Origin of the sequence: Marinobacter sp. THAF197a (assembly GCF_009363275.1) — a bacterium.
Lineage (GTDB): Bacteria > Pseudomonadota > Gammaproteobacteria > Pseudomonadales > Oleiphilaceae > Marinobacter.
The window spans coordinates 4,135,561-4,191,448 of record NZ_CP045324.1; the positions used below are offsets into that span (position 1 = coordinate 4,135,561).

Annotated in this window: 64 protein-coding genes (1 of these 64 cut by a window edge); 6 read left to right on the top strand and 58 right to left on the bottom strand. The window is 54.7% G+C overall.

Annotation, left to right across the window (positions count from 1 at the left end; all coding sequences use genetic code 11):
- Positions 1–98 precede the first annotated feature (98 nt).
- Positions 99–1,430 (bottom strand): DEAD/DEAH box helicase, encoded by a 1,332-nt coding sequence (locus FIV08_RS19025; RefSeq protein ID WP_152439462.1) that lies wholly within the window; start codon positions 1,428–1,430, stop codon positions 99–101.
- Between the two features lie 346 nt (positions 1,431–1,776).
- Between FIV08_RS19025 and FIV08_RS19030 the strand changes: the two genes are divergently transcribed.
- A complete protein-coding gene (locus FIV08_RS19030; protein ID WP_152439463.1) occupies positions 1,777–2,628 on the top strand; it encodes a TlpA disulfide reductase family protein in 852 nt (283 codons plus the stop codon).
- Positions 2,629–2,650: 22 nt separating this feature from the next.
- Here FIV08_RS19030 and FIV08_RS19035 read toward each other — a convergent pair whose 3' ends face one another.
- Complete coding sequence (locus tag FIV08_RS19035) at positions 2,651–3,955, bottom strand: hypothetical protein (RefSeq protein WP_152439464.1); 1,305 nt, start codon at positions 3,953–3,955, stop codon at positions 2,651–2,653.
- Positions 3,956–4,050: 95 nt separating this feature from the next.
- Positions 4,051–4,419, bottom strand: a complete 369-nt coding sequence (locus FIV08_RS19040; RefSeq protein ID WP_072675930.1) for a MerR family transcriptional regulator — start codon at positions 4,417–4,419, stop codon at positions 4,051–4,053.
- A 79-nt stretch (positions 4,420–4,498) separates the two neighbouring features.
- Here FIV08_RS19040 and FIV08_RS19045 point away from each other — a divergent pair, with 79 nt between their 5' ends.
- Positions 4,499–5,569 (top strand): SDR family oxidoreductase, encoded by a 1,071-nt coding sequence (locus FIV08_RS19045; protein WP_228715456.1) that lies wholly within the window; start codon positions 4,499–4,501, stop codon positions 5,567–5,569.
- A gap of 1 nt (position 5,570) precedes the next feature.
- On the opposite strand, the gene FIV08_RS19050 is transcribed toward FIV08_RS19045, so the two are convergent.
- Positions 5,571–7,097 carry a flavin-containing monooxygenase gene (locus FIV08_RS19050; RefSeq protein ID WP_152439466.1) on the bottom strand — a complete coding sequence of 509 codons (1,527 nt, stop codon included), beginning with the start codon at positions 7,095–7,097 and terminating at the stop codon, positions 5,571–5,573.
- 235 nt (positions 7,098–7,332) lie between these two features.
- Here FIV08_RS19050 and FIV08_RS19055 point away from each other — a divergent pair, with 235 nt between their 5' ends.
- Positions 7,333–8,202 (top strand): carbohydrate kinase family protein, encoded by an 870-nt coding sequence (locus FIV08_RS19055; RefSeq protein ID WP_152439467.1) that lies wholly within the window; start codon positions 7,333–7,335, stop codon positions 8,200–8,202.
- Positions 8,203–8,214: 12 nt separating this feature from the next.
- Here FIV08_RS19055 and FIV08_RS19060 read toward each other — a convergent pair whose 3' ends face one another.
- On the bottom strand, positions 8,215–8,763 hold the full coding sequence (locus FIV08_RS19060) for a YgjV family protein (protein ID WP_152439468.1): 549 nt from the start codon (positions 8,761–8,763) through the stop codon (positions 8,215–8,217).
- Between the two features lie 37 nt (positions 8,764–8,800).
- Positions 8,801–9,955 (bottom strand): ABC transporter substrate-binding protein, encoded by a 1,155-nt coding sequence (locus FIV08_RS19065; RefSeq protein ID WP_152439469.1) that lies wholly within the window; start codon positions 9,953–9,955, stop codon positions 8,801–8,803.
- A gap of 189 nt (positions 9,956–10,144) precedes the next feature.
- Here FIV08_RS19065 and FIV08_RS19070 point away from each other — a divergent pair, with 189 nt between their 5' ends.
- Positions 10,145–10,816 carry a transglutaminase-like domain-containing protein gene (locus FIV08_RS19070; RefSeq protein WP_152439470.1) on the top strand — a complete coding sequence of 224 codons (672 nt, stop codon included), beginning with the start codon at positions 10,145–10,147 and terminating at the stop codon, positions 10,814–10,816.
- Between the two features lie 74 nt (positions 10,817–10,890).
- On the opposite strand, the gene ahpF is transcribed toward FIV08_RS19070, so the two are convergent.
- From ahpF to FIV08_RS19115, 9 genes are all read right to left on the bottom strand, one after another.
- Positions 10,891–12,456 (bottom strand): alkyl hydroperoxide reductase subunit F, encoded by a 1,566-nt coding sequence (ahpF, locus tag FIV08_RS19075; RefSeq protein WP_152439471.1) that lies wholly within the window; start codon positions 12,454–12,456, stop codon positions 10,891–10,893.
- A gap of 222 nt (positions 12,457–12,678) precedes the next feature.
- The gene (ahpC, locus tag FIV08_RS19080; protein ID WP_106693248.1) at positions 12,679–13,242 is read right to left on the bottom strand and encodes an alkyl hydroperoxide reductase subunit C; all 564 of its coding nucleotides are present in this window, start codon (positions 13,240–13,242) and stop codon (positions 12,679–12,681) included.
- A gap of 128 nt (positions 13,243–13,370) precedes the next feature.
- Positions 13,371–14,588 carry a BCCT family transporter gene (locus FIV08_RS19085; protein ID WP_152439472.1) on the bottom strand — a complete coding sequence of 406 codons (1,218 nt, stop codon included), beginning with the start codon at positions 14,586–14,588 and terminating at the stop codon, positions 13,371–13,373.
- Positions 14,589–14,829: 241 nt separating this feature from the next.
- Positions 14,830–16,515, bottom strand: coding sequence for a choline dehydrogenase (gene betA, locus FIV08_RS19090; protein WP_152439473.1), 1,686 nt, complete (start codon positions 16,513–16,515; stop codon positions 14,830–14,832).
- Between the two features lie 27 nt (positions 16,516–16,542).
- Positions 16,543–18,012 (bottom strand): betaine-aldehyde dehydrogenase, encoded by a 1,470-nt coding sequence (gene betB / locus FIV08_RS19095; RefSeq protein ID WP_152439474.1) that lies wholly within the window; start codon positions 18,010–18,012, stop codon positions 16,543–16,545.
- A gap of 62 nt (positions 18,013–18,074) precedes the next feature.
- Positions 18,075–18,668 carry a transcriptional regulator BetI gene (gene betI, locus FIV08_RS19100; RefSeq protein WP_061332048.1) on the bottom strand — a complete coding sequence of 198 codons (594 nt, stop codon included), beginning with the start codon at positions 18,666–18,668 and terminating at the stop codon, positions 18,075–18,077.
- A gap of 99 nt (positions 18,669–18,767) precedes the next feature.
- Positions 18,768–18,980 (bottom strand): acetyltransferase, encoded by a 213-nt coding sequence (locus tag FIV08_RS19105; protein WP_152439475.1) that lies wholly within the window; start codon positions 18,978–18,980, stop codon positions 18,768–18,770.
- A 44-nt stretch (positions 18,981–19,024) separates the two neighbouring features.
- Entirely contained in the window at positions 19,025–19,741 is a 717-nt protein-coding gene (locus FIV08_RS19110) for a hypothetical protein (RefSeq protein ID WP_152439476.1), read from the bottom strand.
- Positions 19,738–20,232: an RNA polymerase sigma factor gene (locus FIV08_RS19115; RefSeq protein WP_152439477.1), complete on the bottom strand. Its 495-nt coding sequence runs from the start codon at positions 20,230–20,232 to the stop codon at positions 19,738–19,740. Before FIV08_RS19115 ends, FIV08_RS19110 begins: the two co-directional genes overlap by 4 nt.
- A 136-nt stretch (positions 20,233–20,368) precedes the next feature.
- On the opposite strand from FIV08_RS19115, the gene FIV08_RS19120 reads away from it, so the two are divergent.
- Positions 20,369–21,709 carry a S8 family serine peptidase gene (locus FIV08_RS19120; RefSeq protein WP_152439478.1) on the top strand — a complete coding sequence of 447 codons (1,341 nt, stop codon included), beginning with the start codon at positions 20,369–20,371 and terminating at the stop codon, positions 21,707–21,709.
- On the opposite strand, the gene FIV08_RS19125 is transcribed toward FIV08_RS19120, so the two are convergent.
- On the bottom strand, positions 21,706–22,662 hold the full coding sequence (locus FIV08_RS19125) for a surface lipoprotein assembly modifier (RefSeq protein WP_152439479.1): 957 nt from the start codon (positions 22,660–22,662) through the stop codon (positions 21,706–21,708). The genes FIV08_RS19120 and FIV08_RS19125 overlap by 4 nt on opposite strands.
- 66 nt (positions 22,663–22,728) lie before the next feature.
- Complete coding sequence (locus FIV08_RS19130; protein ID WP_152439480.1) at positions 22,729–23,235, bottom strand: hypothetical protein; 507 nt, start codon at positions 23,233–23,235, stop codon at positions 22,729–22,731.
- A 184-nt stretch (positions 23,236–23,419) separates the two neighbouring features.
- On the opposite strand from FIV08_RS19130, the gene corA reads away from it, so the two are divergent.
- Positions 23,420–24,490 carry a magnesium/cobalt transporter CorA gene (gene corA, locus FIV08_RS19135; RefSeq protein ID WP_152439481.1) on the top strand — a complete coding sequence of 357 codons (1,071 nt, stop codon included), beginning with the start codon at positions 23,420–23,422 and terminating at the stop codon, positions 24,488–24,490.
- On the opposite strand, the gene FIV08_RS19140 is transcribed toward corA, so the two are convergent.
- The 41 genes from FIV08_RS19140 to FIV08_RS19335 form a co-directional block, all read right to left on the bottom strand.
- A complete protein-coding gene (locus tag FIV08_RS19140; RefSeq protein WP_228715565.1) occupies positions 24,468–27,044 on the bottom strand; it encodes an EAL domain-containing protein in 2,577 nt (858 codons plus the stop codon). The genes corA and FIV08_RS19140 overlap by 23 nt on opposite strands.
- A gap of 69 nt (positions 27,045–27,113) precedes the next feature.
- Positions 27,114–28,337 (bottom strand): GGDEF domain-containing protein, encoded by a 1,224-nt coding sequence (locus tag FIV08_RS19145; protein ID WP_152439482.1) that lies wholly within the window; start codon positions 28,335–28,337, stop codon positions 27,114–27,116.
- Positions 28,338–28,519: 182 nt separating this feature from the next.
- Positions 28,520–30,289, bottom strand: a complete 1,770-nt coding sequence (locus tag FIV08_RS19150; RefSeq protein ID WP_152439483.1) for a DUF4394 domain-containing protein — start codon at positions 30,287–30,289, stop codon at positions 28,520–28,522.
- A 187-nt stretch (positions 30,290–30,476) separates the two neighbouring features.
- Complete coding sequence (locus FIV08_RS19155; RefSeq protein ID WP_152439484.1) at positions 30,477–31,217, bottom strand: substrate-binding periplasmic protein; 741 nt, start codon at positions 31,215–31,217, stop codon at positions 30,477–30,479.
- A 111-nt stretch (positions 31,218–31,328) separates the two neighbouring features.
- The gene (locus FIV08_RS19160; protein ID WP_323847458.1) at positions 31,329–31,763 is read right to left on the bottom strand and encodes a GFA family protein; all 435 of its coding nucleotides are present in this window, start codon (positions 31,761–31,763) and stop codon (positions 31,329–31,331) included.
- Positions 31,763–32,026 carry a Txe/YoeB family addiction module toxin gene (locus tag FIV08_RS19165; protein WP_152439486.1) on the bottom strand — a complete coding sequence of 88 codons (264 nt, stop codon included), beginning with the start codon at positions 32,024–32,026 and terminating at the stop codon, positions 31,763–31,765. The genes FIV08_RS19160 and FIV08_RS19165 overlap by 1 nt, the downstream gene beginning before the upstream one ends.
- Positions 32,023–32,265, bottom strand: coding sequence for a type II toxin-antitoxin system Phd/YefM family antitoxin (locus FIV08_RS19170; protein ID WP_152439487.1), 243 nt, complete (start codon positions 32,263–32,265; stop codon positions 32,023–32,025). Before FIV08_RS19170 ends, FIV08_RS19165 begins: the two co-directional genes overlap by 4 nt.
- A gap of 146 nt (positions 32,266–32,411) precedes the next feature.
- Positions 32,412–32,714 carry a type II toxin-antitoxin system RelE/ParE family toxin gene (locus FIV08_RS19175; protein WP_072675918.1) on the bottom strand — a complete coding sequence of 101 codons (303 nt, stop codon included), beginning with the start codon at positions 32,712–32,714 and terminating at the stop codon, positions 32,412–32,414.
- A complete protein-coding gene (locus FIV08_RS19180; RefSeq protein WP_022990189.1) occupies positions 32,702–32,959 on the bottom strand; it encodes a type II toxin-antitoxin system Phd/YefM family antitoxin in 258 nt (85 codons plus the stop codon). The genes FIV08_RS19175 and FIV08_RS19180 overlap by 13 nt, the downstream gene beginning before the upstream one ends.
- A 174-nt stretch (positions 32,960–33,133) precedes the next feature.
- Positions 33,134–33,781 carry a hypothetical protein gene (locus FIV08_RS19185; RefSeq protein ID WP_152439488.1) on the bottom strand — a complete coding sequence of 216 codons (648 nt, stop codon included), beginning with the start codon at positions 33,779–33,781 and terminating at the stop codon, positions 33,134–33,136.
- Positions 33,782–33,880: 99 nt separating this feature from the next.
- Positions 33,881–34,201, bottom strand: coding sequence for a hypothetical protein (locus FIV08_RS19190; RefSeq protein ID WP_216646144.1), 321 nt, complete (start codon positions 34,199–34,201; stop codon positions 33,881–33,883).
- A 52-nt stretch (positions 34,202–34,253) separates the two neighbouring features.
- The gene (locus tag FIV08_RS19195) at positions 34,254–34,868 is read right to left on the bottom strand and encodes a hypothetical protein (protein ID WP_152439489.1); all 615 of its coding nucleotides are present in this window, start codon (positions 34,866–34,868) and stop codon (positions 34,254–34,256) included.
- A 106-nt stretch (positions 34,869–34,974) separates the two neighbouring features.
- Positions 34,975–35,280 carry a hypothetical protein gene (locus FIV08_RS19200; protein WP_216646159.1) on the bottom strand — a complete coding sequence of 102 codons (306 nt, stop codon included), beginning with the start codon at positions 35,278–35,280 and terminating at the stop codon, positions 34,975–34,977.
- Positions 35,281–35,529: 249 nt separating this feature from the next.
- A complete protein-coding gene (locus FIV08_RS19205) occupies positions 35,530–36,039 on the bottom strand; it encodes a hypothetical protein (RefSeq protein WP_152439491.1) in 510 nt (169 codons plus the stop codon).
- A gap of 138 nt (positions 36,040–36,177) precedes the next feature.
- The gene (locus tag FIV08_RS19210; RefSeq protein WP_152439492.1) at positions 36,178–36,447 is read right to left on the bottom strand and encodes a hypothetical protein; all 270 of its coding nucleotides are present in this window, start codon (positions 36,445–36,447) and stop codon (positions 36,178–36,180) included.
- 138 nt (positions 36,448–36,585) lie between these two features.
- Positions 36,586–37,074, bottom strand: coding sequence for a hypothetical protein (locus FIV08_RS19215; protein WP_152439493.1), 489 nt, complete (start codon positions 37,072–37,074; stop codon positions 36,586–36,588).
- Positions 37,075–37,192: 118 nt separating this feature from the next.
- A complete protein-coding gene (locus FIV08_RS19220; RefSeq protein WP_152439494.1) occupies positions 37,193–39,484 on the bottom strand; it encodes an AAA family ATPase in 2,292 nt (763 codons plus the stop codon).
- Positions 39,485–39,604: 120 nt separating this feature from the next.
- Positions 39,605–39,913 carry a hypothetical protein gene (locus FIV08_RS19225; RefSeq protein ID WP_152439495.1) on the bottom strand — a complete coding sequence of 103 codons (309 nt, stop codon included), beginning with the start codon at positions 39,911–39,913 and terminating at the stop codon, positions 39,605–39,607.
- An 86-nt stretch (positions 39,914–39,999) separates the two neighbouring features.
- Positions 40,000–40,263 (bottom strand): Txe/YoeB family addiction module toxin, encoded by a 264-nt coding sequence (locus FIV08_RS19230; RefSeq protein WP_095616195.1) that lies wholly within the window; start codon positions 40,261–40,263, stop codon positions 40,000–40,002.
- Positions 40,260–40,502: a type II toxin-antitoxin system Phd/YefM family antitoxin gene (locus FIV08_RS19235; RefSeq protein ID WP_058092928.1), complete on the bottom strand. Its 243-nt coding sequence runs from the start codon at positions 40,500–40,502 to the stop codon at positions 40,260–40,262. Before FIV08_RS19235 ends, FIV08_RS19230 begins: the two co-directional genes overlap by 4 nt.
- Before the next feature lie 168 nt (positions 40,503–40,670).
- Entirely contained in the window at positions 40,671–41,582 is a 912-nt protein-coding gene (locus FIV08_RS19240; protein WP_152439496.1) for a DUF7014 domain-containing protein, read from the bottom strand.
- Between the two features lie 163 nt (positions 41,583–41,745).
- On the bottom strand, positions 41,746–42,048 hold the full coding sequence (locus tag FIV08_RS19245) for a DUF2004 domain-containing protein (protein WP_152439497.1): 303 nt from the start codon (positions 42,046–42,048) through the stop codon (positions 41,746–41,748).
- Positions 42,049–42,146: 98 nt separating this feature from the next.
- Positions 42,147–42,731: a hypothetical protein gene (locus tag FIV08_RS19250; protein ID WP_152439498.1), complete on the bottom strand. Its 585-nt coding sequence runs from the start codon at positions 42,729–42,731 to the stop codon at positions 42,147–42,149.
- Positions 42,732–42,841: 110 nt separating this feature from the next.
- Positions 42,842–43,687, bottom strand: coding sequence for a hypothetical protein (locus tag FIV08_RS19255; RefSeq protein WP_152439499.1), 846 nt, complete (start codon positions 43,685–43,687; stop codon positions 42,842–42,844).
- A gap of 118 nt (positions 43,688–43,805) precedes the next feature.
- On the bottom strand, positions 43,806–43,928 hold the full coding sequence (locus tag FIV08_RS19920; RefSeq protein ID WP_267313112.1) for a hypothetical protein: 123 nt from the start codon (positions 43,926–43,928) through the stop codon (positions 43,806–43,808).
- A 23-nt stretch (positions 43,929–43,951) separates the two neighbouring features.
- Positions 43,952–44,755: an IS21-like element helper ATPase IstB gene (gene istB / locus FIV08_RS19260; protein WP_152438357.1), complete on the bottom strand. Its 804-nt coding sequence runs from the start codon at positions 44,753–44,755 to the stop codon at positions 43,952–43,954.
- Positions 44,752–45,936 carry an IS21 family transposase gene (gene istA, locus FIV08_RS19265; protein WP_152438358.1) on the bottom strand — a complete coding sequence of 395 codons (1,185 nt, stop codon included), beginning with the start codon at positions 45,934–45,936 and terminating at the stop codon, positions 44,752–44,754. The genes istB and istA overlap by 4 nt, the downstream gene beginning before the upstream one ends.
- 62 nt (positions 45,937–45,998) lie before the next feature.
- The gene (locus tag FIV08_RS19270; RefSeq protein WP_152439500.1) at positions 45,999–46,586 is read right to left on the bottom strand and encodes an HNH endonuclease; all 588 of its coding nucleotides are present in this window, start codon (positions 46,584–46,586) and stop codon (positions 45,999–46,001) included.
- A 116-nt stretch (positions 46,587–46,702) separates the two neighbouring features.
- A complete protein-coding gene (locus FIV08_RS19275; RefSeq protein WP_152439501.1) occupies positions 46,703–47,257 on the bottom strand; it encodes a hypothetical protein in 555 nt (184 codons plus the stop codon).
- 84 nt (positions 47,258–47,341) lie between these two features.
- Positions 47,342–47,836 carry a type II toxin-antitoxin system VapC family toxin gene (locus tag FIV08_RS19280; protein ID WP_152439502.1) on the bottom strand — a complete coding sequence of 165 codons (495 nt, stop codon included), beginning with the start codon at positions 47,834–47,836 and terminating at the stop codon, positions 47,342–47,344.
- 881 nt (positions 47,837–48,717) lie between these two features.
- Positions 48,718–49,074 carry a Rap1a/Tai family immunity protein gene (locus tag FIV08_RS20010; RefSeq protein WP_152480533.1) on the bottom strand — a complete coding sequence of 119 codons (357 nt, stop codon included), beginning with the start codon at positions 49,072–49,074 and terminating at the stop codon, positions 48,718–48,720.
- A 126-nt stretch (positions 49,075–49,200) separates the two neighbouring features.
- Positions 49,201–49,533: a hypothetical protein gene (locus FIV08_RS19290; protein WP_152438364.1), complete on the bottom strand. Its 333-nt coding sequence runs from the start codon at positions 49,531–49,533 to the stop codon at positions 49,201–49,203.
- 86 nt (positions 49,534–49,619) lie between these two features.
- Positions 49,620–50,072, bottom strand: a complete 453-nt coding sequence (locus tag FIV08_RS19295) for a hypothetical protein (RefSeq protein ID WP_152438356.1) — start codon at positions 50,070–50,072, stop codon at positions 49,620–49,622.
- Positions 50,073–50,973: 901 nt separating this feature from the next.
- Positions 50,974–51,432 carry a hypothetical protein gene (locus FIV08_RS19300; RefSeq protein ID WP_152439504.1) on the bottom strand — a complete coding sequence of 153 codons (459 nt, stop codon included), beginning with the start codon at positions 51,430–51,432 and terminating at the stop codon, positions 50,974–50,976.
- The gene (locus FIV08_RS19305) at positions 51,425–51,967 is read right to left on the bottom strand and encodes a DinB family protein (protein ID WP_152439505.1); all 543 of its coding nucleotides are present in this window, start codon (positions 51,965–51,967) and stop codon (positions 51,425–51,427) included. Before FIV08_RS19305 ends, FIV08_RS19300 begins: the two co-directional genes overlap by 8 nt.
- 125 nt (positions 51,968–52,092) lie before the next feature.
- The gene (locus tag FIV08_RS19780) at positions 52,093–52,653 is read right to left on the bottom strand and encodes a hypothetical protein (RefSeq protein WP_216646160.1); all 561 of its coding nucleotides are present in this window, start codon (positions 52,651–52,653) and stop codon (positions 52,093–52,095) included.
- 515 nt (positions 52,654–53,168) lie between these two features.
- Entirely contained in the window at positions 53,169–53,564 is a 396-nt protein-coding gene (locus FIV08_RS19315; RefSeq protein ID WP_152439506.1) for a hypothetical protein, read from the bottom strand.
- Between the two features lie 116 nt (positions 53,565–53,680).
- Positions 53,681–54,430 carry an endonuclease NucS domain-containing protein gene (locus FIV08_RS19320; protein WP_152439507.1) on the bottom strand — a complete coding sequence of 250 codons (750 nt, stop codon included), beginning with the start codon at positions 54,428–54,430 and terminating at the stop codon, positions 53,681–53,683.
- Positions 54,431–54,522: 92 nt separating this feature from the next.
- Positions 54,523–54,936: a GNAT family N-acetyltransferase gene (locus FIV08_RS19325; protein ID WP_152439508.1), complete on the bottom strand. Its 414-nt coding sequence runs from the start codon at positions 54,934–54,936 to the stop codon at positions 54,523–54,525.
- An 84-nt stretch (positions 54,937–55,020) separates the two neighbouring features.
- Positions 55,021–55,329 (bottom strand): DUF6980 family protein, encoded by a 309-nt coding sequence (locus FIV08_RS20015; RefSeq protein WP_152439509.1) that lies wholly within the window; start codon positions 55,327–55,329, stop codon positions 55,021–55,023.
- A gap of 489 nt (positions 55,330–55,818) precedes the next feature.
- Positions 55,819–55,888: the 3' portion of a hypothetical protein gene (locus FIV08_RS19335; protein ID WP_152439510.1), read on the bottom strand. Its footprint extends 236 nt past the window's final position; only the last 70 of its 306 coding nucleotides appear in the window; its start codon lies off the right edge, out of view; its stop codon occupies positions 55,819–55,821.

The window sequence follows — 55,888 nt, forward strand, 5'->3', positions numbered from 1 at the left end:
CCTGGCAGCCTTCTGGTCTGTGGGCTGCCAGCTGGTGCGTTCTCCTGTGCGGGGCTGTTTTGCAGCCCCGCTTTTTTATGTCTGGAGAACCGGGGTGATCAGGCGCTCTGGCGCTGAGCCGGCCGGCCACTTCTGCCCTGCCCCTGGCCACGGCCCTGGCCTTCGCCCTGACCACCACGGCCACGACCGCCGCTGCGACCAGCCGGTTTCGGGCCAAAGCTCTTGCCAGCGCCACCCTGGGGGCGACGATTGCGGGCCTTGCTCGGATCCGCCTTGGCTTTGGGCTTCAGCGGCAGGTTGTTCTTCGGCTCAAAGCCTTCGATTTCCTTGCGCGGCAGTTGCTTTTTGATCAGCCGCTCAATGCCCGCCAGCATCTTGCCTTCATCGGCGCTCACCAGAGACAAGGCATGGCCACTTTCGCCGGCGCGGCCAGTACGACCGATGCGGTGTACATAGTCTTCCGGCACGTTGGGCAGTTCAAAGTTCACCACCTGGGGCAGCTGCTTGATGTCCAGGCCGCGGGCCGCGATATCGGTAGCAACCAGCACACGCACTTCGCCGGCCTTGAAGTCCGCCAAAGCACGGGTACGAGCACCCTGGGACTTGTTGCCGTGGATAGCGGCAGCGGTAATGCCGTCTTTTTCCAGCTTCTGGGTCAGGCGGTTGGCGCCGTGCTTGGTACGGGTGAATACCAGTACCTGCTCCCAGCCATTGTCACGCACCAGCTTGCTCAGCAGCGCGGTCTTCTGGCTCTGATCGACCGGGTAAACCGACTGAACAATGCTTTCAGCCGAGGTGTTACGGGCAGCCACTTCTACCTGCACCGGGTTATCCAGCAAGCCCTCAGCCAGACCACGAATCTCGTTGGAGAAGGTGGCGGAGAACAACAGGTTCTGACGCTTGGCCGGCAACAAGGCGAGGATCTTGCGGATATCGCGAATAAAGCCCATGTCCAGCATGCGGTCGGCTTCGTCCAGCACCAGGATTTCCACTTCGTTGAAGCGCACGGCGTTCTGCTGATAAAGATCCATAAGGCGGCCCGGTGTTGCCACCAGTACATCAACGCCTTTGCGCAGCTTCATCATCTGCGGATTGATTTTCACACCACCAAACACCACAGCGGCCTTGGTTGGAACGTATCTGCTGTACAGGTTCACACTGTCGTGCACCTGTGCTGCCAGCTCCCGGGTGGGCGTCAGAATCAACGCACGGGGGCCTTTGCCATTGCGCGGGTTATCCGCCAGGCGCTGCAAAAGAGGCAGGGTAAAGCCGGCGGTTTTGCCGGTTCCCGTCTGGGCCGCAGCCATCACGTCTCTACCAGACAACACAGCAGGAATCGCCTGAAGCTGAATGGGAGAAGGGGTGTCATAACCCTGATCAGAAGTGGCACGGACCAGCTGCTCGGACAAACCGAGGGAAGAAAAACTCATATAAAATATACTCTTGATTGATTCTGCCTCCACGAACACCGGATGCGGCGAATGCGGGCAGATGCCATGAACATTCATGGAATAAAAGACGACTACGGTCACACGCCGATATCGGGGTGACGTCCTCTGACAGGTCGTATGGAGGTTCGCAAAGCGGCAAAGAGCCAGAAACTGCGGAATCCCTAGAGGCAGGACGCAGGCACGGTAACAGAGGGCTGGTGAAATAGCTATAGGTGGTTTTGATTAGCAGGCTTGTATTTTCTGGCGGAGAAACGGAACTCTCCCAAAGGCCACCGGTCACTAGCTGCCGTGCGCATTTAAAAACCTTTCGGAATCCGGAGATACCATGCTCAGTGTTGGCGTTGGCCCTGTCAGTTTTTCCATCGGGCACCTGTTGCTGGTCCTGGCTTTTATTGTTGCCCTGATTGTCGGGGGCATCACCGGCCGCAAACATGGAACACCCATCGCCGGCACTCTGGCGGATATCTTCGTGGTCGCCATGCTCAGTGCCCGCATCGGGTTCGTGATTCGCTATTACGAGCACTACCAGGGCGACTGGCTGGGCATGATTGATATCCGCGACGGTGGCTTTGATATGGTCACAGGCCTGGTCGCAGCCCTCGTGTTTGCCGGCTTCCTGATGTGGCGCCGGGCCAGCAGCCGCCGGGCGTTGGGCACGGCCATGGCGGCCGGCCTGCTGACCTGGGGCCTGACTGGCGGCGCCATTCAGCTGATCAACCAGCAACTCAAAGGCCTGCCCGAGGTGGCCCTGACCGACCTCAACGAGCAACCGGTCGATTTGAGCGCGATCGCCAATGGCCAGCCTACCGTTGTAAACCTCTGGGCCACCTGGTGCCCGCCCTGTATCCGGGAAATGCCGGTGCTGGAAGAGGCCCAGAAGCGCTACCCCGGTATCAATTTCGTTTTCGCCAACCAGGGCGAGCACCCGGAAACCATCCAGCGATTCCTGTCTGAACAGAAGCTGAATTTACACCATGTGCTGAGCGACCGGCAGGGCCAGTTCGGCCGGGTGACCGGCAGCCACGGCCTGCCCACCACCCTGTTCTACAACGCTGAAGGCAACCTGGTGGACAGCCACATGGGCGAACTGTCCCGTGCCAGCCTGGCCCGATCGCTGGAGCGTTTCGATCCGCAATTCCTGGTGGCATATGACGAAGCGGTCGGATACGCAGAATAAAGCCACGGATTGAGAAAACGGATCAGGCCAGCCAGACCGTCAGGCCAGCGGCAATAGCACTGGCGGCGGACAACGCAATTAACGACAACGCCAGGCTCCACTGCAAAGACGCATCCCGGGCGCGATAACCTGTCAGCCGTTCCATGATCAGGGCATTGGCCGCAAACGGGGTGCCGAACGCCGTGATCCCCCATCCGGTGACCATGGCAAAGCCCAACCCCAGCGCGGCGCCAAGTGGCCACGCAGGCCCCAGGATACCGCCAATCAAGGTACCGGTGAGGATTGGGTTGGCACCGGCCAGCCCGGCCAGAAAGAAACTCCAGGGCACCAGTGCCGCCAGTACCGGCCACGCCCAGCCCGGCAGGCCCATATCGCCGTCCACCTGCCCCAGCACCACCGCACTGATCACCGAACCAATAAAAGCAGAACCACCCACAATAGCCAGTTCATTACTGACGTTGGCCATAGTCGGTGGTCGGGGCCTGTGGCCGCCAGCCAAGGACAGCGCCCAGCTGATGATGACCGCCGTCAGGCAGCTCAGGGTAACCGAACGGGCGTAACTGAATTCATAGACATGGCTGAACAGGAATACTCCGATACAGATACCCAGGATAATCCCGCCAAACCGTAACCAGGCTGCAGCCCCGGCGGTGTCTGCGGCTACGCCCGTTTCAGGCTGCGGTTCCGGCTCGCGCCAGAGAAAACCCGCCAGAAGCACCAGCATGGCGAACGGCAGTGAAAGGCCAATGAGCTGAGCACCGCCAAGGGTGGGCAGAAGCGTCAATGTCAGTGCTACGGAGATGGATAACGGAGACCAGATTGGTGATACGCCAAAGCCTCGGAGCACCGCCCGGGTGCTGTTGCGGGTGGCCGCCGAATCGCCGGAACGGCGGATTCGCTCGGAGATCAGGCTACCAACTACCGCCACGGAGCCGAAGTTGAGTGGTACCGACACCAGCGCCGTGCCGAACGCCAGGCTCGCATACCGGGTACCCGGCTTGCCGCTGAACAGACTGCTGGAGATTCGCTGCAGATCCCGGGAACCGGCCAATACCGACGACAACAACATCACCGACAGAATCAGCCCGGCCAAACGGGTCATGTTCCCGGCCGCCCCTTCCACCAATCCGGGGTCACGGCCAAAAGCAAAGGCCATCGCCAGCACCGCCACCGCAAAGACCGCACGAGGCACCCGGCGCATGTCCTGCCAGCCAAGACTGACCGCCAGGCTCACCGCCACCGCACCCAGAAATGCCATACCCGGCAGAGTCGCCAGAACAGCAGAGAGTAAAGCAACATAGGCTAACGCGGAGCGAAGTGGCAGCACGACCGTCTTCCCGAACAGATCAAAGGAACCTGAAAAGACGATCTATGTTAAGGAAGCTACCTTCACCGCGCTATCAGCAATTATGAGGATGGCCATCAAGCCAGCCCATGCTCCCGGGCACTGGCCTCCAGGCGAGCCTGCTCCTGTTTCAAAAGTTCTCTGACCGCCGTTAACTCGGCAATCCGGGCATCCACCAGGGCCCCCTTGCGCGCCATTACCGCCGCGCCCTGCAGACAGTCGATCCGGTCTGAACGAACGGCATCCAGCAACTCGCGGATTTCACTCAACGAAAAGCCCAGTCTCTTGAGCTGCCGTACCATCGATACGCGTGCTACTGCCTGCTCCGGATAATCCCGATAATTGTTGCCGCTGCGGCCGACCTCGCGAATCAAACCCTGCTTTTCATAGTAGCGCAACGTATCGCGGCTCACGCCAGTGCGCCGTTCCAGTTCCGATATTCTCATGCCAAGCACTCTCCCTGTTGACCCTGGAGCATACTCCATACTTTAGGCTGCGTTCGGCTCAATGAACAAGGAACGCACCATGACCATCCTGATCACCGGCGCCAACGGTTTTATTGGCAAATACCTGTGCCTCACCCTGTTGCAGCAGGGGCATGAAGTCCAGGCACTGATCCGCTCCAAATCCAGCCTGAACCAGCTCACCGGCTTTCTTCAACAACAGGGCGCCACCATGGAGCGGTTTTCCGCACTGGAAGGCGACCTCGAAAAGCCTGATCTGGGGCTGGTCGCCTTGCCGGACCGGATCGAATGCCTTGTGCACCTGGCCGCCCGGTTCGCCTGGAACCTGCCCGAGCAGGAGGCCCGGCACACCAACGTTACCGGCAGCCTCCGGGTGGCGGAGCTGGCCCGTCAACTGCGCTGCCGATTGGTGTTTATCAGTGGCTTCATGCTGGCAAACACCGGGCATCTGTCACGGCTTGGAATCAATCGGAGCCATCCGGAGCAGACTGACTGGAGCCGGGTGTACCGGCGGGCCGGTGGTTATGAGGCCAGCAAACTGGAATCCGCCTTCCGGTTGCGGGAATTCGTCGCAAGACAGGGCATGGATGCGGTCGAGGTACAGCCGGCGACCGTTGCCGGCCACTGTTCAACCGGGGAACTCGACCCGGCCCAACCGCTATATGGTTTACTGGAAAACCTCTACCACGGACGACTGGCCATGATCCCGGGGTCGCCCGAGCACTGGTTGCCTTTGATTCCGGTGGACAGCCTGGCCCAAGTGATTGCGGCAGCCTGCGTGGCCAATCATGTGCCCGACACGCTGTTGGCGCTGGACCAGAACACGCCAAACCTGGCAGCGCTTTTACAGGCAGCGGCGCACTCTCTGGGCAAGCCGGGGCCCCGCAGGCATCTTCCGATCGGCGTGATGAAAGCGTTGCTGACCATTCCGGGCCTGCCCGGCCTGCTGAAGGTTGCCCCGGAATCGCTGGCCTTTATTCAGACCTGCCGATTCGATACAACCGTGACAGAGCGATTTCTGGCACAACAGCAGGTGACTCTGCCCCCGTTCCGGCAATATCTCGAATCAAGCTGCCGTCACTACCTGAAGAGTGAGGTTGGCTCCGGGAAGCTGACAACCCACGGAGCCTGACTCAGGCCCCGAACAACGCCGAGCGCAGCGGTTTCAGGAAGCCCGCCTTCTCCGGGCTGGCCTGCTGGCTGCGCCGGCCATCAAACTCCAGGTAGCCGTCTTCGATGGGTTCGAAGCGCAGGATTTTCACATCCTGCAGGTAATTCTGGGACGCCTTCCAGGGCCCGTGAGTGCCCTGGCGCGGCAACCGGTCTTCGGCACGCTTGATGTAACCGGCATCCAGCGAGCCCAGAATGGTGTCGTTGCCCAGGCTGTTTTCCGTGTCTCGCGGCACCACCACCTGATAACCCTTGCGGTCCATATGGTTGATCAAACGGCACAGGTATTCACTGGCAATATCGGCCTTGAGGGTCCAGGAGATGTTGGTGTACCCGAAGATCATGGCGGAATTGGGCATGCCTTCCACCATCACGTTCTTGTAGATCACCTTTTCCTTCAATACCACGCCCTGGCCATCCACCGTGGGCTGGATGCCGCCCAGCATCTGAATATCCAGGCCGGTGGCCGGAATGATGATATCCGCTTCCAGCTCCTCGCCGGATTTCAGGCGAATGCCCGTGTCGGTGAAGCGTTCAATATGGTCGGTTTTGATCGAGGCAGTACCCGCCTTGATGGCATCAAACAGGTCGCCGTCTTTCACCACGCACAGGCGCTGATCCCAGGGGTTGTAGTCAGGGGTAAAGTGGCGCATATCCGCCTTGCCCTTCAACTGGCGCTTGATCACCGACAGGAACAACCGGCGCATGGCCTTCGGGCTCTTGCGGGAACGCTCGTAGAGCAGGCGCGAAATCGAGATATTTCGGGCCCGGGTCAGCCGATAGGCGGCTTTCTCCGGCAGTACCTTCTGCAGCGCCAGGGTGACCTTATCAGTCGACGGCAACGGCATCAGATAGGTGGGCGAACGCTGCAGCATGGTGACATGGGCGGCTTTTTCCGCCATGGTAGGCACCAGGGTAATCGCAGTCGCACCACTGCCAATCACCACCACTTTCTTTCCGGTGTAATCCAGGTTCTCCGGCCAGTGCTGCGGGTGCACCACCTGGCCTTTGAAGTCTTTCTCGCCGGGGAAATCAGGCTTGTAGCCCTGATCGTAGTTGTAGTAACCAGTGCAGCCCACCAGGAAGCTGGCCGTGTAGGTCTCCGCTTCGCCGGTTTTTTCGTTCTCCGCCGTCAGCTTCCAGCATTTTTCCTCACTGGACCAGTCCGCTGTCTTTACCGCCACACCGTAGCGGATGTTCCTTTCCACATCGTTTTCCCGGGCGGTGTCGGCCACGTACTGCTTGATAGAAGCACCATCGGCCAGCACCTTGCCACCGGTCCAGGGCCGGAAGTTGTAGCCAAAGGTGAACATGTCGGAATCGGAGCGAATGCCGGGGTAACGGAACAGATCCCAGGTACCGCCCAGAGACTGTCTGCGCTCCAGAATGGCGAAGCGCTTGCCGGGACATTCCCGTTTCAGATGGCAGGCCATGCCAATGCCGGAAACCCCGGCGCCAATGATCAGGACGTCATAGTGTTGCTTACCCATAACCTGCTCCCTCGGATTCGGATCCGTTTATTGTTGGTCACGTCAGTCCGATCACGATAGCCCAGCGTAGTGCACCCGGAAATTGGCCATCAAGGTCCGAAATCATGGTTGTTTGAGTCAGTCGCTGTTCGGGCATCCTCCCCCAGCTTGAACTTCAGGGTTGAGGGGCCGGAATGAGGCATGCCAGGAATCAGCCGCTTAAACTGGGTCGAATTCATCCACCGGGGCCCCCCACATGCCATCATCCATAATGATCCTTGGCGGAACGTCGCTCGATACCATCATCCACCTGAACCAACTTCCCGCACCGGTACCCCAGACCATCTGGCCTCAACGGGCATATCGAAGTGTGGGCAGCACCGGCGCCGGCAAAAGCCTGAATCTGGCCGCCCTGGGGCATCGGATAATCCTGCACACGTTGCTGGGCCGGGATGGAGAAGCAGAGACGATCCGCCAGCAATTGGCAAAGCCCGGAATACGCTTGCTTGTGGAGACCACCGACACCTCAACGGAACAACACGTCAACCTGATGACCGCCGCCGGCGAGCGCATCTCACTGTTCGTGCAGCCACCCGCCGAGCCAGAAACCGTAGACTGGCAGCCGGTGCAGAAGCGGCTGCCCGAAACCGACCTGGTAGTGGCCAACATCCTTGCTTACGTCAAACCCGCTCTGGGCTGGCTGCGCGAATCCGGCCGGCCGGTTTGGACAGACCTTCACGACTACGATGATTCGGACTCATACCATCAACCGTTCATTGACGCCGCGGACGTCATCTTCCTGGCCAGTGACAAGCTCCCGGATTACCGGCGCACCATGGAGCAGCTGATTCGAGGTGGTAAATCGTTTGTGGTTTGCACCCACGGTTCCGCCGGAGCCACCCTTCTTAGCAGCGACGGAAGATGGCTGGAGCAGGCGGCTATCAGGGTGCCTGACGTGATTGATACCAACGGTGCCGGCGATGCCTTTTTCAGCGGCTTTCTACACCGTTACCTGCAGGGCGGAAACCTGAAGACGTGCCTTCGTGCCGGGGCCATGGCCGGAGCCTTGTGCGTAACCAGCCAGGACCTTGTGAGCAACAGACTGACCCCGGAAGCACTGGCCTGAGCCACGCTGCGCTCAATCTCCAGGCCTGAAATCCGGATACTTCTTCTGCAACTGGTACAGCCGGATGATCGTAATGATGTTGGTGACCAGCACCATGCCCTCAGCCAAGGTGCCTCCAACAGAACCAATCACAATGTTATTCAGCATCCAGCAGAACGCCGCCAGCCCCAGCACAATGCGCAGTGGAATGCCCCTGAGCAGGAACATGCCGATGGTGCCCAGTACGGCCGCCGCCAGCGGGAATACATCGGTCGCAGTTCGCCAGGTCGCCCAGGCCACCAGGGCATTAACCGTCAACATCGCCGCCAAGATCGCCCAGTTGCCCTGATACTTCCTGGCCAGGGCGATGCGCACAATCACCAGCACCGTCAACGCGGCAGCGGTCCAGCTTTCAAAGAAGGCAAACATCAGGGCGAAGGCGACGTTGGCGGAGATCAGTAGCACCATCAGCCGGTCGTCGTTCTTGTTGGCGAAGCCGGCAATGCAGAAGGCCAGAGCGACCAGACCAAACAACTGGCCGAGGCTATCGGTAAGGCTGAGTGAGGTCATAAATTCCGGCATAGGAATTCCGTGTAGCCCAGAACAAGGAGGGCGGGCCCTATTGGCGAACCAGCTGGTTACCGCCACCCAGCTGGATAAGCCCGGACGAAAACTGATCCATTAATTGCTCAGCGCTGAAGTCCTGTTCTCTCAGCTGCGGATTGAGCGCCCGGCTGAATTGCCTGAAATCGAGGGCCTTCCAGTTTTCCGGCGCCAGCATTCGTTCGACCAAATGCACATTGTCGGCTGTCGCTGGCTCAAACTGGTAGCGCAAGGCCGCAGATCGCCGGCCCTCAGCAAAGTCGTAACCATGGTGGTAATCGTGAACTAGCAACAGCGCGAGGCCTCCGCCCATAAAATGGCGACCAAGGCTCACCATCAGATCACCCCGGTGAATGGCTGCCAACGCCCTGGGCTCCCAATCCACACCGCCAACAATCACATCCTCGCCGGGCGTCCGGCCAGCGTTTCTGGCGGCTTCAATGGCGCCAAGCGCCATTCCATCACTGGCATTCCAGATCGCGGTGGTTTGCGGATAGCGCCGGAACAACACCGACATTTTTTCGCTGGCCTGCTGCTCACTCCACTCAGCGAGCACCAACTGCAAGAGCTGGCCATTACCGATACTGGTGGCGTTTAGCAAACCCTCGTTTCGATCCCTGGCAGCGGAAGAATCCTGCGTTCCGGTCAACGCCACCATCGGCACCGGCTCCCCGGCCTCAACCAAACCACGCTCCACCGCCCGGCGCTCCAGCAGCCTGGCCAAGGTTCGGCCAGCCTCCACGTTGTCAGGCACCACATGGCCAATCCAGCTATCCAGCGTCTCCCTGGGCATTCCCACTGCGGCCCGTGTAGCCTCGGGCACATCCGTGTTGAAAGAGAACACTTTCACACCCTGCCCATGGGCCTGCTCCAGTATCTGAGTGGTCACCAGTTCTTTGCACATGATGATCAGATAATCGGGCTTTTCCTCAGCGGTGACGATTTGCTGAGCCATGCGTAAGTAACTGAAGCGGTTCCGGTCGGTATCGAACTGGACCTCAAGGTCAACGTCCAGATCAACCGCCACCTGCTCCATAAACCCCGCCACCATCTGCCAGAAACGGGAATCGTCTGGTGACAGGAACGCCACACTTGGTCGTGTGCCGGCATCGGCAACCCGCATAAAAGAGCAAACAATGAGACTGATCAGCAGGACTGCGCGTAATGCCATGTAATTCCCTAACCATTGGCGTTTCTGGTCGTTCAGTATAACGAACATTCCAACATACGAGCCCCGGAGAACACCAACTCGATCACAACCGGTACTGATGGTCAGCCGAATTGGCGGATAAAGTCATTGCCCATAGCTTGCTAACCGAGCGATCATCGGTCAATCATGCGCCAATGCCGGAAGATCACCATGGAAAACTACCTCAAGCCCACCGCATTCTTCGATTATGACAAGCCGGAAGTCAAAGCCTGGATTGACCAGCAACTTGAGGGTGTGCCCAATGAACCGGTAGAGCAGGTCAAGGCGTTGTACCTGGCGGTCCGTGACAGCGTCCAGTACAACCCCTATGTGTTCCAGACCGACCCAAACACCCTGTCTGCCAGCTACGCGCTGAAATCCCGCGAGAGCTACTGTATTCCCAAGGCGGTACTGCTTGGCGCCGCCGCACGCTATATAGGCATTCCCAGCCGGCTGGGCCTGGCCGACGTGCGCAATCACCTGTCCAGCCCCAAGCTGATCGAGTGGCTGCGCTCCGATATTTTCCGCATGCACGGTTTTATCGAGCTGTACCTGAACGGCCAATGGGTTAAAGCCACCCCCGCCTTTAACAAGCAGCTTTGCGCACTGATGAAGGTGGAGCCGCTGGAGTTTGATGGCGTGAACGATTCCGTGTTCCAGGAGTTCACCGAAGACGGCGAAGCCCATATGGAATACATCAACGACCACGGCGTGTTTGACGATGTGCCTTTCGACTTTATCGTTGACGGGGTGCGTTCCGCGTACGGCCATCTGTTTGAGGCCGACGGAAAACCCGCCCGCGTTGATGGCAGCCTGGAGCAGGACGTCACCAGCAACCCATAAAAAAACCGGCCACCCACTTCCCGTGGGCGCCGGTTACAGGGGTCAGCCTGAATGGTCAGGCTTGGGTGAACAACTTACTCGGCTGAATTACGGATCAGGAAGTCAAAGGCACTCAGGGCAGCCTTGGAACCCTCTCCCATGGAAATCACGATCTGCTTGTACGGCACCGTGGTGGCATCGCCGGCGGCGAACACACCGGGAATCGAGGTCTCGTTACGATCATTTACGATGATCTCACCGTGCTGGCTCAGCTCAATATCACCTTTCAGCCACTCGGTGTTCGGCACCAGGCCGATCTGCACGAACACGCCTTCCAGCTCAACGTGGTGCGCTTCACCGGTGGTGCGGTCGGTGTAGTTCAGGCCACTGACCTTACCGTCTTTACCAACCACCTCGGTGGTCTGGCCGGAGGTAATGATCTTCACGTTGTTCAGGCTGCGCAGTTTCTTCTGCAGCACGTCGTCGGCACGCATCTGCTCACCGAACTCGATCAGGGTTACGTGGCCAACAATACCGGCCAGGTCGATTGCCGCTTCCACGCCGGAGTTACCGCCACCGATCACCGCCACGCGCTTACCTTTGAACAGCGGGCCGTCGCAGTGCGGGCAGTAGGCCACACCCTTGTTGCGGTACTCTTCCTCACCCGGCACACCCATCTGGCGCCAGCGGGCACCAGTAGACAGAATCACCGTTCGGGCTTTCAGCGAACCGCCGTTTGCCAGCTTCACTTCATGCAGGCCACCGGTTTGTGCCGCCGGAATCAGCTTCTCCGCGCGCTGCATGTTCATGATGTCGACTTCGTATTCGTTAACGTGCTGTTCCATGGCCGCCACCAGCTTCGGGCCTTCGGTGTAAGGCACGGAGATCAGGTTTTCGATACCCATGGTGTCAGCTACCTGGCCACCAAATCGCTCGGCCGCAATCCCGGTGGAAATCCCCTTACGGGCGGCGTAGATGGCCGCTGCGGAACCCGCCGGGCCACCGCCAATCACCAGCACCTCAAAGGCGTCTTTCTGGTTGATCTTCTTGGCTTCTTTCTCGGCGGAGTTGGTGTCCAGCTTGGCCACAACCTCTTCCAGCGTCATCCGGCCCTGGCCCCAGGGCTGGCCGTTCAGGTACACGCTGGGAACCGCCATCACTTCACGCTGCTCGACTTCGTCCTGGAACAGGGCGCCGTCGATGGACGTGTGCTTGATGTTCGGGTTCAGCACACTCATCAGGTTAAACGCCTGGACGACATCCGGGCAGTTCTGGCAGGACAGGGAGAAATAGGTTTCGAACTCGAACTCACCGTCCAGTTCCTGGATTTGCTGAATCACTTCCTGGGAAGCTTTGGACGGGTGGCCGCCCACCTGCAACAGCGCAAGGACCAAAGAGGTAAACTCGTGGCCCATGGGAATACCGGCGAAACGCACGCCAATGTCAGTGCCCACACGGTTGATGGCAAACGACGGACGACGCACATCAGCCGAATCTTCAGTCCGCAGGCTGATTTTCTCGGACATCGGCTCGATTTCTTCCAGCAGCTGCTTCAGCTCCTGGGACTTTTTGCTGTCGTCGTAGGCTGCCACCAGCTCAATCGGCTGCTGCAGCTTTTCCATGTAGGCCTTCAACTGTCCTTTGATATTGGCGTCCAACATGTTCGGTATTCCCCTTTATGTCGTGAAACTAACTGTCTGAATTCAAAAATGAATCGTTATCTGAAGTTGCAGGTACGATAAGGGCAAGCCGGGACCTTCTCAAATTGATTGACCCAACCCATCTGATAGCTCAGACCTATACGATTCCATAAAGTCGATTGATAGATACAAAAAAGGCCCGCTGTGCGGGCCTTCTTGCAAGTTTCACCCGAAAAGGGAAACTTAGATCTTGCCAACCAGGTCCAGAGACGGAGCCAGAGTTTCTTCGCCTTCTTTCCACTTGGCCGGGCACACTTCGCCAGGATGGTTACGAACATACTGGGCAGCCTTCACCTTGCGCAGCAGGTCGTCTGCGTCACGGCCGATGCCTTCAGCAGTGATTTCCATCGCCTGGATAACGCCATCCGGATCGATCAGGAAAGTAGCGCGGTCTGCCAGGCCCTGGCCTTCACGCATCACACCGAAGTTGTTGGTGATGGTGCCGGTCTGGTCGCCTACCATGTAGTAGTTGATCTTGCCGATGGTGTCGGAAGTGTCGTGCCATGCTTTGTGGGTGAAGTGGGTGTCGGTAGACACAGAGAACACTTCCACGCCCAGCTTCTGCAGCTCTTCGTACTTGTCAGCGACATCGCCCAGTTCGGTCGGGCAAACGAAGGTGAAGTCGGCCGGGTAGAAGAAGAAAATGGCCCACTTGCCTTTCACGTCTGCTTCAGAGATTTCAACAAACTCGCCCTGCTTGAATGCGGTGGCGTTGAACGGTTTGATTTCGCTGTTAATGATACCCATCTCAGAATAACTCCTGTTGGTTCATTTGGGTTTAGTCTTGAAAACGGTGCGTAAGATACGGCTTTGGCCCACTGGGTGAAAATTGATTATTTCCAAACCCGGAATAGGCTTAAGCTATCTATGGGGCCTTATCCCGCAAGTTCAATCTTTCGGAAATCCAGAATATTTTCTTTTGGTGACGATTTGATGGCCGCCACCTCGGCCCGTTTGTTCGCCAGAATGTAGGCAAAACAGGCGAAGTAAAGGCCGATCACCAAGGCCCCAACCCACTGAATACGCAGAAAATCCAGCTGGAATAGCATGGTCAGCATCACCATAACGCCAAAATTCACGATCACGTAGTTCATTCGGCCCATACGCCGGGCGGTCAGGTTCAGGTTATCGGTGTACAGTCGAATCAGCGAGTCCAGTGAGTTCACCACCATCAGAACCCCCACCGAAATCATGGCCAGGTTGGTGAGCGCCGCAATTTTCAGCCCCTCGACATGGTAGTGGAACAGCACCGAGAACCACACACCGATGGCGATGGACGGCACCACCAGCATGGCGATCAGCAACTGCCAGGTTTTGATGCCACTGACAAAACGGGCGGTGAACTGGCCGATCATGATGCTCCAGGAGAACCACCAGAACAGGTAGAACTCATGGTAGTCGTTGATCGGCAGGGCAAATCGGTGAATGTTGGTAAAATATTCCCCCAGCATGCCCGCGGTACCGAAGAAATCCGCCGGTGAGCCCTTGCCCAGGGCAAAGGCCCGCAGCCACATGCCGGCAATCAGGGCAATAAACAACACGCTGGAACCGATACTCAGAATCCGCACATACTTGATCTTGGAGCTGGAGTACACGGCCAGGGCAATGGCCGCAAACACGATCACATAGAACGCCGGCATCACGGTTTCACCGTCGCCCAACTGCGGCAGATACCAGGGCAGGTTCACCAGCAACAGGTACGCCGTGAAGGCACAGGTACCGATGATCACCACGTTATTGATGATTTTCACCACCGGAATCTCGAAGAACTTCACCCTCGGCTCGATGATGGCGAAGTAAAAACAGGTCAGGAAATAGAAGCCCCAGATCAGGAACGCCCAGAAGCCAAACTCAATGGCCAGGGGATTGGCGAACCCGTATTCCGGGCTGGCAGACAGATCGGCATAACTGCCGAACTCCGTCAGCGGGAACATGATCAGCCCTACATCCAGGCCCGAGGTGAACAGAATGGCGATGAACGTCAGGGTGCGAACCGGCGTTACGCCAATGCACTGTACGTCCCACCATTTGTACAGAATCAGGACAATGGCGGCGAAGGTGAAGATCAGGCCTGTGGATAACCAGAGTGTCATGCGCTGAGCCTCCGGTTGGTTGTTTTCAGTTTAATGCACAGCATGGGTGTTCCTCCTCTACTTTTTAAGCGCTGCTTAATTCGAATCGGACACAAACCCCCGCGTTTTCTTCTCGTTACGGGCCAGGACTTGCCTATCTGACGCCCAGGAAACGACCAGCACAGCCGTCGCGTTGATAGGGAAATCCTGATGGTTTGCTAACCCCGGAGGCGTTGCGCCCCCGGGGCCGGGGCTTCGGGTGCTAGATCAGTACCCGTTTCGCTTGCCCCGGTCGTTGGTGTGCCTGCCACTGGTCATCCATATGGACCGGCACATCCTCAGGTTGCAGGGGCTCCTTGCCCCGGATCAGGTCGGCTGCCCGCTCGGCCACCATGATGGTGGGCGCATTCAGGTTGCCATTGGGTATGGTCGGGAAGATGGACGAATCCACTACCCGCAAATTATTGAGCCCGTGTACACGAGTGTCTGGCCCGACTACCGCCATTGCGTCGGTACCCATCTTGCACGAACAGGACGGATGGTAGGCGCTCTCCACCGCCTGGCGCACAAAGGCATCGATTTCGTCATCGCTCTGGACAGCCACGCCGGGCTGAATTTCCGCACCCCGGTAATCGTCCATGGCGGGCTGGTTGATGATCTCGCGGGTCAGGCGCACGCAGTCCCGGAAACCCTCCCGGTCGGCTTCGTGCTCCAGATAATTAAAGCGAATGGTCGGTGCCTGTCTTGGATCGGCGGATTGAACCCGAACATAGCCCCGGCTTTTCGGCTTGTTGTGGCCGATGTGCAGCTGGAAGCCGTCGCCATCAAAGGCTTCCTTACCGTCGTAGCGCATGGCCGCCGGCAGGAAGTGGTATTGCAGGTCCGGCCACTCGACACCCGCCTTGGAGCGGATAAAACCGCAGGACTCGAAGTGGTTGGTGGCGCCCAGCCCGTCTTTGCGCAAAATCCAGCGCACGCCGATCTTGAGCTTGTTCCACCAGTCCAGTTTGCCGTTGAGCGACACCGGCTGTTTGCAGCGGAACTGGAAGTAGAATTCCAGGTGATCCTGCAGGTTCTCACCCACGCCGGGCAGCTCGTGCTTGACCTCAATACCGGCCTGTTCCAGCACCTCTCGTTTGCCGATGCCGGACAACTGCAGCAGATGGGGTGAACCTATGGAACCGGCAGACAAAATCACTTCCTCAGCGGCATTGGCCTCGTGCATCTTGCCGCCCTGCTCGTAACGCACACCGGTGGCGGTTTTGCCCTCAAGAAGGACCTTATGGACCAGGGCGTGGGTCACCACCGTCAGGTTCGGTCGCGCCATGGCCGGGCGCAGGTAGGCGTTGGCGGTGGACCAGCGGCGACCGTTCTTCACGGTCATGTGCATGGCACCGAAGCCTTCCTGCTGGGCGCCGTTGTAATCCGCCGTTTCCAGGTAGCCGGCATCCACACCCGCCTTGATGAACGCCTTGTACAGCGGGTTACGCATGTTGTTGCCGTTGTTGACCCCCAGCGGGCCGGTGTCGCCCCGGTAGTCATCGCCGCCAAAGGCCCAGGTCTCCGCCTTTTTGAAATACGGCAGTACGTTCTGGTAATGCCAGCCTGTGGCACCCTCGGAATCCCATTCGTCAAAATCCCGGGCGTGGCCACGCACATACACCATGCCGTTGATGGACGAGGAGCCACCGAGCACCTTGCCCCGGGGGCAGTGCATGCGGCGGTTATCCAGATACGGCTCCGGCTCGGTCTCGAACTGCCAGGCGTACTTCCTGGTGTTCATGGGAATGGACAGGGCCGTGGGCATCTGGATGAAGATGCTTTTGTCGCTGCCGCCGGTTTCCAGCAGCAGCACCTTGTGGCGGGCGTCTTCGGTGAGGCGGTTGGCCAGCACACAGCCGGCCGAGCCCGCGCCCACAATGATGTAGTCGTATCGGTTTTCTGTCATACGCGCTCTCCTCTGTGGCCTGTGGGCTTAAAACGGGGCGTCGAGGTCGTTCATTCCCACATACACCGATTTGATCTGGGTATAGTGGGCAATGGTCTCGCGCCCGTTTTCCCGGCCAATGCCGGAGAGTTTGTAGCCGCCTACCGGCATTTCCGCCGGCGAGGCGCCGTAGCTGTTAATCCAGCAAATACCGGCCTGGATCTGGTGAATCACCCGGTGCGCCCGGCGGATGTCGTTGGTGAACACCCCGGCAGCCAGACCGGTATCGGTATTATTGGCCCGGGCAATCACCTCGTCTTCGTCGCGGAAGGTCAGCACGGACATGACCGGCCCGAAGATTTCTTCCCGCACGATGGTCATGTCATCGGTGCAGTCGGTGAAAATGGTGGGCTCTACGAAGTAGCCGCCTTTGGCATCCTCCGGCTCAAACGCCCGGCCCCCGTGGCTGAGCGTGGCACCTTCTGCGATGCCTTTACCGATGTAGCCCATAACCAGATCCTGATGCTTTTTGGAGATCAGGGCACCGAAGTTGGTGGCCGGGTTCATCGGGTCACCGGCTTTGATGTTCTTGCGGGTGCGTTCCAACAGCCGTTCAATAAAGCGCGGGTAGATGTCTTCGTGCACAAACACCCGGGTGCCGTTGGTGCAGATTTCGCCCTGGGTGTAGAAGTTGCCCACCATGGCTGCAGAGATGGCGTTCTCCAGATCCGCATCGTCAAAGATGATCAGCGGGGATTTGCCACCCAGCTCCATGGTCACGTCTTTCAGGGACGAAGCAGACGCCGCCATCACCTTCTTGCCGGTGGCCACTTCGCCGGTGAACGATACCTTGGCGATCTCCGGATGATGGGTCAGCCACTGGCCCACCTCGGCCGCGCCCTGCACCACGTTGAACACACCCGCTGGCACGCCGGCCTCGATGAAGGTTTCCGCCAGCTTCACTGCGCCCATGGGTGTTTCTTCCGACGGCTTGAAGATCATGGCGTTGCCACAGGCCAGGGCCGGCGCGGACTTCCAGCAGGCAATCTGGATCGGGTAGTTCCAGGCGCCAATACCGGCACAGATCCCCAGCGGCTCCCGACGGGTGTAGTAAAAATCACCGCCCAGGTCTTGCTGATTGCCCTCGATGGACGGCGCCAGGCCGGTAAAGAACTCGATGGCATCGGCACCGGTCACCACATCCACCGCTTCCGCTTCCTGCCAGGGTTTGCCGGTGTCGCGTACTTCCACCGCTGCCAGTTCGTCATTGCGCTCGCGCAGCAGCGCTACCGCTTTCAGCAGAATCCGGCTGCGCTCGATAGCCGGGGTGGCCGCCCACTGGGCAAAGCCGGCGCGGGCACTTTCAATGGCGGCCTGCTGCACCGCCTCATCCGCTACTTCCACCTGGTAGATCACCTGGCCGGTGGCCGGATTCACCACCGGGAAGGTCTCACCGGAACGGTTGGCCAGAAACCGGCCGTGGACAAAGTTCTGAACAACAGGAACAGATGCAGACATAAGCGGTTGGTAACCTCAATTCGGTGTCTTCAGGCCTTGTGGGCCATGGAATTCGCGTTGGCTCAGGCGCTTGCCCGGGCCAGTGTCTCGTGAACAAACTGCTTGCAAAGCCGCTCGCCGGCTTCAAAGCTTTCGGCCGGGTCCAGGCTCAGGGCGCTGCGCAGCCAGAAGCCGTCAATCATCGCTGCGGTTTGCCGGGCCGCTTCCGTGGCCTGCTCCGGCGGCAACACCTGGGCAAACGAGTAGCGCAGGTTGCTGTACAGCCGGGCGTTGTTGATCTGCTGCAGCCGCTTCAGCCCCGGCTCGTGCATTGAACGGGCCCAGAAGCTGAGCCAGGTTTTCGCCGCCAGCGCCGAACGCTGGAACTCGGAAAAGTTGGACTCAATGATGCAATCCAGCCGCTGGGCCGGGGAGCGATCGGTTTTCGCCATGCGCTCCCGCAGCTCCTTGCCGAGCTGGTCCAGCAGATAACGCAAGGCCGCCTCGATCAGCCCCTGCTTGCCCCCGAAGTAGTGGCTGATAATCCCGGAGGACATCCCCGCCCGCTTGCTGATGCTGACAATGGTGGTGTTCTGCATCCCCAGCTCGGCGATGGACTCCATGGTGGCGTCTATCAACTGTTGGCGACGGGTGTCTTTGATTCCGACTTTTGGCATGGCAGGCGTGCGCTTTTCCGTATCTTTTCGTTAATTGAACGTTCAATTAATAAAAAGGTTACAGAAATGAGAGGAAGGATTCAAATATTCCGTTTCCGGCTACGGTTTCAGGCGGTAATCCGGATCGGTCCAGCACTTGGGCAATGCCTCGCCCGAGGGGAATGCCAGATCACTTTTCTCATAGAATTCCGGATCCTGGGCTTCCTCCCCGTAGTGCATACTGCCCTTGATCCGGCTTTTATGAGGGTTGAACAACGCCTGGGTATCCAGCACTTCAATCAAGTGCCCGGTGGATCTCTCTGCCACAAACATAACGGCCTCCTTTGTCTACCAAAAGCTTAGACCATTGGCAGGGCTCAGGGGTTGTCCCAGCCATCTTGCAGCAGCTGTTGCTCGTCTTGCGGGCTCAGTGCAGGCCCAGCCATCAGTTGATCCAGGGTATCGTCCATGGCCTGACCACCACTGGCTGTCTGGTAGGTTTGGCCGGGCTGGTGCGGTTCAACCTTGGCGCGGGCCACGGCCTGCCAGGTGCCGCCAGCATCCCGGCAAGCAACGTTTTCAGAAGATGCCCCTGGTTGGTCAACGCGGAACTGACGGCACCAGTCGCCAGCCTGGTTCCGGAAGGTCAGTCTCGGCATAACGGTGGCATCGGAATTAACCTCATAGGCCTGACCGCTGGGCTGCTGCTCCAAAGCCTGGGCGATGGACGGCCATGCGGGATCGTCCACCGCCGGTGAGCCCAGCCACTGGGTCATGGCAAAGCCGGCCACAAACGCCGCAGCCACAGCTTTTCCGGAATGTTCCTTCAGCCGGCGCCACCAGGGAAAGGCCACCACGTTGTCCGGGCGGTTCTCGGGGGCGGCCTGCGCCAGCATGCGGGTTACGGCATCCGGCATGGGCTGTTGATCAATGGCCCCGTAATGCCGCTGCAACTCGGCATCCACCGAGGCCAGTTCCGCCAGCCGGTCCGCCAGTGCCGGGTCCAGGGCGATCTGATTGCGCACCGCGTTCATTTCCGGCTCGCTCAGTTCGTTATCGAGAAACGCGGACAGTACTTCGTCTGTGATGTTCATGATTCGGTCCTCATACCCGCCGCCGGCGCCAATGCCTCACTTAACGCGGCCCTTGCCCGTGCCAGGCGGCTCATGACGGTGCCCTTGGGGACTTCCAGAATATCGGCCACCGCCTTGTAGGGCAGGCCCTGAATGGCCACCAGTGAGATAATCTGGCGCTGGTCCTGGGGCAGCTCCGCCATGGCCGCATCTACCCTGCTCCATTCGATCTGCTGGGTGGTGTGGTGTTCGCCGTTGACCACCTGGCCATCCGACAGTTCCGGCTTTTCGGCCGCTTCCCGGCGAACCTTTCTGGCCCGGCATTCGTCTATCCACACATTACGGCACACCCGGAACGCCCATTTGGTGAGATCTGCGTCATCCGGCCGGTCCCGTGCCAGCAACCGTTCCACCGTGCTCTGTAGCAGGTCATCGGCATCCGGCATCGAGCCGGTCAGCGAATAGGCAAATCGCCGCAGCCCGGGTAACAGTTCAGTCAATTCCTGTTGCATGGCATTGTCTTTTAGTGAGTGTTATCAGTAGAACGGCTCAGGCCGAACGTTATTCCCGGCCCGAGGGAATTTTTTTCACCGCCGGCCGTTAAATAACCAGAAAGCCCTACACCCTTTGCTCAACCGGAAGGCGTTTATGAAATTCGATTCCACCCTTGGCCTGATCAGCGTGCTTACCCTGTGTTCCGTGTCTACCATGGCGCTGGCCATTGGCAGCCAGGCACTGGACCGGCAACTGGACTCTGTGTCCCGCCAGGTAGAGCAGAAAACCGAGCGGGCCATTGAACGCTCCATGGGCCGCCGGCTGGACGCCGTGGAACAGCGCATTGAATCCCGCGTTGAACAGGCCAGGGGCCAGCTGCCCCGGTTACCGCGCTCTCTCCCTATTCACACGCAGCAAGGCGGCAAAGCGTTCAATGATGTAATGCTGGATGACGGCTTCCGGGCCGTGGAGCGCCAGTGGCTGGCCACCGGCACCGCCGCTGAAGTCGCCGAACTGGACCGCCCCGGCATCACCATTCTGGAGCGCCGGGAACTGTCAGGCCTGGGCATGATTCTGGTGCGGTTTCGGGTAGCCCCGGCACTGGACTCCCTGGACGCCCTGCAATCGGAGCTACCGGGGCTGGCAGAGCAGCTGGACCGGAACCACATTTATGCGCCACAAAGTGACAATGCCCCCGAAAGCAGCGATGCGGCCCTGCCCCAGTGGCAAAGCCTGTGCTCCGCACCAGTGCGGGTAGGCATGGTGGATACCGCCATTGCGCTGGACCACCCGATGTTTGAAGGCGCACAGATTGTTCAGGAAAGCTTTCTGGAACTGGCAGAGGCAAAGGGCGAACTTGCCGCTCCCACTGCCCACGGTACGGCAGTCGCCAGCCTGATGATCGGCCGCCAGGCGCCGCATTGGCCGGCGCGATTACCGGGGGCCACGCTGTTCAATGCCTCGGTGTTCTACGGGCGTGATCAGGCGCTGTCCGGGGCTACGCTGGGGCACTTGCTGGATGGCCTGAGCTGGCTGGCCGCCCAGGAGGTTTCAGTGATCAATATCAGCCTGACCGGGCCGGACAACCGGCTGTTGAAAACAGCCATCGAACGGCTGAATGATCGGGGAATCGGTTTGATTGCCGCTGTCGGCAACGAGGGGCCAGCAGCAGCCCCACTTTACCCGGCAGCCTATGGGCCGGTGATCGGTGTCACGGCCGTGAATGGCTCTGGTGAACTATACCGCTGGGCCAACCAGGGCGAGCAGGTGCAATTCGCCGCCCCCGGTGTTGCGGTACCGGTAGCCATACCCGAGGGTAACATGGCGCTGGACAGCGGCACGTCTCTGGCTGCCCCGGTGGTGGCCTCGGCACTGGCCTGCGAGCTCAGCCGGGTTGATTTGCCCGGGGCCATAGAGGCATTGACGAGCAATGCACAGGACCTCGGCGAACCGGGCCGCGATACCCGGTTCGGCCATGGCCTGCTGGATTACTAGAAGCCTGCGCGCAGCGACACGCCCGCCACAAACCGGTCGTAATCCGCAGAATCGATGGTGGAGGTGTAGTGGCCGTAGGACAGCTTCGGCTCCAGGCTAAACACCTCATTCAGGCCCAGCCGCCAGCTGGCTTCCACCACCCGGGCCTTGTCCACCCGCTGGCTGGTTCGCTCTTCCAGATCCCGGGTCAGAAAATCGTTCAACCCCCGGCCGGTCTCTTCCGTGATCACCACCTCATCGTATTCCTGGTCTTCGTAACGCCAACTCAAGCGAAAACGGCTGTCCTGACCACCGACGGTAAACCGGTGTACCAACGCCAGCCGCAACCGGAGCAACTGGTTGTCGTAGGCATCCGAGCGGGCATCTTCGTCGTCCAGATCAACCCCGAACACCAGGTTGCTCCGGGCCTGATTGAAAAAGAAGAACGCATCGAAACTGCCACCCCGGATGTCCGAATCCCGAGCCGTACCGTCGTTAAAATCTTTCGATTTGTCCTGAACACTGGCCAGCAGGTACACGTTCTCGCCAATCAGGCTGCCGAGATACAGGCTGGTGCGCCGGAAATCCAGGAACCGCTCAGAATCCAGGGTAGCGTAGGAATAGTGATGGCTGGCACCCACAGTGACCGGATCAAAATCGTAGCTCAGGTCTGCCGAGAGCAGGTGAATGTCCTGATCAAACTGGTCCAGATTGTGATACCGGCGCCCGGACAGGTCGTATCCCAGGGTCAGGTTCAGCGCTTCTGTGGGTTTCAGAATGCCTTCCAGCCCGGCATCAAACACCCAGGCTTCGTCACTCTGATCGGACGAGGCGTTCAGTTCGTCTACCGTCACGTTGCTGTCGTGTTCCAGGCCGCCAGCCAGGTACCCGTTCACTTCGGAATCCGCTTGTACCGCCGGCACCGCAAGCCCCAGCGTTACCAACCAGATCGACATTCGTTGAATGTTACGCATGTCTGCTCCTTGGTTCGCTCACAAACAAAGGCCGGGCACAGGGCCCGGCCATGGTCGGATGAGTGATTATTGACCACCGTTGCGGGCAGAACCCTGCACAGCACCCCGCACAGTGCTCTGTACCTCGCCACGGACCGTGTCAGAAACAGACGTTCCAATCTGCTTGTTGGTTTCAGCACGAATCTCGGCATTTCGGGCCTCATTCACCCTTTCACGGGCCTGCTCACGGCGCTGGGCCGCGCTGTCCACGGCCGCTTCACCCTGGGCCCGGGCAGTGCCGCTGACCCGCTCACCAACTTCAGCGCCCAAGGTGGCCGCTTGGCTGGCACTTTCACGAGCCTCCGTGCTTACTGCCTCACCGTGGTCGGCGGCTTCGTCACGGGCCGCATCGCCATCAACCTGAGCCTGCGCATTGGCTGAGCCGCTGCCCTGAGCCGACGCACCATCACGGGCACTGGCCTGGGCGCTCATGTTGGCCTCAGCCTCCACGTTCGCATTGGCGGCACCTTGCTGGGCGAACACGCCGGTGGAAACCAAAGAACAGATTGCGAGTGTCAGTACATGCTTTTTCATGGAAACATCCTCCTGTGTTTTGCCCTTTCGGGTTGCTTTCATCAGGAAGACGGGTGGGCCGCGAATCTATTCCAAAAAATTGACCATTGATGCATTAACATTGAGTAACCAACGGTTTTTACGCTGTTTTTCCTGGCTTTGTGCTACGTTTTAAGCTGAACCGTTACCGCAGGATACGCTTTACATGGCCTACTTCAGCAAGCACTACCATGCGCCCGGCACCGCCCCTGGCACCCTGGTCTCCACTGACTCCGACCATAAGATGTCCATTCACCTGATGGACTACTCGGGTGATCATGTTGAAGAACAACGGCTGGCCACAGCGGAGGAGTGCCAGGACTACCTGGAGCGGGACTCCAAAACCTGGATTCAGGTCAACGGACCGGTTGATGCCAACACGCTGCGGGCCCTGGGCGATATGTTCGATCTGCACGACCTGGCTCTGGAAGATGTACTCAACAGTGGCCAACGGCCCAAAATGGAACTGTATGACGACCAGGTGTTCCTCATCGCCGCCATGCCGATGTTTGATGGCGACCGGCTGGAAGTGGTCCAGGTCAGCCTGTTCGCAGGTCCTGGTTACCTGATCTGCCTGTGCCCACTGGAAGAAGACCCCTTCGAGCCGGTTCGCAAACGCATTCGCCAGCCCAATAACCGCCGGTTTACCTCCCGGGGCATCGACTACCTGCTTTACGCCATGCTGGACCTGATTACCGACTCCGCGTTCCCGGTGCTGGAAACCTTTGGCGACAAGCTGGAGGAGATGGAAATCGACCTGCTGGAGCACCCCCGCAAACAGACCCTCACGGCCCTGCACCACCTCAAGCGGGAGCTGCTGATGCTCAGGCGGGTTCTCTGGCCCCAGAGGGAAGCACTCACCACCCTGATGCGCATGGAAAATTCATTGATACACCAGGACATCCTGATTTACTTCCGGGATTGCCAAGATCACAGCATCCAGATTATTGAACTGCTGGAAAGCTTCCGGGACATGGCCACCAGCATGCTGGATATCTATCTCTCCAGCATCAGCCAGAAAACCAACGACACCATGCGGGTACTGACCATCATCGCCACCATCTTCATCCCGCTGACGTTTATTGTGGGCGTGTACGGCATGAACTTTGAGCACCCGGAAAGCCCCTGGGCCATGCCGGAGCTGGGCTGGTACTACGGCTACCCGATGGTGTGGGGGCTGATCATTGCCGTTACCGCTGGCCTGATCTGGTTCTTCAAACGGCGGCATTGGATGTAAGCAGCCAGTCTTTTATCGACTCCAGCGGGGCTGGCCGGCATAGCCAGAAGCCCTGCAACATATCGGCCCCCAGGGTTGCCAACAGTTGGGCGGAGGCCTCGTCTTCCACGCCTTCCGCCACCACCAGAAAACCCAGGCTGCGGCCCATGGTGATGGCGGTTTCAGCGATCGTTCGTGAGCTGTCACTGGTACAGATATCCTGCAGCAGTGACCGGTCCAACTTGATTTCATTGGCCGGCAGGCGCTTGAGGTACGATAACGACGAATAGCCGGCCCCGAAATCATCGATGGACACCTTCAGGCCAGAACTGGCAAGCCGTTCCAGCGCCTGCAAACCTTTTTCGGGGTCGTCCATCGCTGCTGTTTCCGTAAGCTCCACGATGACATCGCCGGCCTGCAAGCCATAGGTCTCCAGGGCCGTAGCAAACAGTTCATCCAGGCCTGGAGACAGCAGGTCCCGGGCCGAAATATTGACCGACATGGTCAGCCCCGGACATACGCTTTGCAGCGACTTGAGGTCTGCCAGGGCCTGGTTAACAACCCACCGGGTAAGGTGTTTGATGACCCCGGTCTTCTCCGCCAGCGGTATAAACTCATCCGGCGGCACCCAGCCACGCTCAGGATGAAACCAGCGCATCAATGCCTCAACGCCGACCACCTCACCCGTGGAAAGGCGAGTCTTTGGTTGGTAATACAGCTCGGTTTGCCGGTTCTGAATGGCCTCTCGCAGGTGCGAAATCAACGTCAGCCGGCTTTCATCGTAGATGTCGTACTTGCCGGAATAGAACCCCGTCTCGAATGAGCCCCGGGGCGTCATCTCCATCGCCACGTGGGCATTGCGGATCAGCACACTGGCCTTTTTACCATGATCGGGGAAGCTGGCGGCGCCGTATTTCAGGTGCGGATCAATCGCCAGGTGATCCAGTGCTATCGGTTGCGCCAGTTGCTTGAGGGCGCTGTCCAATGCCCCAAAATCATCACCCGCCTTGCGGGCATCCACAAGCAGGCCAAAGCTGTCTCCGGAAATCTGATACACACGCTCAGTCCTGCCCAGGCTATCCTGGGTGGCATGCACCATCGGTAACTGCCCTGCCAGCATGGTCATCTGTTCTGCCAGCCGCTTAAGCAGCCGCTCACTTCGCTCAAGGCCCAGGGTCCGGTTAATCTCCTCCAGGCCGGTTACCCGAGCCACACCCACCATGTACGAACCACCCGGGTTCAGTTTCAGCTGTTCGTCTACCATCCATTCAAAGCGATTTCGGTTCGGCAGGCCGGTGGCCGGGTCATGGGTCATGGCGTAAGTCAGGCGGTCCTGGGCATCACGGCGCGCCTTTTCCTGGCGCAGAATATCGGCCTGGGCCTGAATCTTCTGCTCCCGTTCCCGGTACAAGCGGTCCGCCAGGGCCAGGGTAAGAATAAACGCCTCCAGCCCCGAACCAATCTGCATGGCGTAATTGGTAAAGAAGTTCTCAGGAAACACCCCCAAAGCCCGACCTGCCGTGGCCATGACACCCACGGTCAACGGAGACCATGCGACGGTAAAGAATATGCCGGCCCGAACCCCGGCGGCCCAGCTCACGGGCCCGGCAATCATCAACAGGGAAAAGAATACAAACGCCGAGACAGCCGCCAGCAGTATCCCCGTTTTGTAGTCCAGAAACGGTACCGCCAGAAAGTACAGAACCTCGAAGATCAGCATCCCGATCAAAGCGGCCCGGAGCCGGGGGCTGTGGGAACGCACCCGAAGGAATTCCATACAGAACAAGATTGAGAACATCGCCAGGAACGGGATGGACAGCATCAGCACCTGGGCATGGACCGCCGGAAACGAAGGGTAGATGTGCTGAAAGCTGAAGCCGCGGATCGACGCGAAAAACACCAGGTAACCGAAGATCGCCAGGCAGTAATACAGATAGAGCTTTTCCCGCAGAGTAAGAAACACCGCGAGGTTGATCAGAATGATCACGGTGAGGCTGCCAAAATAGAAAAACTGCAGCTTTTGCTCGGCCCCGGCGGATTCGTAGAACTGATTCTCACGCCAGAGACTGAACGGCAACACCATGGTGCCTTCAGTGGCAACCCGGATATAGAGGGTCTTTGCCTCTTGCGGGGCAAGCTGGAAACGCAGCAGGCTGTTGGGGTGGTCGACGTCACGGGGGTAAAACGGCCGGCGATCTCCGGTCTGGAATGTTCGAACCAACGCACCTTCGGCGATGACATGGAAGGTTACGTCGTCGAGTTGGGAGTATCCGAGTTCGGCAATGAGGCTGAGGCTGTCTGGGGTATGGTTAACAATCGGAACCCGCAACCAGTAGGCAGACTCGGTAATACCCAGGGTTGCCCGGCCGTTGGCCTGAACCTGCCATGCGGCATCGGGCAGCGCCCGGATTTCATCCAACGTGGCGCGGGCGCTGGTGTCCTCCCAGTATTGAAACTGATGGCCGATGGCGGCGCCGGGCATGATGGTTACCGGCTCCATAGCTGCAGTGCTGATCGGCCAAACGATCAGGAACAGCACCAAACCCAGTATCCGCCATGCCTTGCAAGGGATCACCAACAGCAAACTCCCCGAAAGTGGCTACACGCCTTTTTGTTGTTTTATGCACTTAATACTAGCAAGGCATCAGGGCAGATCGCTACTACCTATTCCCATTCGAGCGCAATTACGGCCAGCACCCTTGGCTTCATACACCGCCCTATCCGCCACCTGCTGCAATTGGTCCGCGTCCTCGCCATGCTCTGGGAACATAGCAATGCCAACACTGCACCCAATGGTGATATCGGCAGAATCGACTCGAAAAGGTTCGGCGAGAGTCTTGATGATTTCAGCGGCTTTGCTCATGGCATTGGAATCGTCTCGAAGGCCAGGAAGCACCACCACAAACTCATCCCCGCCCACACGGGCAACGGTGTCAGAGGCCCGCACAATGGCACTCATGCGACTGGCCGCCGCCTGCAGCACCTGATCACCTGCCGCGTGACCATAGGTATCATTTACTGGTTTGAACTGATCCAGATCCACATACAGCAACCCTACCCTTTTTTGCTCCCGGTGCGCTGAGGCCAGTGCCTGCGTCAACCTGTCAAACAACAGCGAGCGATTAGGCAAGCCGGTCAGCGGGTCAGTATGGGCCTGAGACCAGAGCAGGCGGTTGGCTTCCTTCAGCTCCAAATTCTTCACTTCATCGATAACGCCATACAGAAACAGACGGCGCTGATTGAAACTGTTGTACCAGCTGATCACCAAACCAAATACAAGAACAGACGCGTGCAAACTCGCATAGATGAACACCCGCATCCATTCGCCCTGGTTAAGCCACCACACGCCTCCCAGAACCAGCGCAGTAAGTGTGCAGGAGCTTATAACCGCCGTACTGAAGCGCGCACTCGAACCAATGTTGAGCCAAAGCACAAAAATGACACTGGCAAAGGCATAAACGCCCACCTCTGGGCCTGAGCTCCGAAACAGCACCGAATACCAGATAACGGCCGCCACATGCACGTACAAAGCACCAACGGCTTCCAGCAAATAGATATTCTGCGCCTTCACAACCATCCACTGGGTCAGACCCAGCACGGCTGCCAAAAACACAGCTCGCAACAGCAGCGAGCTCCAGAAAACATCCCGGGCGACCACGAGATCACCGAGCGCAAACAGGAAGTACCCGATAGCGCCAATAACAATGACCGCGTGAATATACGGGCGGGTTTTAGTATCAACATAGTCCGCAAAGCGAATGGACAAAGATGTGGGAATCGGCGCACCCGGGCGCGCCAGCGCTCTGGTGGCCAGAGCCCCCAATGTTGAATCAGGCGGATTCTTACGGTCGATTGTCAGGCTCCGCATAGGCTAATGCTCAAGTTGACCGAACGCTCTCGCTGCGTCAATTTCATGCCCTGAGCAGCGCTGTCGCATCAATACCTCTATCTACAGGGCATTCTCTGTGTCAGTGTCTTCGAAATGCAAGTATAGATCTCGTTATAAAAATAACCCCGGCACAAGGCCGGGGCGAGATTATACAGGTGTGATCAGCGCCCGGCTTCCATCACCACCGGCTCGGGAATCACAACCGACATGGCATTAACCGCCACCGGGTTGGCCGTACCACCAATCGGGCCGACCTGCTCGGCGGTGCCAGCCAGAAGGTTGAGGGTGTACAGCATAGAGCCCGCACCTGCTGAGGTTCTCAGGGCTGCATAGGCGGTGCCGCTCTGGGCAATGTCCATGGTTTGCTGAATAGCGCCATCCGTGGGCAATACCAAGCCTTCCAGCAAGCCATCACCCACTGCCACCAGGGCGCCGTCGTTAGGCACCGCTACCCGCGCCAGGCCGCTGTTTCGCGCATCGATCACATACTGGAAATCCAGGCTGGGTATCACGCCCTCAAGCTGCATCGGCGCTGCACGATAAGCCACCGCAACCGGTGCCGGCACCATGGTGTCGCCCAGGCGAACGGTGCCATCGGCAAAGGCAAAACCGGCTGCGCGCGCTTCATCCGCCAGCACACGGTCCTCATCCAGGTTCACCCGCAGGTTCTGGCCGGCATCGCCGATAATGCGCAGCAAATCGGCACGGGGGTTGAAGTCGATGTCGAAACGGGTGCCGGAGAGATCGGTGGCAAGAGTGGCGATTTCCGTTGCCTGTGCCTCTGGCGTCAGAATGATCGGATCGCTTTCTTCCAGCAGGTAGATTCGGCCACTTTGAGCAACCGCATACAGGCCATCATCCGCACCCTCAGGACTGGTGGTGCGAAGATCGAAACCAACAATCACGTCGCCCTCAACCAAGCCGGTGACTGGCAAGGTTTCATCATATCCCGCCAGCGCCATGCCCGGCATCGAGTCCGCCGGATTCAGCTCGACTATCCGTAGCACGAAATCATCGTCTGCAGACTGTTCGAACACAATGAACTCGCGCAAGGCAGGCTCATCGGTAACATCATTCACCACCAGATCCATGTAGTTACCACCAGCCTCAGGGGCCGGCAATGGCTTGATCAACGTGGTGGCTGCGGTCTCCGGATTGATACCGTACAGGCCCACACTGCCGTCCACCTCGAACACGGCGTAGTGCTCGTTCATACCGCCTTCGGTGGTAAACACGTTGTAGCCTTTGACATCCACCGATTCGGCGCTCGGGAAGAGCCCGCCAATGCGGGTCAGCAGGCCGACGTTCGGGTTCTGCTGGAAAAAGGTGCGGGAGTCTGCGCTGATCACAAACATCTGCGTGCCTTCCTGCCCGGGATTCACATTGGTGTAGGCCGTAGCCACCACGCCCTGAAGGTAACCGAAGGTGCCGTCTACCAGCGCTTGCTGCTGCGCGTTCTCAACCAGCGCCGGTGACCCCATGCGGAAGTTCTGCCGGGCATCACTGACCAGGCGCAAGGCATTGGCGGCGGGATTGAAATCGATGTCGTAGCGGGCACCTGTCAGTTCGCCGATGCTGGCCGTCACCAGGGTGGTTTCTGCCGTCATGGGGTCAACCAGCACCAACTGGCCCATATCGGTCAGCGCATAGAGTTCACCGGAGGCCGGCCGGAAATCCAGCCCCACAACCGAGCCCGCCACATCCAGGGAGCCCACGGCCAAAACCGTGGATGGATCAGACAGTGAGAAACGCACCAGGCAGGCGTTGTCTGCCGTCACCGCCAGCACATCGTTTGTTGTCAGCGCTGCTAAATCTCCTTCAGCGTTGCACTGAAAGGGCGTGATTGCAGCACCGCCACCGGAGCTGCTGTTACAACCCGCCAGCGCCACAGCGGCAGATAAAACCGATACGGTCATGACTTTGTTATTCATCGCTCTAATCCCTAAGTTGATCGTAGTTTCTTAACCGCAAGGGATCGAAGAGCCATCACACACAACGACGACCGCGCTCCCGACGCCTGCTCATCAAGCTACGGGGTCGGGATATGGAAAGTTTCAGTTCAGGTATCCGAGTAACGCGACGGGTTGGCTAATAAAAGCATGTCCGCACGAAAGTGCCCTATTTGTTCGTCTCAATCGAGAAATGCCGGTCCGGCGGCGGCAGGTTGGGTAGCATGGTCTCCACATCAACTGTGTGGGTGGAAAAGAACGCTTCTGCGGCCTCAATCAGAGCCGTCTCGGTTTTGAGGATACCGAGATAGACGGGCCATTCGGCGTCGATCAGTTCGGTGCGGTACCGGTGCGGGTCGATGTCCAGCAACTGCGCCATAAACCGGAACTCCAGCTCGTTCATGACGATGTAATCGCACCGTTTGTGCAGAAACATGTCCAGCATCTGCTGAGCATTGTATGCATCATGGCGGCTCAGGTTGGTACCGACCCGCCGCTCGAGTTGATCACTGTACACAAACCATCTGCGCAGGCAAATGCTGCCCTGAAGGTCATCGAAGGAGCCCGGCTGTCGGCCTGGTTGCGCGAACACACGATCACGCCAGGTTAATACCGGCCCAACGGCGTACATCCGGTCCGGCAGTGGCATCCACAGCGGGTTGGCGAAAACCGCATTGGCTTGCCCTTCTTCCAGGGCCCAGACCTGGCGGTTACGCGGCATCGGACGGAACGCGACGGCGATACCGGCCTCCAGGCTGAAATCATTGATCACCTCGACCAAAATGCCCTTGTCCAGGTTGTCACCGTAGTAGAACGGCAGAAAACCCTCGTCTGACCCCATAACCTGGAGTGTCTGGGACGAAGCTGGAAGCGTCCAGAATACGGCGATGATCAGAAGGCCTATTCTCATTGCATGCTCCTTCCAGTGATCGATTTAGGGGGCCATAGAGAGACCTTTTCGGCGTGCCGGAGCGCCAGCGAAGGTGCGCCCGCCGGCAGCCGCCGGTTATGTGATCTTAGCCTACTCTGGCAGGCCCCCGAACTCTGGCGCGTTACCAATCGCCCCCTCCCAGATCGCTCTGCTCGACGTGAAGATGTGCGCAGTTGGCGACACAGAAACTTCAGTATCCAAACACCCTGCAGGAACAACGAGCAGGCCTGTAAGTAGAGCATTTGGTAATGCTGATCCACACGATCTACAAAAGCTTTTGTTGTGGCGAGTACCTGGAAGCGTAAAGGAAGTCACTGCATCTACACCCGCCAGCCAGGTAAGTTTAGCTGACTGCGAGAATAAATTTGCCGCATGAGCCGATCCCGTATCTTTTTGACAATACTTACAATGACACAAGTAGAAACTGTCGAAGTCTCCATGGACCTCAAATTTCACTATGCCACACAGGCAAGAACCAACATGCTTAGTCATAGGATTCCCTTCTATGGCCTGTAGGTTATGCATTATTCGTAGTGGCTCCAGAGCCTGAGGACTTTCACCACTTGCTCGTCCTCTAGCACTTGGTAGACCAGACGATGCTGAATATTGATGCGGCGTGAATAGGCACCCGCAAGATCACCAATGAGCTTCTCAAACGGAGGCGGCTTGCGGTATGGATCTTCTGCTATCAGCGCTAACAGATCCTGGGCTTTGGGTTTAAGGCCGCTGGAGGCCAGTTTCTTTGCATCTTTCTGGGCTTGCGTGGTGTAAACCAACTTCCATGTCACCAGTCCAGCTCCTCATCGCATTCATCCACGGGGGTATCCATCCCCTCACGAATAGACTCCCGCATACCAGGTACGGAAAGCAGGTAAAGTGTTTCCTGAATGGCCGACCAGTCTTCTTCCGATACCAAGACGGCTGTGTTCCGCTTACCCATGATCACGATTGGTTGGTGAGACTCGGCAGTTTCATCAATCAACCGATAAAGGTTGCTTCGCGCCTCTGTTGCAGTGATTCCGGTCATGACACACCTCTTGCGTGTTCAACTTTTCATCAGTGTACGCCATCGAGTACGTACGTCAAGACGAACGCTTTTCGTAACACCGAAGCGCACCGGTGACTTTGGCATAGCGAAGCGCAGACAAAGGCATCCGAGTGAACTGCGCCGGGTTAGCTGCTTCCAAGCATGAACGCACGAAGCTGCCGCTCCTCTCGCATGACATAGAGGATGAGAACCCGCTTCTCATCCTCACGATAAAAAATACGACACGGTGGAACCACTACCTCTCTGTATACCGAATTGGGGAGTTCGGGAGGAATCCGCCCGGATTGGGGAAAATTTTCCAAACGCTCGGTCTTATCGAAAACTTCTTGGACCAGGTAACTTGCGGCAGCAGGGTTATCCAGAGCAATGTACTCAGCGATGGCATCCAGTTCTTGAAGGGCGGGCTCTGTCCAGATTACTTCAGCCATTTACTCATTTTCTCCCTGGCCTCACTTTGGCTGTACGTTCTTCCCTCAAGTACAGCACGCTCTCCTCGTGAGAGCCCCTCAAGCAGCTCAAGTCGGCGCTGCATAAACTCGTAATCTTGCACATCGACAAGGTATGCGGATGGCTGACCATGCTCGGTGATCAGTACCGGCTCTTTCGACAAGTGCAGATCTGCCAGAATCTTTGTGGCTTGGCGCTTGAGGTTCGTAACAAGCTCAACTTTCATGGACTCACCCTGAATCAGACTATTAGTGACACTATAGTATCACTCTCCGGGTGGCGCAATCACAGCTAACGCGGAGCTTTGCAGCAATTTTGGAACCGCGCAGCGGTGGAAGAATTGTCCGGCATTAGCGGCTGGTTATGCATTATTCGTAGTGGTTCCAGAGACTGAAAACTTTCAGCGCTCGACCTGTAATGTGGGTATGTTCTCACCATCCTCATCCACATAATGAATCGCTTCAGAAACCATTTGATTCCAGAAAACAGACCAGTACCCACTCAAAAACAGCGCCGGCGCGATAAAGACTGCAAGGAATGCGGCAATAAAGAACGAATCTGACCCCACACCAGACTCGAACCGAAGGAAGCTACTGAGCGGAATTGCCACAAATACAATGAGAGAGGCTCGCCGAACAAACGCCAGCTTCACGGATCGAGCCAAAGACAGTTTCTTCCCGAAAATCCCCCGCACCACGGCACCCAGAACATAAAGCACCACGGAGATTTTCGCCACGACCGAGAGCGCAGCTTGCACGCCACCTACGTCGTTGTCGCCCCGCGGGATTTGGTCGGTACCGAAAACCAACAGTCCACCTTCTTTCATCGGCGAAAAGACATCACCACCCCATTCCACAAAGACTTCCAGAATGACGATGACAGCGTTTTGCGAGAACAGAGCAACGACAAACATACCGAGAGCCATCCAGACAGCGGCGGCCATCGCAGTCATAAAATAGCCTGTGTAGCCAATAAACTGCTTCAACAATATCCGCATAGCTGCTGACTTGGGCACGCTAAACGTGAAGTCAAAACGGAAACTAGCCAAAAGTGCTTCTCCTCGGTGTGCCGGTAATTCACCGCATAACGCTAGTGGTAGTGGGCGACAACGGAGCGCAGCGTAGTTGGCGTCCCGTTGACCACCTGGTTATGCCAATTGCTGCAGCCAATCACAAAACCACTCCGTAGGCATTTTTTCTTCTTCAAAATTTTTTGCCCGAAGTTCCTCAAGTGAATAGGTGTTCGCCAAATATAGGTCCCACTGGGTTTCAACATCAGTGAGCACTGGCATCAAGGACTCAATCTCCGGCTCCGCGTCAACATCAAGGTATTGGCACCAAAATCTGTCGCACCACTCCGCAATTTGTTTGTGGGAGTATGGAGACTTTTCCGGCTCTGCACCCCACCTCAGCATTTTGATCGCGGCTTCCCGCGTAAATGGCATATCTACCGGAGCGCTCAATTCCATATCAGATATCCTCGCCTACGAGGGCATAACGCCAAGGGTAACAGGCGCGACGTCAGGAGCGTCCTGTTGACCCGTTTGTTAGTGGGGGCAAAGGCCCGCGCCACTGTTGATACTCTCGTCCCTTTGGGGTGACAGAAATCATTTCCGCTTCGTCTTGTTGAATCAGATGATGATTTCGCAACGCCCCAATGATGGCCTGTCTTTCCTCTGCCGAAGGAATAAATGGAAGCCAAGTTGAGTCGAAATGAGCGTAAGTTGTAGGCTGAGTTAGGTTAATCAGCCAATCCAAGACCATCTGAGTACCTCTTGCCAAGAAATAGTTGAGGTACCGATACTCCCATGTATATGCGGTTGCAATATGCGCGCGTATCAACTGTTCCACACGATCTCTTTGCTCGGCGGTGAGGCCTTCAGGAAGTCCTGGAATTGGCATCTCATCATTTGCCCGAGGCTCAGGAGCTGGCTTCTCCTCTTCAGCATCCAGCTGCTTGGATTGGGGCGTATTGAACTCCGTTCCACCTGGAAGCTTTATTTTTGCTATCCGGAGTATAAGTGCCTTTATATCCTCTCTAAAAACAGCAATCACCACGAGAGCTACCAGCGAGAACAGTACCGGGCCAGACAGCAAAACCTTGAGGTATTCTAGAACCATGCTCTCAGTACTCATCGTCTTTTCCCACTAACGCCAGCGCACAACGGCGCCCTTGGAATGGAGGCGCAGCCGCAATGTAAAGGGCGTCCGGCGGCCATCGGCCGCGTATTGATGCGCCTTGTTATATTTCGTCGTCCTCAATTGGACCACCAACCGTATCGAAAATCATTGTGTGGCATTCGACCGTAAACCACTCGTCGAACAACTTCAGAGTGAGCTTCCGGGGCCATAAATCAGGGTCGACGTACCACCCGCCAAGCTCGCTCTCAAATAGCGGGCGGAAGTTAGCTTTGACCCATTTTCTGAGTTGTTCAGGAGTGTCGGCCACTTCTTCATCAATGAGGTAAACGGTACGTTCCTCGTTAACATTCTCTAGCGTGATTGCTGGGCCATCGGGGTTCGGATCAGCTTCGTTGATCCAGCGCACTGCGGGCTCTTTGTAGCGGAGGATTAAAGCTGACCTGTTGAGCAATTTTGAACTCCCTCAGAAATATAACGTTTGCAGCACGCGCGCCCTTGGAATGGAGCCGAAGGCGCAATGGAAAGGGCGTCGCCATGCCTGCATTTGTTATAAAAATGCAACAAGGTAACCCCCAAGCTTATTCATCAGATCAACATACTGAGAATGATAGGTTATAAAAACAAATGCCAAGACTAATATTACGAAACCCTCTAATCACGTGGCCATTCTCCACCCACTGGTCTTCTCAGCCCACTTAGGGAACTTATGAAATAACTCAATGTAAATAAGCGATGTAATTACTGTTAGTTGAAAAATAAGAATTAGTGGAAATAATGACATGAGCAAAAGACCACAAAACAATTCTTTACTTTCAAAAATTAGCGCTGGCACGGATAGACCCCACATAAGCCCTAGCCAAGCGATACCCAATAACGAAGCGAAATTTTCAAGAATAAAAATTATTCCCTTCCGCTCTTTAGGCTCAAACTCCATTGCACCAAAAAAAATTCTATGTAGTGCGGACATCGTAAATATTATAACCACTAGAAAAACCAGCGTTGTCGGCGCCAGATTTTCGTCTAGAATTTTTTGTGCTGCATCGGCCAAATCAAAATCAATAGATGCGTAATCTAGGTAACTGACCAGCCAGTCCATCTTTCTAAGATATTCTGAAAGACCAATTGCCAAGCCTGCAAAGAGCCCGGTAAGTATAAATGGCGACACATTATCGTGGATTCTTTTAAATTGTAACCTGAACATCTAAAACCTTTTATAACGCGGAGGGAACCAAAAGCGGTACGCTTTTGGCGTCCGGTTGACCGCATTGTTAAAACCGCTGAGAGCACCCAGAATACCCTTGAATTATTGAATGGCTGTACCGATTCCTTGGAGGGTGAAACCACCAACCAAGAAAAAGAGGCCTATCGCCATAACAATGTGTTTACGCCTCTCCCATTTTCGATACTCAGACGTGAGCACCGGCCGGGAGAAATCCAAATCTTCCAGCTTCTGGCTTTGCTCAACTACCTGACCTTTGAAACGGTTGATCACTTCAAAGGCAACGAGCACGCACCCGATTACATCGCAAACCAAACCTGCGATGACCACATACTGTGAAACGGACAAATCCATTGGGGGACCACTTTCTCCCTAAAGTTTTAACGCCAGCGCACAACGGCGCCCTTGTAATGGAGGCGCAGCCGCAATGTAAAGGGCGTCCGGCGGCCACCGGCCGCGTATTGATGCGCCTGGTTATATTGTGTTTTGCACCTAGACCACAAACCTCAGAACTACCCAGCTACAGCCCAAGGTAGCTCCGATTATAAACATAAGCATCGGCGGGAAGATGACCCACATTGGGGTATTGCCGTCCAATCTTCCAGAAATCTTAGCCATACGAGTGTTTATGGAGTCTCCACTGACATCGGCCAGCCCATCGATAACCTCATGGTGAAACTGCTTCACTTTCTCTACTGATCTGCCTACGGCCAAGGAAAGGTGAAAGCGAAAGACAATAAACAGTGCTACACCCAACACAAATAGAAGGAATGAAAGCCCGAGAAAGCTGACATTATTGCCACTTGGACCCGCCGCGATAAGCGAGCTTGTGACAGCTACTCCACCAGTGTTGGCATAAAGAATAGACTTGCTGATGTTTTCGAAAAGCTCTCTACCATTCTCCGACTGCTGCGCCGCCTGTTTCACCAAGTAGCCATTTAGCTTTTCTTTTTCTTCCTTGGGAAGGTCGTTATATTTCAACTTTGAGTTCCTTCTTAGTCGAGGCTGGCCCCAGCAATATAACGCTGCGCTCTGCGGCATTTTCGTAGCGCAGCGAAGAAATTGTCCGGCAGCAGCGCTTTGTTATACGCATTCTTTTTCATGCCACGACTTCCATCATTTCTTGGTAGTGCTTTTTGTCCAATTCATTTATCCAGTCAAAAATATCTGATATGACCGTAACACCTTCACCAATTAGGTTTTCAACAAATTCTTCATTTGTTTCAATAAGGTCGTTATGTGAATACTGATTAATAAATTTTCGAATCTTTTCCTTCCCTTCGTCTTCTGGGTTCTTGCTTGCTAATACAGCCGCATTAAACAAGTTCGCGAAGTTTCCCCTATTCTTTGGGAACTTGAAGGATAAGAAGGATTCAAGTAACTTTCGGGATAAATTGGCGGCAAGGAAATGATCATCCGTTTCAAGGGTCTGTTGGTTTTTTAAAGAATACAGGCGTGAAAATATGTAGTGATACTCCGAATTATATAAAGTTAGTGCTGATCCAGCGTTTGTATAAGTTGAAGTTCGTGGCACTTCGTTATTTGCCTTAACAACATAGAAGTTTGCAATGTTCTGATTGTCGCGCTTATTCTTTCGAGAAATCCAATCACGAACCAACTTGAAAAACGTAAAGTTATGGGTAAGGACAAACATTTGCTTTGCTTTTTCACAATTAATTTTCATAAATGAATAAGCGTGAAAAAGGTGGTTAGAATCGAAACTTGAAATAGGGTCATCTACAACAACAATAGTGTCTTCAATTTTGTTGTCATTTTCTTTCAACTTGGTTATGAAGTAGACAAAAGCAATAGCCGTTTTCTCGCCTTCACTCAGATTCCCGTCAACCTGTTCCGAGTCGTTCCGAAGTATTTCATACCCTTTTTTAGTCGGATTAAATCGAAGGGATAACTCACTGCGACCAAGAAATTTATGAAGTGACTCATTAAACTGGTCAGCGCCGATGCCTTCATTTGATAGTGAATCTTCAAGTGTTCGGATTTCAGTGTCTCTCGCGTTAATAGATGTTTTTAGCGCTCTATTTTTAGCTTTTCGATCACCCACTTCCTTTTTTTTATCGTGATAGCCGAATGACTGCACTTCAGTAGTTGCATAGTGAAGTTCAAGTTGCTTTTTGGCTTTGTCAGTTTCTTCCTTGAAATTTCCTGACTTATGATTGTGCTTATCAACAGCCGCGCTAATAGCGTTGAGAGAATCGTTAAACGCTTCCACGGATGATTCACTGATAGCTTCAACTGTTAGACCAGTTTCAAGTGGATTAGCTATCTTTTCTTTCAGTACAGTGTGCCAGGCTGTTATTTCTTCGTTCAGGTCTGTGATTGCTTTTTCCAACGCTTTACATGCTTGACTGTATCCATTTTTGAATTCGTCATAGAAGTCGTTTGTTGCGGGTAGCGCTGGGGGTTGAATATACTGACCAGAGAGCCAACCATCTGCACTTTCAAGTCGGGTTTGAAAGGCTTTGTAATCGTCGTTAAAGTGGGCTTCAAGCTGTTTGATGCGTTCGTCGGTGATGGTGTTACCACAAAATTCACACTGATTTGTGTCATGACGCTTATGAAGGTCAAGACCAATTTCTACCCAAGACTTTATATCGCCATATTCAATAAGTCGCTGAATAGTTTGACTAACTACACTGGTTTTCAAAAGGTCGACAAGGCGTTCTTTGGCTTTAGTGAAGGTTTCTTTATTAATAACCTTTTGATTAAAGGTAATCGGGGACTTCTGATCAGGCTTAGCAGCGTTTGTCAACTCAATAATTTTTTGATCATCAAGAAGTGGTTCGTCTGACTTGCTTGCTTCAAGGTTGTCGTTGATAAAGGCTTCAAATTTTCGCTTATCATAATTAAGGTAGTAGCGATCTGTAGTGTCAATTGACTGAAGGCTTGTCTTCATGTGTCGTGCGCTATCAGTTCCGAACTTCGAAATAGCGCTTTCAAGTCTTCTTATTTCTTCATCTTCACTAGTGTACTTTTTATTATCCGATTCCTGTTCTTTTTTTAGCTTTTCTAGCTTTTCACGCTCTTCAATCTTTTCTTTATCAACAAGTAATATGCTTTTTACAACGCTATCCCATGATATATTTTCGTCAATGAACTCATGGTTAAAAGTGTAAATGTTTAGATCAGAACCCGCCACGTTCGCTTGTGTAATTGGCGCGCCATTGTCAATGCTTACCGTGAATTCTGACGATGGGAATTTACTTGAAGTGGTATTATTTTCGATACATCGAAACACACCCGATAGGGTAGATTTTCCGCTTCCATTCCAACCATAGAACAGATTGTACTTTCCGAAATCTTTAACGTTAGCGTTCGTGTGATTTTGGAAAATACCGAATTTCTTTAATTTTTGTATATTTTTTATTGACATAGAATCCCTGATCTAAACTTCACTCCGCCCTAGATTTGCGTATAACGCGAAGCTAAGCGGCGGCCCGTCAGGGACGTCCGGTGGACGGCCTTCAGGCCGGGAACGTACTTAAGCGATTGGTTAAGTGTTTTCACGATGCTGCGCCCCATCATCCGCCTTTTTTTCGTCAATGATGTCCTGGTACAGAGGCTTCACGCTGAGCCAACGGTGTGCATATTCACCCCGAGGCCCTTTATTCTGGAGGCAACGATCCTGGGGTGGCGTGTTGTTGGCTACGAAAAAATAGAAGACCGGTCCAACTATCGGCATGACAGTCACGCAGCTAACGGCAATCTTGAATGCAAGATGCTCGTTGCTTCGCCAAACCTTGGTCAAAAGGAAAAGCGAAACGATTCCGGAGCCGATCGCTATGACTAAAATTTCATCCATAATAGACACTTAACGCGGAGCTTTGCGGCAATTTTGGAGCCGCGCAGCGGCGGAGAAATTGTCCGGCAACAGCGGCTGGTTATGCATTATTCGTAGTGGCTCCAGAGCCTCAGAACTTTCACCACCCGCTCCTCTTCCAGTACTTGGTAGACCAGACGATGCTGAATATTGATTCGGCGCGAATAGGCCCCCGCGAGATCCCCTATGAGTTTCTCGAACGGAGGCGGTTTGCGGTAAGGGTCTTCTGAAATCAGCGCCAACAATTCCTGGGCTTTTGGTTTGAGGCCGCTGGAGGCCAGTTTCTTTGCATCTTTCTGGGCTTGTTTGGTGTAAACCAACTTCCATGTCACCAGTCCAGCTCCTCATCGCATTCATCCACGGGGGTATCCATCCCCTCACGAATAGACTCCCTCATACCCGGTACGGAGAGCAGGTAAAGTGTTTCCTGAATTGCAGACCAGTCTTCCTCGGAAACCAGGACGGCTTTGTTCCGCTTACCCATAATGACGATTGGTTGGTGGGACTCGGCGGTCTCGTCAATCAACCGATAAAGGTTGCTGCGCGCCTCAGTTGCTGTGATTCCGGTCATGACGCACCTCTTGTGTGTTCAAATTTCCACCAAGTGTACGCCTTTGGGTACGTACGTCAAGACGAACGTTCTGCATAACGCTTGGCACACGTGCCGATTTGGAGCCGCAGCGCGGCGTAAAAACGGTCACCGTGCTGCCATTGGTTAGGCTGACCCTTGACCTGAACTTCACAAGGTTTCCTCAACCAAAAGCAGAATAGCAGCCGCAGTACTATTAATTGTGTAGTGCGCAATATGCTGCGGGGCTTGCTTCTTGGCTGCCCCGGCACCATGGGACTTACTTAACCTGTTTCGTATAGTGCCTACAATTAGCAGGGGATCAGTGAAAAATGGCTCTAGATTTGACTCTGATATAATTGTCTTGAGCAGAGAGGCCGCTGCATCTTTTTGGTCATATTGCCATTTCCTCTTTTCACAAATGATCTTCATGACACTTTCGAATGCACTTCCGCACTTGGTAAGGCAATCGCCATAATCCCGCTTCCTGTAGTCCTCAAGAGCTTCTAAAAACTCATTATTCGCGGACAAGAAGGCAGGATCTGTTAATAATTTCAGAGCAGGTTTAACTGCTTCGGAATGCACCAACTGGCTTTCCTTTAAAATAACCTGAGGGTACGCACTTACCTTAATATATTTAACAGGAGACCCTCTGTACATTCCGGGCTCTTCCGTCTGCACGTAATCCGTTAAGTAATAGGGCAAGTCATCAATATCAAAGAATGAATTTATACTATCGACGAACTCCGACTTGGATGGCAAATGCTTAGAAGCATCTACTTGGAAAATATACTCAACAAAGTCCAAAAAATGGGTAGAGTCACAATTTTCAAGGTATTGAAGGATATCTTCAACTTCGTTGGCAGGCCTGTTGTCTGGGGCGAGGATCATCGTTCCATGCAAGTACTGCAACTTCTGATGGATCTCCTTCCAGAAATCAGACGCTCCACGGTCTCGTCCGATAACATCCCCTATTAATAACACCACTCGGCTACGGAAAGTGTCACTCACAGGACGAAGATGCTGTGCTTCGTATGATTGACGCCGACTGAATACGTCAAAAATGGCGTTTAGAAAATTCATTGGATACCACGGTTGATTTGTTTTTATACAGGACCTAGGTTGCCTACAGTAGCGCCTAACGCCGTTGTTCAGCGGCAGCCTTGGCAGAGCGAAGCGGCGACAAGGCTGTCCGGTGGAGGGCCTTCGGGCCCGGAACGAACTGGAACACTTGGTTAGGTGGAGACTAGCTCTCCATGACGATTTCTTCGACGTTCCCATCGTCGTCGAATGACACACTAACCACGTAATCCGTCACTTCATCAGGAAGAGTAAAATCGTATACCTCTTCGTCGTCCCATTTTTCTCTGAGGACCAGTAGCCCAATTACTTGCTCACTGGATGGAGCAGAAATTCCAAGATGTTTCTGCCAATAACTCTCGGGAAGCTCTTCCAGATGATGCGAAACGAACCCATCAATTCCGTACTCGCCCGTTTCGGTGCCGGCTGATCGTTTGATAGCTTCGAGGGCTTTCTCTTGATTGCTCATTAATACACCTAACGCTTTTGTTCAGCGGCAGCCTTGGCAGAGCGAAGCGGCGACAAGGCTGTCCGGTGGAGGGCCGTCAGGCCCGGAACAAACTGGAACTATTTGCTAGACATCCAAGACCTTATCACCATGTCGAGCTTTAGCATCTTCAGATATAGTCTTCGATTCACCCTCTCTAACAAATCTAAAACCACTGGTGAAGACCTTTTTCTAACGCGTGAAACGATCAGGAAAGGAGTAATTATTAACAGTGCTGGAATCAGCAAGATAAACCCCAAAATTCCACCAATGAGATCAGGGAGCGCCTGAATAACACCAGATACCGTTAATGGTTTTTCATAATGAAGTTTTTTAGTAAGCACATCTGAAATCAGGTTGGTCCCAATCGCGGCCGAAACGAATGGGAAAACAAACATGAAAACGTTGGATCGTCTTTCAAATTCATCAAGAAAGCTGTCCGATATCTTCCCATCTTCATTGAATGCTAAAACTGCTTCTTGCATCCAGTTTACGTACCACAGCGCAGCACCCCCAATTGCTACAAGACAGATTCCTACCAACACAACTAATTGAGGCGGGGAATCTTTATCTAGGATAAAACCAACGACAGCCAGCACGAGTAAAAACACACAAAATGATAGGACTAGCTGTACTTCATCACCAAAAAGGCTTTCGTATGACACTAACTTTCCTTATTTCTTTGACTGTCTAACGCCAGCAATAAACGGCGCCCTGACAAGGGCGTCCGGTGGAGGCCGAAGGCCGGAACGAATTTAATTGCCTTGTTAGATTTTCAGGCACGACGTCCAGACTTTAACCTTCCGACAAAGTGCCAAATGACGGTTGCAATTAAAGATGCCAGTATCCCGAAGCCGAAACTGATAGCCCTTTCTACCCATATGCCCTTTTCGAATTCCCGTCTTTGTTGCTCGAATATGGCATCTACTGTTTCTTGATGAGCGTTAACTATTGGTTCAAGCTGGGATTTCTTCTCTTCTAAGTCTTTGATTAGGCGGCGCGTTGTCTCTATCTCGCTATTTTTATTTTCAATAAACGAAGAGAGATCATTTAAATTTCTTTCCGTTGCTTGCAACAATTCGATCTGCTCATTGAAGCTTTGAGGCTGCTGCAAACGCTGTTTTCGATCAATCTCTGAGAAGTAGATTGCGGAACCTATGCCAAGAAATCCTATGATCAACCCTATTGCTGAAATAATTGCGGTTGGGCGGGGTGATTTTTTATAGGCTCTTACCCAAAAGTCGACGAAAAGCTCGGCAAAGGTATCGAATCTAAAGCTTATCAGTGACTTTACAAGCTTTACGGACTCGTCAACCTCATCTGGTGGAGGAGGCTCATGATAGATTTCAAAGCTGCTATCTAGAATCTCCGCGCCGGTGGCATCGTCATCAGTCATATTGATGATGCCTACAGGGTATTCCCAAACTTCAAATTTTAGATAAAAATCGTTACCGCACTTTGAACATTCATGATCTATTTCAGAAACATACTGAGTTTCTTGCCCCATTCCCCTTTCCGAACCAGATTCGGCCTCGAAATGGAAATCCTCATCACGCAGGAAATATTTAGCACCACATTTTGAGCATTGATACGTGGCGCTTCCTTTTATGCCGTCACTCATATGTTTCTGTTCACAACCTCGTAAAATCTAACGCATCGCTGAGCGGCGGGCTTGGAGCGGGGCGGAAAGCCCGTCCGGCGCAGGCCCGCCCAGGGCCGGAGCGAACTCCAGCGACTTGTTATAACGGGCGACCATAGATGCTGCGATTATGGTAATCGATGCTCTTCTGAGCCACTTCATGGCCCTCGGCCACCTGGAGGGTTCGAAGTGTCAACAGTACCGAAGTTTGACCGCTTTTCATCAACCTAGATTGTCCGGTTTTCATCAGTTTTCAGTGTCCGGTTTTTGAGCGTCAGTGTCGTCAGAGTCCTCCTGTTGTTGGCTAGTACCGGGAACGAGGCCGGCCTTGCGTTTGTCCTTCAGCCGGTAGCTCTCGCCTTTGATGTTCAGAGTGGTTGAGTGGTGCAGCAGCCGATCCAGTATCGCAGTGGCGATGACCTGATCGCCGAACACCTCGCCCCAGTCCATAAAGCTCTTGTTTGAGGTCAGGATGGTGCTGGCCCGCTCGTAGCGCCGGTTGATCAGGCGGAAGAACAAGCTGGCTTCCTCGCGGGTCATGGGCAGGTAACCGATCTCATCGAGTACCAGCACTTTCGGATACGTCAGTTGTTGGAGTTGCCTATCCAACCGGTTTTCCTGGCGGGCTTTGACCAGCGTGCTCACTAGACGGTCCAAGGTCATGAACAGAACCCGGTGGCCGGCCTCCGCAGCCTTTACGCCGAGGGCGACCGCCAGGTGGGTTTTGCCCACGCCAGGGGGTCCCAGCAGGATCACGTTCTCGTTGCGTTCCACGAACCCAAGGCCGGAGAGTTCTCGCACCAGCTTGCGGTCAATGCTCGGCTGGAAGCTGAAGTCGAACTGCTCCAGGGTTTTGATCCAGGGTAGCCGAGCCTGTTTGAGACGCGTGTCCAGGCCTTTCTGGTGCCGACCACCCCACTCCTGGGCCAGGGCCTGTTCCAGGAATTCCCGGTAGTTCAGGTCCTTCTTGCTGGCATGCTCGCACAGGGTATCCAGAGAGGCTTGCAGGTGGTCCATCTTGAGCCGGTCGAGGAGTTGGTCCAGATTCATTGGAGCACCTCCTCATACACAGCCAGGCTCCGGTGTTGCACCGGCATCACCTCTTGCCACAAGGGCTCGTGGTGTTCAGCCACCGTTTGCCAGCCTTGCTGACGATGGGCCATTCGGTGGCGGGCGACTTCCTGTCCCCGGAGGTCGTAGACGGTGAGTTCACCGTCCAGACTGATGCGGATGTTGACCCGTTGACCACAACACTCGGCCGGTACGCTGTAACGGTTGCCTCGCACATCGATGTAGGCATCCCAGCCCACATGGCGGATGTCGTAATAGCGGGTATCGAAGTCCGTTGCCGGACAAGGGCTGAGTTGATGGCGCTCTTCCTCGAAGCGCTGAGCCGGAGATTGCTGGAACTGGCGTAATGTCCGCTGACTGGCATAGCTGCTCAGCCACTGCTCCAATAACTGATTCAGGTGCGCGTAGCTGTCGAAGCTGCGATACCGCTGGAAGAAGTGGTGCTTCACATAGCCCACCATGCGCTCGGTCTTGCCTTTGGTTCTGGGGCGCTGGGGCCGACAGGCCCGGGCGGCGAAGCCATAGTGATTCGCCAGTTCCAGGAAACCTGCGTTGAACACCACACGACCACCGCTGTCATGCCTGATGACGGCCGCTTTCTGGTTATCTACCAGGACACGCTTGGGTACGCCATCAAAGTACCGGAAAGCCTGTACCAGGGACTCGTAGGTATGCTCCGCGTCCTGGCTGGGTCCAGCCCAGACATGGAAGTGGCGGGAGTACCCGAGGATGTTGACCGCGAAGTTGACAGTGCACAGGCGACCAGCGACCTCAGTCCGGATCTGGCCCCAGTCGTGCTGGAGTTGCTCTCCCGGGATCGTTTCATAGCGCACCGTTTGTTTACTTGCCCTCAGGCTGCGCTTGGGCTGAACGTAGCGACGAATCAGGGTCACACAGCCGTCGTAGCCCCGTTCCTGGAGCAGCTGACGGATGACCTCTGCGTTCCAGACTTCCTGGCCCAGAAGTTCATCAATGTATGGCTTGAAGGGATCCAGCTTGCTGCCACGTGGGGTCTTGGGTTTACCAGTCAATGGTGCCGGCAGGGCCAGGTAACGGCGTACGGTGCGCTCGGAACAGCCAATCTGGTGCGCGATGTCCACGATGTACGCCCCCTGACTGCGAAGTTGTTTTATCATGTGAAAGTCCTCTCGGCTTTGCATGATTCGATTCCTGTTCGGTTTGGTCACCTTCAAGAAAAGATCATGCGGGTCGGGAGGACAATCTACGTTGCTGATTTAAGGTCTTTTAGCAGTACTGTCGACAGAAGGTCGAGTTCAATAGCTCCATAGTCACAGAGCACATGGTGATTCGGGCATAGGACAAGGATATTTCCTGGAATATCAGATCCGTTGTGAGGGTTTCCAAGGGGAATGATGTGATGAGCCTCAGAATAGGTCTTCCCGTCAGAAAGGCGAACCACCATACCGCAAATTTGACACTGATCTTGGTGTATCACTTTTATCTTGCGCGCAAGCGTTGTATCCCGAAGTACCCGGTACGTGAGAGTGTATGTTCGGCCAGGCTCTTCAATGCCCTCCGGTAAATCTGAAGCTTTTGGAGTTTCAGCCAGGTAGGATCTAAGGCCCCATATACCAGAGCCCAGCCCCTCAACCGAAAAGAAAAGGTCTTTCCCGCCCTTAAATCCCGCCGAGTCAGAGGAAAGGTCTTGCACTCTACGCCGCACCACGGATTTCCAGCTCTCGGGAAGGTTGGGACGAATGCGCTCGATCTCCGTATACAACGCATCATAGTTTGCGCTGCCACCGAGGTTCTCAAACGCTCTAACAATATCCTCGTCCCATGTCGACATTAGGTTTCCTCGTTATAACGCAGAGTGCAGCGGCAGTTTGTGGAGTGGCGTTTTGTGCTAGCGTAGCGACTGGCACAAAAAAGCCACGGAACAGACTGTCCGACTGGCACGTATTGTTAGGAGCCACTCTCAGGCTCTCCCCATGCTTCACAGTATATTGAAGCTGACCAAGTATTAAAATCCTTCCTAAATAGTTCAAAATCTTCTATTTCTTTGTCAGCAATAGATAAATCATCTGGTTTCTTTGGGTGAACAAGTCCATTACGGGATTTATATAACTTTTTTACTCTAGACCAACGTTGCGATCCGAAATCCCACAATAACTTTGGATAAAACGACCCCAGAATTTTTATGACAGCTTTTAGCTCGTCAACAGGAGATACTATTTTCATTCTCGCCTTAATTTCACCATTATTCCCGACGCTCCATTCATTACCATCTAGAAAGGCAAGCACTTGTGGCGAAAGCTCAGAATGATCAATTAAATGATCGTTGGTCTTTAACTCCAATTTGAGCAGATAAACCCTAGCTTCAACAAATGTACATAGGCAACGCAGATACGAGCGCTTCCAATATTCCGTATCTTCGCCTATTTCGATCCCAACAAGGCAACGCTCAACATCATCGTGAAGCGGGCCGTAATAATCTAACAAGTCGACTATTGGCATCATGCTGAAAGCCTCCTAACGCCAGTGGTAATGGGCGGCAACGGAGCGCAGCGTAGTTGGCGTCCCGTTGACCACCTTGTTAGAAATTTACGAGGGATTGCTGGGTTTTAGGACATTAAGTACACGCAGCCCTTCACTTGCAGCGGTATTGGCAAGTTTCGTGTCAGCGGTAACCAATACTGTCTCCGATCCCTCTATCCCACCTGCGAAAAATCCCTCTTTCACACTGAGTATCTGAAAAGCGTCAGAAACATCCAAATCGTATCTCCTGGCCAACTCTATTGACCTAAGCAGGTATGGAGGTTTGCAGACGTCTATGTCTTCCATCTCATGTAACCGAGCTTCGAACTCACAACCCAGATCAAAGCACGCATTTAGGTACTGCTCTTTGGTAAGCTCTTTACGATAAAGATACTTAACCTTAAGCACACCAAGCGCTTCGTAAAAGCAGAACGGCGTCGTGTAGAGCGTCGCTTCTGAGTCTATAAAACTGCGAACTATCTCACTGCCTTCTTCGTCCACGTGCCATTTCACCAGTACAGACGCATCAAGACAGCAGGCTCTCAAAGAAGTCATTTCCATAAGATTTCTAACGCTGAGGTAACCGGCGCCGGAGCGCCAGCGGAGGGAACCAAAAGCGGTACGCTTTTGGCGTCCGGTTGACCGTATGGTTATGGCTCAACCAACCAAGCTCCGCCGGAAAACATAGCTTTAGTGGCAATGATAAGGCTGTGAGCCTGCGTGACAGCATTGCCCAGGTGGGCTGTCTTTCCGGCAACCGCCACCATGAGCGAACGCCGTCGACGCGAACAAAACAAGAACCAAACTTAGCATTATTTTTTTCATGGTCATTCTCCAGGATTGAGGTGCTAACGCACCGTGCAACCTCCATGTTCATTGCCCTCCGACTATCTTGGCACAACCCAGAAAATGTAGACGAAATGTACGTAAAGCGCCATAACGCTGAATGTTAAGCGGCGCCTGCGGAGCGCAGCGTAGTAGGCGTCCGGCGGACGGCCGCCAGGCCGTTAGCGAACTTGAACGATTGGTTATACATGAGGCTACCACCCCCACCAATGCCAAACCTTGGCTATACCGCGCCAGACACCCCCGAGAATAGATGGAAACAGTTTCGGGAGCAGCAACGCCAACACAGCAAAAACCAAGATACAGGAAATGAGGTAACGACTGCTGAGAAAGCCGTCCCAGTAGACGGCCAATTCTAAATTGACCCAGAGCCAAACGAATACTGCCGTTGGGATCGAGAAAAACAGCGAAGCAAAAAGGCTGATCAACCTTGTTTCAATTGGCCCACCTTGGCCGCGATTCCTTGGCATGATCTATGAACATTCCTTGTGTATAACGCTTTTGTTTAGCGGCGACTACGAAGCGCAGCGTAGTAGGCGTCCGGTGTAGGGCCGCTCAGGCCCGGAACGAACTACAACTATTTGTTAAAACGCTGCTCAGCATGGGAAACGACGAGACAATACTGCGCCAACCACAGAAATTGCATAAAGCTCTCGGGCATCCTCAGCTTCAAGGAGGAAGTCATGCACCAGCCCGACCAAATCGGCGCGGGTTATGCCTGCAGGGATACACAGAGAGTCAGAAAATGCATCGTGAGCTGCTTGTATGAACCCATGACAGAAACCTATTGAATCGTTGTCGGGCTTTGAGCACATATCAACGAAGCCCTGTCCCGTCATGACTGCTGGATTACGACCTTCCTTGCCCGAGTCGGCTTGAGCGGGCGAAACGGAAAGGAGTGCACAAAATGCTAGTACTGTAATGCTTCTCCAAAAGGCAAATCTCGTCAACATGGCACCTATCCGATTCTAGTTTTAACGCCAAAATTCAGCGGCGGCCTTTGCGTAGCGAAGCGGAGAAAAGGCCGTCCGGTGGAGGCCCGTCAGGGCCGGAACGTACTGGAATGATTTGTTATGCATTTACCAGTTTACGAGAACATCTTTAACTTTGTGCGTTGCGGCATCAAAACCAACGGCCCAAAAAACTTCATCCTCACTGGCAGAGTATTTCGCCTTCCAAAGGGTAAGCTGGGAACCAGCTCTTCGAAGGCAATCTATAAACTCAACCTCACTCAACTCTCCCAGTTCATGTTGAATGCTTTCGCACGATGAAATGTAGGCATGTTCAGTAATAGTACCGTCGCTCTCTTCGCGAAGTGATGGGGCCGACATTTCCTGCAAGAGAGCAAAACTCTTCCCGTCATGCAGCTCTATTACCTGCTTCGCAAGCTTCCTTTCCATATCTGAAATCATGTTTCCTCCTTAGTGCATAACGCGGAGCGCAGCGGCGGCCCGTCAGGGACGTCCGGCGGCCATCGGCCGCGTACTGACGCGGTTGGTTAGGTGGTGACAACAGCCTGACTCCGACTAAAGGCATAGTCTAGACTACTCAGTGGACGGTTAAACCGCTCTAGAATGTATTTGCTCCACAGCCACTCACCAGCATTACTCGCAACACGGACGTGGCCATTGAAATAGCTCTCTGATAAAAAGTAGACGTTCAGTGAGTCATCATATTCGGACTCATTTTTTGTGCCGAATGTATCCATCAGGAGTGTGCAATACGCTCGTTCTTTGACCGCCACCAAAGCAAAGGTGCACTCGCTATTCTCCAATAACGAGAAAGCGATGCCTATATCCCTACTGCCTAGCTGCTCGACACCGTTCCTGATAACAAGCGTCCGCCCGAAAAGAGCGAAATCATCGTAGGGCAACCATTGAACCGGCTCGTAGATTCCTTTCTGCCTGAGACGAGCGAGGAATTGAGTTTCGGCCTGATCATAGTCGCGCATACAAACCACCTAACGCTGAGGTAACCGGCGCCGGAGCGCCAGCGGAGGGAACCAAAAGCGGTACGCTTTTGGCGTCCGGTTGACCGGCTGGTTAGTGGCCGGTCACCACCAAGGTTTCCCCCGCACCCAATGCTGCATGCCCTCTCCCGAACAGCTTGCACCAACTCAACGGATGGCGAAAGGAACCAGAACGCAAACCGCACCAACCCGATTACCATTTGAACTGGACGGCCCCGCGACTGGGGCACGCCATGAATAACTATGCTGCGTGTGATGTTGGCAACCAACCCGGACAGCAACTTTTCCGGCCTTGGCCATCATCGACATAAGCGGCTTTGCAGCCAAACCCGATGCCAAGGCCTTTGCACGGAGCCCGCCAAAAATGGCGACGGCCTGGGCCAATAACGCGAAGCTAAGCGGCGCCCTGACAAGGGCGTCCGGTGGAGGCCGAAGGCCGGAACGTACTTAAGCGACTGGTTAGCTGGGGGTAACTTTGAAGACCATTCCCTGGCAACCAACATGACGACCTGCACCGCAGCCCTGGCACCAACACCTGCCGATGCACCGTGATTAAAACCACCGCATACGATGCGGTGAACGAACCTGAACTTCAGAGTAGCAGAGCCGGACGGAATTTTTGGCGGATTGCCCCGCACGGCAAACACTGAATTTTATACCTACCTAATATTCCGATTGAGCTGCCAGCAAGACTGCGAGTTATGACGGCCTTGGCGAAACCCCAAAAATCTCGGTTTTGCTGTTAGTTTTCGGCCAAGGCCCGATGGCACAAAACCACCCAAAAGGACCCGAGGCACTACCAGCTAACGCCAAAAATAAGCGGCGACCCGACAGGGGCGTCCGGTGGACGGCCGTCAGGCCGGGAACGTACTTGATTGATTTGTTACATGCTGAACTCGGCTACAAGCTCGGTACACAAACCCTCGCCATACTTGGCAGCTACACGGACGTTGAGCCAGTTGCTCGACATATAAAAAAAACTACCGGTGAGCTCTCCACGCGTTTTGATCGCCAGCGGCAGAGATATTTCCTTGCGCTCCTTTGCCTCTTTCATCGTAGCCGACAAGATCAAAAGTCTTAACTCCATGCCATCAAATTCCCGAGGCACCCTGACATGATACATACCGGAAGCTGGGTCAGAATCTGGAGTTATCGTGACAGCCTCATGCTGCTGGGAAAAGGGCTCCAGGCAATCCTCAGCGGAAACGACGCTGCAAAACATTGATAAAAATATAAAAGTTATAAGTTTCATAGGCATGTAACGCCGCCAGCATGCGCGGCTACGAAATGAAGGCGAAGCCGCAATGCAGTAGGCGTCGCCGTGCCTGGCCTGGTTATGCATGAGCTTCCTCCGGAATCTGAGCCAACAGGTCAGTAACCCCGACATCCATGCCTGCCTGTGATAGCAAAGTAGAGACTTGCCCTCGGTGATGAGTCTGATGGTTAAAGAAATGAAGCACCAGGCTCGAATATCGTTTATTGGCAGCGACCCCCTTAGTGTTTCGGTAGCTTAGGACGAAATCCAAATCACCTTCGGATAGCCCGGCTATCCAGTTGACAATCTGGCGATCCAGCCAGATTCGCTGCTCAGATAGGATACCAATATCTTCGAAGAGTACCTGATCCAGGCTTTCTGGGCTTTGCAGGTCGGCGACCTCCCGCAATGAGTTCAGGCAGGACGGATGAGTCGCAAAACGTTTGAGCCAAATGGTATCGCCAACGAGGATGTGGTTCAGAGTTCCAAGGATGGAGCCAAAAAACGCCCCACGGTCTTTCACCAGATCTATCGCAGGGAGCTGTCCAGCAGCCGCATAAACCTTCGAGTTCATCCACTGGTTGTAGGAAGCTAGTAATTCAAAGTGTTCTTTCAAGCTCATCTGAGTTCCTTCTCATGTATAACGCCTTGCTTACCGGCCCAACGGAGCAGAGCAAGCTTGTGGTAAAGTTTGCGCAGCAAACCACAAGCTTGCGGCGCGTAGTTGGGTCCGAGTACAGCAAATTGTTAGGCTATACTGACTGACAATCCCCGAATCAACGGCTCCCTGTACTCCTGGTCTTTTTCATTCCAAAATACGAAGCCGTTTCTTAGGTCTAAATTAAAAAAAGACTCATAGTAGCTTTCCTCAAGATCGTCACCCTGATCCTTGCCGAACAACTTAATTTTTATGGGATCGGATGTCATGTCGATCTCGCCTTGATGAAGAGCTATTCCTGTAAACTTTTCTTCACTTATCATTTTGGCAGAAGCATCCGAAAATCCATACAGACGAGCTAGCACATTTATCAAATTATCGCTTTCTAGTCCCGTCCGATAAAACTTTACACCTCTTCTATATACGTGATCCTGAATAAGGTTCATATCTTCATCGAAACCACCTTTGATTCCTTTAATAGCTTCGACACCAAAACCAAGAACAAGCCCATCGAAAGATGCGCGGAGATCAAACTTGTAATAATCTGGACTATCTTGCCGATTGATAACTTTTAACACGCAGTCAACGAATCCATCTTCACTGAACTGATTCAGTGTCGGATAACCGTTTTCATCAACCTCAATTTCCATGCTAATTCCTTCGCGAGCCTAACGCTGAGGTAACCGGCGTCGGAGCGCAGCGGAGGGAACCAAAAGCGGTACGCTTTTGGCGTCCGGTTGACCGCCTTGTTAATGGCCGTTCACCGCCGTGGTTGAGCCTGACACCCTGGCCGCATGCCCTCTCCCGGACAGATTGCACCAACTCGACGGATGGCGAAAGGAACCAGAAAGCAAAGGCTACCCGCCCGATTACCGTTTGAGACGGACGGCCCCAAAACTGGGGCACGCCATGAATACCAACACCGCTGACTATTGTGGCAACCAAACCAGACAGCGAATTTTCCGGCCTTGGCCATCACCAGCATGAGCGGTTTTTGCAGCCAACCCTGATTCCAAGGCCTTTGCACCGCACCAGCCAAAAACGCAAAAGCGCCTGGCCGTTAACGCTGAAATAAGCGGCGGCCCGACAGGGGCGTCCGGTGGAGGCCGCAGGCCGGAACGAACTTAATTGACTGGTTATGTGAGCCCGAAGCTAAGCACATGCGCTACTCCCCGACGTGGTCTACCGTTGCAAAGGCTGCGGCTTTGCCGTTTGCAAATGCCAACATGTACGACTCTGACCAAGAGGTGACTGATACGCCAGATGTATCCACCAGATTCCAGGTTACAGAGGCAACCACGCATTCAGAACCAAGTCGATTTACAGCAAGGTTTGAGTAGCAACATTCGCGGCAGCCTTGTGAGTGATACTCATCCAGGTAGGACTGAAAATACTCTGCCAACTGGGGCCGTGAATCGAAAACATTGCAAACATCGCCCGGACCTTTAGCCATATAAGGAAGGCTAAACTTGGTGGCCACACGATCGCCATCAAAGCTCAAAAAGGCCGTGACAAAATCCTCAAAAAACTCCTTTACGGCGGCTTCCTGCTCTTCATCCATGTAGACCTATCTCCTTGGTATGCCTGAAATTCACCACATAACGCAGAGCGCACCGGTGACCTTGACGCAGCGAAGCGGAGACAAGGGCATCCGTGTGACGCGTATTGTTAAATCCTTTACTGAAGCCGCGCCTCATTGAGGCTCACCGACAACGCGTACTCGAACAACTGGATGCCCTGAACTCCGGAGCAGGCCAGCAACAGATCTTCTGATATATGTCGAGCAACGATAATGCCTCGGACCGACTGTCCGGGCTCAGTCTGGTTCTTCCGTATCCAGGCCATATAGCGGAGAAGCTGACCGACGACCCTGTCATAGCCTTTGGATACTTTAAGCTCTATGACGACGTAATTGCCATCCGAGTCTGTGGCCAGAATATCAATAAATCTTCCACCTACGGGAAACTCAAGGCCGTTGATCCCTTCGTCCTCGAACAGGGTAAGCCCCGATTCTATGAGATGAAGGTTTCTTGAAAGATAATTCTGCAAGTCCTTTTCATACGCAAATTCTGGGCTTCCTTCCTCTGCCAGCTCATGTACTTCTTCCTTTACCGTCTGCTCGACATCATCCCCAGGATAAATCGGCGCCGGATCGTTGCGGGACTGGTATAAACGAAAATGCTTTGGGTCAACCTGAAAAAACAGGTCGTCTTCTCCGGGCTTAGCTCCGTAATGTACTCGGCTCTTGGAGTTGACCGACATTCTGAGCAGGTGTGCAGCTATTGTCCCATCCTTGATCTTTGGATATCTCTCCTTGAACCAGGAGCGAACTTGCTCTCGGGAAATTATCGTATCCGGCTTTAGCGCAACATCACGTACCATGTCATGCATCAGAGTGCGGACGGGCTTGTCATAAAGCGTTGCCATACTACCTCTCAGAATTTAACGCCAGCCAGCATGCGCGGCTACGAAATGGAGGCGAAGCCGCAATGTAGTAGACGTCGCCGTGCCTGGCCTTGTTATAAATCAGTGACTTTGGTGCTCATGAGAGCACTGTTTTCAGAGAACCCAAACTGCTCGTATAGCCCTTGTGCATCTCGAGTTTGCAACACCAACTGGGTTCCTTTTATGGCCGGATGCTCTAGCAAACATTCCATAATCCACTTACCCAGACCGGCGCCGCGAAATTCGGGTTCAACCACAATATCCGCCACCCAGGTGAACGTAGTGCTATCGGTGACGGCTCGTCCAAACCCAATCTGTTTAGAGCCATGGTAAAGACTGAAACAGATTGAACCAGCAACCATACGATCAACTATTTCTCTGGTACGGCGATCACCCCAATAGGTTGCGGCGAGCAATCGGTGAACAACCTCCAGTTGTACCTTGGATCTGTCGTCAGTGACTAGGTACTCGTTCTTGCGCCATTCCATCAATGGCTACTCCCTGATTTATAACGCCGCGCTCTGCGGCAAATTTGGAGTGCAGCGGAAAATTTGTCCGACAGCAGCGCCTTGTTAAGTGTTGCGATACCACGCATCAGTATTGAACTCTTCTGGTATTCTTTGTTCGGACGGATCGTCGAACCCCAATGCCTCCAACTTGTCGAACCAAGCATCCCGCTTCGAGTCGGGCAGCCTCAATCCACACCAAGGACAGAAACTTATTTGCAGAGATGAACTACCGCCATCATGAATGATTAGCCCGTACTCATCGAACTTAGGGATATAGCTAACCAGCACATCGGGGCACTCGTATACATCCTTGTGCCGATCGCAGTTCAATACGATCGCACGTTCCATTTCTTGGCAACAATGAACAGTCATAGTGGACACTTAACGCGAAGGTAACCGGCGCCGGAGCGCAGCGGAGGGAACCAAAAGCTGTAAGCTTTTGGCGTCCGGTTGACCGCCTGGTTAGTGGCCGGTCACCACCAAGGTGTCCCTTGGCACCCAGCGCTGCATGCCCTCTCCCGAACAGCTTGCACCAACCAGACGGATGGCGAAAGGAGCCAGAACGCAAACCGCACCAACCCGATTACTGTTTGAACTGGACGGCCCCGCGACTGGGGCACGCCATGAATAACCATGCTGCGGGTGACTTTGGCAACCAACCCCGACAGCAACCTGTCCGGCCTTGGCCATCACCAACACAGGCGGCTTTGCAGCCAAGTCCGATGCCAAGGCCCTTGCACTGAGCCCGCCAAAAATGAAGACGGCCTGGGCCATTAACGCTGAAATAAGCGGCGGCCCGTCAGGGACGTCCGGTGGACGGCCGTCAGGCCGGGAACGTACTTAATTGACTTGTTAAAAATTTCACCGTGGCTGCATCGCCGCTGCAGACTTCACCAATGGGTAAATTTGCATTGCCGCATCCTTGGGAATC

Bases quoted from the DNA above. Each gene is read 5' to 3' on its own strand.
- istB (WP_152438357.1), bottom strand. From the start codon at position 44,755: ATGAATCTGGACCAACTCCTCGACCGGCTCAAGATGGACCACCTGCAA.
- betA (WP_152439473.1), bottom strand. From the start codon at position 16,515: ATGACAGAAAACCGATACGACTACATCATTGTGGGCGCGGGCTCGGCC.
- FIV08_RS19245 (WP_152439497.1), bottom strand. From the start codon at position 42,048: ATGAGCAATCAAGAGAAAGCCCTCGAAGCTATCAAACGATCAGCCGGC.
- FIV08_RS19780 (WP_216646160.1), bottom strand. From the start codon at position 52,653: ATGGAAATTGAGGTTGATGAAAACGGTTATCCGACACTGAATCAGTTC.
- FIV08_RS19125 (WP_152439479.1), bottom strand. From the start codon at position 22,662: ATGCGTAACATTCAACGAATGTCGATCTGGTTGGTAACGCTGGGGCTT.
- FIV08_RS19160 (WP_323847458.1), bottom strand. From the start codon at position 31,763: ATGCATAACCTACAGGCCATAGAAGGGAATCCTATGACTAAGCATGTT.
- FIV08_RS19130 (WP_152439480.1), bottom strand. From the start codon at position 23,235: ATGAAAAAGCATGTACTGACACTCGCAATCTGTTCTTTGGTTTCCACC.
- FIV08_RS19280 (WP_152439502.1), bottom strand. From the start codon at position 47,836: ATGGAAATGACTTCTTTGAGAGCCTGCTGTCTTGATGCGTCTGTACTG.
- FIV08_RS19195 (WP_152439489.1), bottom strand. From the start codon at position 34,868: ATGAGTACTGAGAGCATGGTTCTAGAATACCTCAAGGTTTTGCTGTCT.
- FIV08_RS19120 (WP_152439478.1), top strand. From the start codon at position 20,369: ATGAAATTCGATTCCACCCTTGGCCTGATCAGCGTGCTTACCCTGTGT.
- FIV08_RS19240 (WP_152439496.1), bottom strand. From the start codon at position 41,582: ATGAATTTTCTAAACGCCATTTTTGACGTATTCAGTCGGCGTCAATCA.
- FIV08_RS19085 (WP_152439472.1), bottom strand. From the start codon at position 14,588: ATGACACTCTGGTTATCCACAGGCCTGATCTTCACCTTCGCCGCCATT.
- FIV08_RS19235 (WP_058092928.1), bottom strand. From the start codon at position 40,502: ATGACCGGAATCACAGCAACTGAGGCGCGCAGCAACCTTTATCGGTTG.
- FIV08_RS19190 (WP_216646144.1), bottom strand. From the start codon at position 34,201: ATGGAATTGAGCGCTCCGGTAGATATGCCATTTACGCGGGAAGCCGCG.
- betB (WP_152439474.1), bottom strand. From the start codon at position 18,012: ATGTCTGCATCTGTTCCTGTTGTTCAGAACTTTGTCCACGGCCGGTTT.
- FIV08_RS19270 (WP_152439500.1), bottom strand. From the start codon at position 46,586: ATGTCGACATGGGACGAGGATATTGTTAGAGCGTTTGAGAACCTCGGT.
- ahpC (WP_106693248.1), bottom strand. From the start codon at position 13,242: ATGGGTATCATTAACAGCGAAATCAAACCGTTCAACGCCACCGCATTC.
- FIV08_RS19110 (WP_152439476.1), bottom strand. From the start codon at position 19,741: ATGAACATCACAGACGAAGTACTGTCCGCGTTTCTCGATAACGAACTG.
- FIV08_RS19255 (WP_152439499.1), bottom strand. From the start codon at position 43,687: ATGAGTGACGGCATAAAAGGAAGCGCCACGTATCAATGCTCAAAATGT.
- ahpF (WP_152439471.1), bottom strand. From the start codon at position 12,456: ATGTTGGACGCCAATATCAAAGGACAGTTGAAGGCCTACATGGAAAAG.
- FIV08_RS19045 (WP_228715456.1), top strand. From the start codon at position 4,499: ATGACCATCCTGATCACCGGCGCCAACGGTTTTATTGGCAAATACCTG.
- FIV08_RS19180 (WP_022990189.1), bottom strand. From the start codon at position 32,959: ATGAAAGTTGAGCTTGTTACGAACCTCAAGCGCCAAGCCACAAAGATT.
- FIV08_RS20015 (WP_152439509.1), bottom strand. From the start codon at position 55,329: ATGACTGTTCATTGTTGCCAAGAAATGGAACGTGCGATCGTATTGAAC.
- FIV08_RS19115 (WP_152439477.1), bottom strand. From the start codon at position 20,232: ATGCAACAGGAATTGACTGAACTGTTACCCGGGCTGCGGCGATTTGCC.
- FIV08_RS19105 (WP_152439475.1), bottom strand. From the start codon at position 18,980: ATGTTTGTGGCAGAGAGATCCACCGGGCACTTGATTGAAGTGCTGGAT.
- FIV08_RS19220 (WP_152439494.1), bottom strand. From the start codon at position 39,484: ATGTCAATAAAAAATATACAAAAATTAAAGAAATTCGGTATTTTCCAA.
- FIV08_RS19275 (WP_152439501.1), bottom strand. From the start codon at position 47,257: ATGATGCCAATAGTCGACTTGTTAGATTATTACGGCCCGCTTCACGAT.
- betI (WP_061332048.1), bottom strand. From the start codon at position 18,668: ATGCCAAAAGTCGGAATCAAAGACACCCGTCGCCAACAGTTGATAGAC.
- FIV08_RS19050 (WP_152439466.1), bottom strand. From the start codon at position 7,097: ATGGGTAAGCAACACTATGACGTCCTGATCATTGGCGCCGGGGTTTCC.
- FIV08_RS20010 (WP_152480533.1), bottom strand. From the start codon at position 49,074: ATGTTGACGAGATTTGCCTTTTGGAGAAGCATTACAGTACTAGCATTT.
- FIV08_RS19150 (WP_152439483.1), bottom strand. From the start codon at position 30,289: ATGAATAACAAAGTCATGACCGTATCGGTTTTATCTGCCGCTGTGGCG.
- FIV08_RS19295 (WP_152438356.1), bottom strand. From the start codon at position 50,072: ATGCGCGACTATGATCAGGCCGAAACTCAATTCCTCGCTCGTCTCAGG.
- FIV08_RS19325 (WP_152439508.1), bottom strand. From the start codon at position 54,936: ATGGAATGGCGCAAGAACGAGTACCTAGTCACTGACGACAGATCCAAG.
- FIV08_RS19155 (WP_152439484.1), bottom strand. From the start codon at position 31,217: ATGAGAATAGGCCTTCTGATCATCGCCGTATTCTGGACGCTTCCAGCT.
- FIV08_RS19060 (WP_152439468.1), bottom strand. From the start codon at position 8,763: ATGCCGGAATTTATGACCTCACTCAGCCTTACCGATAGCCTCGGCCAG.
- FIV08_RS19920 (WP_267313112.1), bottom strand. From the start codon at position 43,928: ATGAAAAGCGGTCAAACTTCGGTACTGTTGACACTTCGAACCCTCCAG.
- FIV08_RS19320 (WP_152439507.1), bottom strand. From the start codon at position 54,430: ATGGCAACGCTTTATGACAAGCCCGTCCGCACTCTGATGCATGACATG.
- FIV08_RS19210 (WP_152439492.1), bottom strand. From the start codon at position 36,447: ATGGATTTGTCCGTTTCACAGTATGTGGTCATCGCAGGTTTGGTTTGC.
- FIV08_RS19290 (WP_152438364.1), bottom strand. From the start codon at position 49,533: ATGATTTCAGATATGGAAAGGAAGCTTGCGAAGCAGGTAATAGAGCTG.
- FIV08_RS19175 (WP_072675918.1), bottom strand. From the start codon at position 32,714: ATGGCTGAAGTAATCTGGACAGAGCCCGCCCTTCAAGAACTGGATGCC.
- FIV08_RS19225 (WP_152439495.1), bottom strand. From the start codon at position 39,913: ATGGATGAAATTTTAGTCATAGCGATCGGCTCCGGAATCGTTTCGCTT.
- FIV08_RS19070 (WP_152439470.1), top strand. From the start codon at position 10,145: ATGGAAAACTACCTCAAGCCCACCGCATTCTTCGATTATGACAAGCCG.
- FIV08_RS19170 (WP_152439487.1), bottom strand. From the start codon at position 32,265: ATGACCGGAATCACTGCAACAGAGGCGCGAAGCAACCTTTATCGGTTG.
- corA (WP_152439481.1), top strand. From the start codon at position 23,420: ATGGCCTACTTCAGCAAGCACTACCATGCGCCCGGCACCGCCCCTGGC.
- FIV08_RS19025 (WP_152439462.1), bottom strand. From the start codon at position 1,430: ATGAGTTTTTCTTCCCTCGGTTTGTCCGAGCAGCTGGTCCGTGCCACT.
- FIV08_RS19055 (WP_152439467.1), top strand. From the start codon at position 7,333: ATGCCATCATCCATAATGATCCTTGGCGGAACGTCGCTCGATACCATC.
- FIV08_RS19315 (WP_152439506.1), bottom strand. From the start codon at position 53,564: ATGGATGAAGAGCAGGAAGCCGCCGTAAAGGAGTTTTTTGAGGATTTT.
- FIV08_RS19030 (WP_152439463.1), top strand. From the start codon at position 1,777: ATGCTCAGTGTTGGCGTTGGCCCTGTCAGTTTTTCCATCGGGCACCTG.
- FIV08_RS19300 (WP_152439504.1), bottom strand. From the start codon at position 51,432: ATGCATAACCAGGCCAGGCACGGCGACGCCTACTGCATTGCGGCTTCG.
- FIV08_RS19145 (WP_152439482.1), bottom strand. From the start codon at position 28,337: ATGCGGAGCCTGACAATCGACCGTAAGAATCCGCCTGATTCAACATTG.
- FIV08_RS19040 (WP_072675930.1), bottom strand. From the start codon at position 4,419: ATGAGAATATCGGAACTGGAACGGCGCACTGGCGTGAGCCGCGATACG.
- istA (WP_152438358.1), bottom strand. From the start codon at position 45,936: ATGCAAAGCCGAGAGGACTTTCACATGATAAAACAACTTCGCAGTCAG.
- FIV08_RS19305 (WP_152439505.1), bottom strand. From the start codon at position 51,967: ATGAGCTTGAAAGAACACTTTGAATTACTAGCTTCCTACAACCAGTGG.
- FIV08_RS19065 (WP_152439469.1), bottom strand. From the start codon at position 9,955: ATGGCATTACGCGCAGTCCTGCTGATCAGTCTCATTGTTTGCTCTTTT.